Source organism: Gemmatimonas aurantiaca (assembly GCF_037190085.1).
Taxonomy (GTDB): domain Bacteria; phylum Gemmatimonadota; class Gemmatimonadetes; order Gemmatimonadales; family Gemmatimonadaceae; genus Gemmatimonas; species Gemmatimonas aurantiaca_A.
In genome coordinates, this window is sequence record NZ_JBBCJO010000011.1 from 113,609 (window position 1) to 170,078 (window position 56,470).

A 56,470-nucleotide genomic window follows, 5' to 3' on the forward strand; every position below is an offset into this window, starting at 1 on the left:
AAGGCGGAGGCCGGGTTTGGGGGAGCGCGAGGCTGACGAGAGGGGGAGAAAGCAAGGGCGGGGCCAGAGGGCGAGTTTGGGGTTTGCTGTTCACAAGTCGTTCTGGGTGAACGACTTGGGCTCTTGGTCGATTGTGGATTCTGCCTGATGTGTCGCGCGCCGCCCGGCAGGAAATGCCGGGGGCGCAATGCGACCGGGATCACTCAAAAGGGACCCGGCAGGAATTGCTCGGTGGCGCAGGTCGGGCGGCGGGTCTGTTGACAACCGGCGCGCGGTGAAAAGAATAGAAGATGCGCCTGATGCTGCTCGTCATTCTCTGTGGCCTCGGGTTGGGTCCCGATCACCTCGCTGCCCAGGTGGCCTCCGGGAACGTGCAGGTCCGCGTGGTCGACGCGGCGTTGGCGCCGGTGGCGGCGGCCGAGGTGATCTTGCAGGGCGAAAAGCGTCAGGCATTCTCGGCGCGCTCGGACTCGACCGGGCAGGCCCTCATCGGCGGTATCCCACCCGGTCTCTGGGTGATCACGGTGCGACGTGTCGGTCTGAAATCCGTGACCGGCAGCATCCGTGTGGCCGCGGGACAGAATGTCTACTCGGTGCAGATCGACGAGGCCGCGTTGACGCTCGTGGGCATGCGCGTGGTGGGTGACCGGGTGTACTCTGCGCGTCTCGACGATTTCGAACGGCGACGTCAGGCGGGACTGCCCAGTGCCGTGGTCACGCAGGAACAGATCGATCGCCTGGGCCCCGTGCAACTCTCACGCATGCTGCGTGGCATGAGCGGATTGAAGATCGCCGATTCGAGTGGCTCGACGGTGGCGATCTCATCGCGGGGCGCCGTGCCATTCCGGCCACCGGGGAGCGCGACGCCGTTCATCATGGTCCCATGCGTCATGCGCATGGCCGTCGATGGTGTTCTGATGCCCGGCCTCTCCAACATCGATCAGATCGTGCCCAAGGATGTGCACGGGATCGAGGTGTACTACGGTCCCGCGCGCATGCCTCCGGAGCTGGGAGGACTCAGAACGGACAACTGGTGCGGGTTGATCGCGATATGGACACGGGACCGGTAAGTACTGTCCGGAGCCTCACCCGATCATCCGTCTCCACAATCCCGGGCGACGCAGCAGCAGATAGTATCCGGAGCAGGCACTCGCCGCCGCATTGGCCACGACGATGCTCCACCAGGGCACCAGTTCGCGCATCGGCTCCGTGATCCGGCCGACCACCGCGATGGTGACGGCGAATCCCGTGAGAATGAGCCCGGTCATCAACCCGGCACGCCCCGGTGTGCGATAGGTCTGCTCCACCAGACGGAGCACGAAGAGGCCGATACAGAGCGACAGCACCAGATGCACCAGGTTGTACCAGAACACCACCGACATGTCCACCGCGATCGGGAACTGCAGAATCGCCGGATCGTGCACACCCCGGAACAAGCCCTGCCCCAGCAGGTTCACGGTGAACAGCGCTCCCCGACCGGCGAGCAGATCGAACGCCGTGTAAAACACGATCACCGCGGCGTAGGCAATGAGTCCCGCCGTCACACCGTCGCGCACCCACCGGGTTTCCGTCATGTGTTTCCTCTCGTGTCCCAGAGCTTCAGATGTTTCAGAGGGTGCGCAGCAACGCGGCGGTGCGTTGCCAGTCACCGGACATGCGATACGACACACGTCCTTCACGATCGAGCAATACCACGGCCGACGCGTGGACGATCTCGCCTGTCCTGGTGTCGCGTGAATGGGCGACATCCCAGGCGCTCAGCACCTGCAGTACTTCGTCCACCGATCCGCTGAGCACACGATCATTGGCGCCGAGCTGCCACTGGTCGGCGATGCTGGAGAGGCGGGTGGGCACATCGCGCCATGGATCGAGTGTGACAACCACCAGCATGACATCATCGGCGTTGGCGTTGCGCCGGGCCGTCTTGAGATCCTGCACGATGGTGGGGCACACGGTCTCGCAGTGTGCATACGCGAACGTCACCATCGCCGGATGACCGCGCAGTCGTTCGAGCGAAAACGACTGACCGTGCTGATCGACGAGCGCGAGCGGCGGCGGTGTCTCGAGGACGGTGTTCCGCGTTTCCATCATCGATGCCACGAACGGCTGTGGTGTGAACACCGACGCGTCGGCCACACGGCCCGCGCGGCGTGCACTCTGCACACGCCAGAGCGCGGCGCTCATCCCCGATGCCACGAGCAGGAGCATCGCACCGATCAGCATCTGTCCGCCAAATGACGCGCGCAGGCGACGGACGTCTTCGCGAAGCGCATCACCCCACACCGCCATCAGCACACCGATCATGCCGATCGGCTCGCCGATGAGCAGGATCCATCCGCCCGCGGCCGGCAGCCCGTTGGCCATCGTGCCGAAACAGGCGGCGCGCGTGCGCAGGACCCACTCCGGCACACTGGCCGGTACGGGCCACAGCGCGAGGGCCCACCATGCCGCGGTGATGACCAGCAGCATCACCAGCGCCGGGAAGGCGACCCCACGCTGCGCACGCGCCTCCGTCATGAGTGAACCATGAATCAGCCCACCTTCCACAGGAAGGTCAGGAGCTTCCAGTTCGTGAAGTAGTACACCACGAAGGCCAGCAGGAAGATCGCCACGAGCACCATGGTGCCCGGTGTGGGGCCGATGATGCTGCGCGAGCTGGCGTGCAGTGCCTCGTTGATCTCGTCGACGTTGGCCGCGTGCACCGGCGGATTGGTGAGTCCCTGCGGAATGCCGGCAATGGCCTTGCCGGTCTCCACAGTGGTGATGGCTTCGCCGAAGAACACCGACTTCACAGCGATGGCGATGAAGCTGAACGCACCGGTCACGGCCAGAATGCCGCCGATGCCCATCACGGCCAGCGTGATGTCCACCGCCGGATTGAACTGCACATCGAACAGCGCCTGCGAGAACGAGGCATCCCAGTGCCGCCGCGGAACCCCGAAGCTGCCGGCGAACGTCATGCCCATGGACAGCAGCAGCATGCCGATCGCGAACAGGTACGGTTGCGCCTTGGCCAGTCCCCAGAACGCGACCTTTCGCCGGAATACCAGCGGCAGCAGGTAGTATGTCGCGCCCATGAACGCCATGGCCGTGCCGCTCACCACCGTGGCATGGAAGTGTCCCGGGATGCGCATGGTGTTGTGCGCGATGATGTTGATCTGCTCGGTGCCGATGGTCACGCCGGTGATGCCACCCACGAAACCGAACACCACCACGCTGAACACCATCGCGCTGAATCCCGGGTCACCCCATGGGGCGCGTCGCAGCCACCCGAACAAGCCGTCGGTGAACCCGCGCAGGCGCATGCCCAGCTCCATACCGGCCGGCACGGTGAAGCCGTGAATCATGGAGGCCAGCACGGCCATGTACATGAAGTACGACGTGTTCACGATCTTCCAGGCCGGACCGAAGCCCGGATCGACCAGCAGGTGGTGCGCCGACGCCATCGAGATGAACAGGATGTAGAGCACGAACGCCGAGCGGCTCACTTTCTCGTTCAGCACGACACCGCCAACGGTGAGCGCGGCGAGCAGATACCACACCGCCACCATCGCCGCCACGTTGATCTGCTGCGACGAATGGCCGAGCGCCCACCAGAGCATGCGGTAGATCTCGGGATCGACGCTCTTGATGAGCCCCAGACTCCACAGGAACGTGGGGATGTAGATCATCGCGCCATGGAGCAGCGTGATCACGGCGATGATGGCCGCCGTCATCGCGCCGTACACCACCAACGGCATGGATCCTTCGTAGGTCTTCTCCCGCTTGGCGATCACCAGCGTGGCGAAGAACTGTCCGCACACGATGAGCGCGCCCACCGCGAAGAGAATCACGCCGAGATACAGCCCCGGATGCGCCTTGAGTGGCGGATAGGACGTGAACAGCACATCGGCACGGCCCGACCACTGCACCCACTCCACCAGCAGTGTCCCACTCAGCATCAGCCCGAAACTGAACCAGCCGAGTTTCGGAGCGGCCGGGCGACTGTTGAGCAGAATCGTCGCCGCGAACCACAGCACCGCCATCTCGAAGTAGATGATGAAGAAGATCAGCATGTTCATGCCGTGCACGCCGAGGATGCGGTAGTACCATTCGGCGGGGAGCAGATGCACGGCCTGCCAGCGGGTGAGCACCAGCAGCAGGGCGGCCACCGCTCCGATGAGCAGGGAGACCACCGCCACGACGGCGTTCGCCTTGATGAGCGGCTCGGCGGCACTGGCCACCACGCGTCCGGTGACCGGGCAGATCCGATGCGGAAACGCCGGTGCCGAAGCAGAGACAGGAGCGACGGTGCTCATTCGTCCTCCTCATGGCGAAGCGTGGCCTGCGCGTTGTCGGCGACCGGTCGACCCTGTTCGTCCACCACGATGACCCGACCGACCATCGTGTGATGACCGATCCCGCAGAACTCGTTGCAGATGATGCGGAAATCGCCGGTGGCCGTGGGCGTGACCTGCAGCGCGTAGTCGTAGCCCGGCACGACCTGGAAGTTCACGTTCAGCGGATAGAGGCTGAATCCGTGGTTCACATCGAGCGAGGACATGTGCAGGCGGTATGTGGCGCCGGCCTGCAACTGCAGGATGGGATACCACTGATACGTCATGCCGACGAGATAGACCTCCGCGCCGGGGGGCGGCGCGACGATGGGGATGCCACGATCGTCGCCGACTTTGTATTGCGCGGCGAACTCCATCGTGCGCGCGTAGAACTTCGCAGGCTCGACGCGGCGCCGGATGCCCGAAGGATTCTGGCCGCCCTTCCAGTGCCACAGCGGCATCATCGCGAAGAGCACCATGCACCAGGCGAACGAGATCGCCACCCACACCTTCTCGGCTTTGTGCGCCGGCTTCCACCAGACGCCCGGGACCGGGTCGAGTCCGGAATGCACCTTGGTCAGCATGGATTCCTCACGGCAGTGTGCCGGTTGGCATCGTGAGGATCTCCCACATGCCCCAGCCGGTGTAGACCACCATCATCACGACGATCCCCAGCACGAGCAGGAGAAAGACGTTGTCGAACAAGCGCTGCATCAACGGCGGTGCTTCCGGTTCGCCGGTATGGGGTGAGTCGTCCATGACGCTCTCAGGATGTGAAGGTGGGAATGGTGTGGATTCCTGATATCCACATGCGTAAACGTGTCATGCATGACGTGGCACGGATCGCCACGAAAACATGATTGTGTCATACTGGTATTGCACTAGATATCCCGCAGTAGGGATTTCCTTTATGCGTTCACGTACGCGGTCGCTCATGCGCTCTCTGGAACGTCTCGCCGCACGTCTGCTCCGCGCCGCGGATGCCGCCGTCACCCGCCTGTATGGATGGCGGTACAACGTCCTGCATCAGACAGGCACGTTGGTGGTGGCCCTGCTCGTGCTGCTCATCGTCACCGGGTTGTACCTGCTGGTCTTCTATCGGGTGGGCACCCCGTGGCAGTCGGTGGCGCGCCTGCACGACGATGTCGTGCTCGGGCGCTGGATCCGCTCGCTGCATCGCTTCGCGTCGGATGCGATGATCGTCGCGGCGGTCCTGCATGCGTGGCGGCTCTTCGCGCAGGCGCGATCATGGGGACGACGGGCACTGGCCTGGACATCCGGCGTGGTGCTGTTCGTCATGCTGTTCGTGAGTGGATGGACGGGCTATGTGCTGGTGTGGGATACATTCGGCGCGGAACTCGCCGTGGGGGGCGCGCGGCTGTTCGATGCGCTGCCCGTGCTCAGTGAACCGGTGCGAAGGATCTTCGCCGGGGATCAGCCCATTCCCAGCGCATTCTTCTTCATCAATCTCTTCCTGCACATCGCGTTGCCGCTGGGTGTGGGAGCCGGATTGTGGGTCCATCTCTCGCACATCGCGCGCCCCACGTTGTTTCCACCACGTGTGCTGATGTACGGCATGGGTGGAGCGTTGCTGGCGCTGGCTCTGTTCTTCCCCGCGCCGCTCGCCCCCGAGGCGTCGCTGCTGTCGGTGAATCAGCGCGCGCCGGTGGATCTCTTCTTCGCGTTCTGGCTGCCGTGGGCGAACAGTCTGCCACCGTGGGTGGCCTGGGCCGGTGCCATCGGCACGTTCGGTCTCGCGCTGAGTGTGCCGTTGTTCACGCGCCGTCCCCGCACGGATGGATGGACGCCCAGTGTCGTGGACGAGCGTTACTGCACCGGATGCAACCAGTGTCCGCAGGACTGTCCGTGGGAAGCGATCACGATGATTCCGCGCGAGGGGGCGCATGGCGCGCAGTCGGCGCTGGTGGCCCGCGTGGATCCATCACGCTGCGTGTCGTGCGGCATCTGCGCGGGTTCGTGCGCGCCCATGGGCGTCGGCCCGGCGGGGCACACGGGCCGCGATCAGATCATCCAGGTGCGCGCGCTCCACATCGCACCGGAGCCGCGCGAATGGCGGCCCGTGGCCATCTGCTGTGAGCATGCCGCGCCGGAGTATCTGACGCCGCTGCGCGAGCACAACGCCGAGGTGCGCCTCGTTCCCTGCGCGGGCAACCTGCACACGTCGGTGATCGAACTCAGTCTGCGTGCCGGCTCACCGGGTGTCATGGTCTTCACCTGTCCGCCGCGCGATTGCCGCGGACGTGAGGGTCCCAAGTGGCTGCATGAACGGCTGTACAACGACCGTGAAGCCGAACTGCAGGCACGTGTGGACCGGACCCGCGTGGCCACCGCGGTGATGGCCCCCGGAGATCTCGCCGGAACCCTCGCCGCGTGGACGGCATTCACCGCACGACTCGATGCGTACGATCATCGCTCCCCGGATACCCTCGACGATCCACTCGGCGCCATCTGCGAGCCCGTGCCGATGGAGGAGAACTGATGTCGCGCGTCTCGTGGGTGCGTGGTGCCATCGGTGTGGTGGTCGCGGCGTTCGGCCTGCTGGCCCTGCGCGCGTTGTCGCTCACGTCGCTGCCCGTGGCATCGAAGGGACGGTCGGTGCTCCGACTCTCATGGTCGGCGCGCCCCGAGCGTATCGAGCAGTGCCGACGACTCACCGATGCGGAACTCGCGGAACGACCGCAGCACATGCGACTGCGCTGGGAATGCGAGGGCCGTTTCGCGCGGTATCTGCTCACGCTCTCGGTGAACGGGCAGCCCGTGGCATCGGACACCGTACGCGGCAGCGGACTGCGTCATGACCGGCCGATGCATCTGTTCCGCGAATACGGACTCGAACCCGGCGAGCAGCGTCTGGCAGTGACACTGCGGCGGATCGACGCCGAGGTGCGTCCCGACAGCGCCGGTGATCAGACCGCCGAGGGTGTGGGCGCCGCCGACCGGGAAACGCGGGAGGCGCAGGAACGGCGTACCCGACGCGCGGAGGCGTTGCCCGAGGTGGTGTCGCTGGATACGACACTCGCGGTGCATGCGGGCAACGTGGTGTTGATTTCGTATTCGAGCACCGCGAGGGAGCTCGTTCTCAAGGCGAGGCCGTAGGGCGGTTGCTATCGATCTGCTTCCTGATCAGCTCCTTCCTGCTTCCTCTTGATATCCATGACGCGGTGGCGCCGAGTGTGTCCGGATGACGCTCCCGGGGGCGAGGGACGGTGGTGCGTCATCCGGAGAGTGCCAATTCCACGGCGTCAATATTTCAAGAGGGAGCAGGAGGGAGCGGGTCAGGGAGGAGATCAATAGATGCTCCTCTCATTCCTGAAGACCGTTGGTGTTATCTGAAGCTTTGCACCAGACTCGTGATGGTCAGGCTCCAGCCGTCGACCAGGACGAACAGCAACAACTTGAATGGCAGGGAAATCATCGCCGGTGGCAGCATGAACATGCCCATACTCATCAGCACCGACGCAACCACGGCATCGATGATGATGAACGGCAGGTAGATCGCAAACCCGATCTGGAACGCCGTGCGCAGTTCACTGGCCACGAATGCCGACATCAACACATGCAATGGCACATCGTCCACCGTATTCGGGCGGTCCATGCGGCTCAACCTCACGAACGTCTCCACATCCGACGGGCGTGTCTGCTTGAGCATGAAGGTCCTGAATGGTTTCACACCCGTCTTCATCATTTCGACCTGCGTCATCTGTCCATCGAGCCACGGCGTGATCGCGGTGCGATTCACCTCACTCAACGTGGGACCCATGACAAAACCGGTGAGCAGCAACGCCATGCCGGCGAGCAACTGGCCCGGCGGAGCGGTCTGCGTACCCATCGCCTGCTTGAGGAAGTGCAGCACGATGAGGATGCGGGTGAAGCCCGTCATCATCAGCAGCAGCGTGGGGAGCAGCGTGAGCAGCCCCATCATCACCACGATGCCCACGGTGCCGTTCAGGCGCAGACCGCCGTCTTCGCCGCTGCCGCCAAGTTTGACGTCCATCTGCGGCATCATGCGCATGATGGCGTCGTCGGCCGCGATGGGTGCCGGTGTGGCGGCCGAAGCCTGATTGTTCGGCTCCTGCGCTGGCGTGGTCACCATCTGCGACATCGCACGCGGCGCCGATGTGCCACGGTTCGTGGTGGCCGCGCCGTTGCCGGTGCGGGGCTGCGCGGTCGGCGTCGTGGAGAGCTGCGCCTTGGCCGTGGCGTTCGTGATGTCATTGCGCGCACCTGCCGCGGCGCCGCGCGTGCTGCCACCCCGACGGTTGGCCGGCACGAGGGGCGGTGCATCGAGCGTGCGCGGTGCGGCGGGCGATTGCAGCGCGGGCGTCGCGGCCGCCGACGCCGGTCGTGCGGTCTGCGTGCCGGCCCCTGCGGGCGCCACGGGAGCCGCCGGCGGCTGTACGGCCGGCGGTTGCACGGCCGGTTGTACGGCCGGCGGTTGTGTCCCTGTGGCTTGTGCCCCCTGCGCATGCAGGACGGGCGCCGCGAAGGTGATCATCGCCACGGCGAACACCGCCAGGCGCGTGGCTCCACTCAACGACACACCGAGCATCGCGCGAAAATCGCGATCGGCCTGACGCCCCGATTGCGGCGCGTACGTGTTGGGCGTGCCGGCGCTGGTCGTCATCGGTGCCGTGAGGAAACGCGGCACCTCCGCGGTTTCCGTCGGTGCAAAGGCCGCGATCGAAAGCGGTGCCGCTGCAACAGGCGCGGCTGCCGAGGACGCGACCGCAAATGCCGCCGATGCTTCCGCACTCGAGATGTGCGGTTGTGGCACCTTGCTCGTGGCGATCACGCGTTGCCGGTCGGCTTCATCCAGTTCGAACAGTGGATGCACGCCGCCCTCGCCCACGCTGAGCGCCATCACCTTCTCGCCCACCCGCACCACGGCCAACCCGGTCTTGGGGCCGAGCGGCACACGCTGCACCACTTCCACCGGCACCCGCATGCGTACGCCCAGCGCGCCCGTGCCCCAGCGCCTGAGCGCATAGAGACACAGGGCTCCCAGGCCCAGTACAAAAGCAAGCGCGGCGACGACGCCCAGTCCGGCGATCAGCATCGAAGGCGATCAGGTGGTCGGCGGAACGGTATCGGTGAACATCGTATCGGTCATCATCGGATCGTCCTCAGGCCGCGTTGGCGGCGCCGGCCGCGGCCGGGTTGGCCAGCACCCGCGTGATGCGGACGCCGAAGTGTTCGCCGAGGACCACCACTTCGCCTTCCGCGAAGCGCCGATCGCCGACATAGATGTCGATCGGTTCACCGGCGAGCCGGTCGAGCTGGATCACCGAACCGCGGCCCAGGCGCAGGATCTCCTGCACCGTCATGCTCGTACGCCCGAGCTCGATGGACACGGGCAGGGTGAGATCGAGCAGGATGCCGATCGGCACTTCGGTGGTGCCCAGCATCGTCTGCTCGAAATCGGTGAGCTGCGGGGCGCGGGCCTGGGGCGGCGCGGCGACCGTCTCTTCCTTGAGCGACGAGATCGGTTGCCCGGCTGCCTTGGCCGCCTGGGCGCTGGCGACGAGAGCGTCGATTTCGGCGGGATTCATGCGGAGGTCCGGGAGTCGGGGGTCGGAGCAGTGGGGAGCGCATCGACGATGCGTACCGCGAGATTGCCGTTCACGCGGCCGGCGTGGCCGATGAAGCGTTCCTGCGTGCCGGCGCGAATGAGCACGCGCGCGTCCTTCGGGATGGCCGTCGGGATGACACTCCCTTCGGTGACCTGCGCGAGATCGCGCATCGACAGCTGAAAGTCGGGAAGACGGGCGATCAACGGCACCTTCGTGGCGCGCAGGGCGGCTTCGCTGCGCTGCCGGGTGAGATCGCGCTCCTGCTCGTTGGTGCTGAGCAACGCGAGTCGCTGTTGACCGCTCGACGTGAAGAACTTGTCGAGCACGGAGAACGGCAGGCAGAGCAACAACAGGCTGCTCACGCTGCCGGTGTTCACTTCCACATTGGCCACGAGCACCGGATCCTCGCGGTTGACCACCTGCAGGATTTCCGGCGACGATTCGAAGCCCGTGATGTTGAGATCCATCGATACATGATCCTGCCAGATCTCCTGCAGGAGTGCCGTGATCTTGTCGGCGACGTTGCGCACCGCCATGCGTTCGATGGGCGTGAGCGCGCGGGTGAGCGCCGATCCCGTGCCTTCACCGCCGAACAGGCGATCGACGATGTACGTGCTGAATTCGGGTCCCACATCGATCACACCCTTCTGTCCGGTGCCGGCGATGTCGAAGATGTAGGACGAACAGGGCATCGGCAGCGAGAGCGTGAACTCGCCGAAGGAGAACTGCTCCACGCTCTGCAGACGGACTTCGATCTGCCCGCGCACGCGGGAGATGAGCCACGCTTCGAGCCCCTTCACGAGGCGCTCGTACATCGCTTCGAGAGTCCGCAGGCGCTCCTTGGAGACGCGATGCGGACGCCGGAAGTCGTACACCTGTACATCGAGACCGACGGCGGCCGTGGGCAGACCACGCGCGGTGCCGCCAAGCAGGCGATCGATGTCGGTTTGACTGAGCGTTTCCGAAGTCATGAGCGTGAGCGGAGTAGGCGAGCGCGCGGGAAAGCGAACCGGGTTACTGGACGACGAACTGCGGGAAGTAGAGCCGCTTCACCGACTGCTTGCCGAAACGCGCGTCGACGGCGGCCTGCAGTTCACTCTTGAACTGGTCGCGCTGCGTGATGTCGGTGAGCTGATCCACCGTCTTCGTGCCCAGGGCGGTGAGCACGATGTCCCGGAGCTCCGCATCGCGGGCCTTGAACTGCTCGAGCGCGGGCGGCTTGCCCGCTTCGATCGCGACCGTGAGCAGGAGGAAACGACTGCCCCCGCTGCCCGCCGGATTGAGCACGAGATTCTCGAGCAGCAGGACTTCTGCCGCTCCACCGCCTTTGGCGCCCTCCCCGCCATGCCCACCCTCCGCGGGGGCTCCATGTTCTCCGCCGGCCTCGCCTTCAGCGGCACTGTCGGCTGCCACCACCGGCGTGGCTTTGCCCATCTTCTTGGCGGCCATGGGACCGAGCACGGCGGCACCGGTGCCACCACCCACGGCAAGTCCAACGGCCACCATCCCGATCAGGAGCGGGAGCTTGGGCTTGGACGGAGCGGCTTCGGCGGCTTGTGGCTGTTCGCTGGACATAAACAGAGGGCGATAGAGTGGAGACGTCGCCCGCAGGAAAAGCAGTCTGTGTGCCACGGAAATCCGTTGCCGGGATTCCGCATGTAAGTGCAAGTGGTGAAACGACTTGCAGAATTTGTTGTTCGATGAGAACGGGCCGTGGAGGCCGGCGGGGGCCCGGCAAATACCGACAGTGTCCGCAATTTCCGGCAGAAAGTGCCGGGACATTCGATGTGCGCGATGGACGCGCCGTACGTCGCCTGCCGGCCGGAAACACCGCCCCATGCCGGGGCGGCGTCCGGTCAGCCAGTCAGATCATTACCGCTTGATGGTCATCAGTTCCTGCAGCATTTCATCCGAGGTGCTGACCACCTTGCCGTTGGCCTGGAAGCCGCGCTGGGCCACGATCATGTTCGTGAACTCCTGCGCCAGGTCGACGTTGGACATTTCCAGCGCACCCGAGGTGAGCTGCGACTGCGACCCTTCCAGGGCGAAGCCCAGCACGGCGCCGCCGGAGTTGGCCGACTCCTGGTACATGTTGTCGCCGATGCGCAGCAGACCGCTCGGGTTGTTGAAGTCGGCGAGTACGATGCGGGCGAGCGGCGACGTGGTGCCGTTCGTGAAGAACCCCGTGATCAGGCCGAAGCGGTCGATCGAGAAGTTCTGCAGTGTGCCGGCCGTATACCCGTTCTGGTCGCGCAGCACGGCCGTCGAGGCCGTCGAGGCGAACTGCGTCAGGCCGTTCACCCCACCACCCAGCACCAGGTCGATGCGCACCGGATTGGCGCCGGGCACGGCGAAGTTCAGCGTGGCACTGATGTTGGTGTTGAGCAGGCCCGCGTTGTCGAACGTGAACGTGCCGCTGTTCTCGCTCGTGGTGGCCGTGTCGGGGCTCATGAAGTAGCCGATCTTGATCTGCGAATTGATCGGCATATTGGCGGTGAACTGCACCGCCGGCGGCGGACCCGCGGAGAACGAGTAGTCGCCCGGGTTGTTGTATTCCACGCCGGTGGCGCTGTACACGCGGACATTGTCCGGCAGAATCTCGTAGCCCGAGGGCGGGGTGGGCAGCGGAATGTCGCTCGGCGGCGAGTTGCCGTCGGTCTGCACGTCGAACGTCTGCGCCGAGGCGATGGGATCGATGCGCCAGTCCCAGGAATTGGGGCCGGTCTTCCACATCTGGAGCTTCACGTCGTGCTTGGTGCCCTGCGAGTCGTACACACCGATCTGCGTCTCCGTCCATGCCTTCTCGTTGATCGGCAGCGCGCGGTCGAGCGGATCGTTGAAGTCGCCCTGGAACACCGGCGACGACGCATTGAGGTTGCCGGCCAGCTTCATTTCCGTGGTCGGCCGCGCCGAGACCTTCTGTCCGAAGGGAAGACGGACGTCCTGGATCCCGTCCTGCAGCATGCCGTTCTCATACATGCGGCCCTGCACGATGAAACCGTTGGCGGGTGAGACGAGCTGACCCAGCGCATCCACCTGGAAGTTGCCGGCGCGTGTGTAGAAACTCTGATTGCCTTTGCGCACCACGAAGAACGAGTCACCCTGGATCGCGACGTCGGTGTTCAGACCGGTCGTTTCGAGATTGCCCTGGTTGAAGATCTGGTCGATGGAACCGATCTGCATGCCGAGGCCGATCTGGATGGGATTGATACCACCCTGATCGCCGGGCGGACGGCTGGCGCCCTGCAGGAGCTGCGCGAAGCCCTCCTTGAAGGTGACGCGGCCCGCCTTGAAGGCGACGGTGTTGACGTTGGCAATGTTGTTGCCGATGACGTCCATGCGCACCTGGTTGTTGCGCAGGCCGGACACGCCGGCATAGAGAGAGCGAAGCATCTGGTTGGGTCCTCGGAGTCAGGTCGCGATCGGGAAGGAATCAGGCGCGGATCTGGATGAGCTGGGACATCGGGACCTGCAATGCGTCGCCGATGATCATCATGGGGTAGCCATTCTCGTACTTCATGCCGGTGATCCGACCGACCGTGTACGTCTTGGCACTCTGAAACAGGCCGCCATCCTTTGCGACGTCGAACTTGTACGTGTACTGCCCCGGTTCGAGTGGCGGATCCCACTCGTAGTCGCCGACGTTGAACGACGACTGTCCGGCTTTCACATGACCGACCACCGCCTGACCGACGGCCTCACCCTTGCTGTTGATCATGGTGATACGGCCGGTGCCTTCCAGCGATCCGGTATCCACGACGATCTGGCCGGTGCCATCCTTGTCGACGAACGCCGTGTTGCCCGTCGTGACGCCGACCTTGCCGACCGTGGCCATCGCCATCTGCCCTTCGATAAGCTGCGCGAGTTCGTCCGCGCGCTCGTTCTGGGTCGCCTCGAGCGAGACGATCGCGTCCTTCATCTCGCCGGTCGCCGTTTTCTGCGCGTCCAGCGACTCGTTCATCTTCAGGAGCTGTTCGACGGTGGAGAACTGCGCGAGCTGCGCCGCCATGTCCTTGCCGTCCATCGGATTGAGCGGATCCTGATTCTTGAGCTGCGCCACGAGCATCTTGAGGAATTCGTCGCGCCCCATGCCTTTCGGATTGGTGGGCAGGGTGCGTTCCGGCGACGGCTCGGCCGCGCCGACCGGGGGCTCCGGATAGTTGGTGCCGTCGGTGTTCGATGTCGTGTTGAACATCGAGCTGTAGCTGTTGCGTACGTCGGCGATCATCACTCGTTCCCGAGGAAGAAGTTCGGACGGCGCTGCCGTCCCTGCTGCTCTTGCCGGTCGTCGCGGGCTTCCGAAGCCTGCTCCCGACGCGATGAATCCTGCTGCCACTCGCGCTGACGTTCTCCCGTCGCACGATCCCGCTGTCCACCACCCTGTCCGTTCGCCGTGCCCTCGCCCGACGAAGCGGCGGTGGTCAACGTCTTGAGCGGATCCCGATCGAGGCCCGCCACGCGCGACGGATCCGTCGTCTCGGTGCGGGCGCCGCTGATGCGTACGGTGTCGCCGTCGAGCCCATGCCGTCCGAGCGCATCCTGCAACTCCGCCGTGCGCAGCCGCAGCCGATCGGCGGTGGCGGCATCCGTGGAGATGTGCGTGCTCACGGTGTTGCCGCGCAGATCGACCGTGATTTTCTCCTGCGTGCCATTGGCGTTGTCGACGTTGAGCGTCATGCGGGCGAGCGGTCCGGCCGGCGCATCGGCGCGCATCTGCTGGATGTCCGACACACGCTGCGCCTGGTCGCTGCCGGCTGTCGGAGAAACGCTCGATGCACGCTCCGTGCCCGTCGTCGCGCCATTCGTGGGGCCGCTCATCGATGCCGCACCGAACGGCAGCGTCGTGTCGGTGTTGCCGCTGAGCGCCTCGCTGCGCCGGTGCTCGCTGCGTGACGATGTGCTCTGTCGCTCGCTCTGCGCGCCATCCCGGTTGTTCGACATGTTGTGACTGTCGCGTCCGGTCTGTTGCGCGGCGAGCGTCTGGATGTTGCCGACGCCGGTACTGGATGTGCTCTGCGCATCGGCGACTCGCGCAACCGTTGCCACGGAAGCCACGCCGGCAACACGTGCCACGCCGGCAGCTCCTGCCGGGTCGTTTGTGTTCGCGGCGGATTGCGTCGTGGTGCGTGACGAGGCACTGCGCTGCGCGAGCTCGAGGTGTCCCGGATCTTTCATGCCGAGCGTGCGCAATCCCTCCTCACGGGCAATGCGCTGCAGACGGGCGAAGCCGGCGGCGTTCTGATAACTGCCATCGATGATGACATCGACCGCTTCGCCATGCGTGTGTGCGGAGTCGCGCGTCCACGTCACGACCGATCCTTCGCGGGTGCGTCCCTGCTCGTACAGCCAGTCCTGTCGTTCCTGCGAACGGACCGTCTCCACGACGGTCACGTCGTGACCGTATTCGTTCTTCATGCGTTCGACCACACGCTCGACACGTGCGCGCAGATCGGGATCGAGGCCATCCAGGGCTTTCACCGGTGCGGTGACATCCGTGCCCGACGCACCGTTCGTCGCCCGTCCCGCCGGCGCATTGCCAGCCATCGCGAGGAGCGCGGCGAGATCCGGATTGTCCGACGCGCCCGATCGCTGTGCGGCAAGGGTCTCGAGCGCCGACAGATTCGAGGAGGTCTCGTCCACTCCGAGCAGACTGGCATTGGTGCGACTCATGATCGCCCGGGCAGCCAGTCGCGCGCCCGCAGGTGTGCCGGCCTGGGCCAGCAGGGCATCGAGCGCCGCACGGGCATCCGCGCCTTTCGCATCGCCGATGGCCAGCAGTTGCTCGACCGACGCACTCCGGCGGGAAGAGACCCGCGACAGCGCATCGAGCATTCTTGTCCGCTGCACGTCGGCTTCGTCGCCGCGGTTCGTGTCCGTCATGGAACGCGATGTCGTGTCGGCAATGGCGCCGGTCATATCGCTGGACGAGGTGCGTGGCACTTCCACCGTATCATCTCCCTGCGTCGACTGCGCATGCGCAGTCCGTGCATGCGTCGTACGCGCATAGGCGGTGCGTGCGTAGGCGGCAAGATCGATCACGTCCGAAGGCCGGTCATCACCCGCCATCCGCACGAGCGCACCCTGAGACGAGGCCGCGTCCGCCGGCGCCGCATCTCCGGACGTGCCGGATGCAGACCATGCGTCGACAGAGACATCGCTCCCGGCATGCCCTTCGGTTGTAAGAAGGCGATCGACCAGCGATGCGGCGTCTTCCGGCAACTGTTCGATGAGATCCTGGCGCACGAGGGGACCCGCGCCGGCCAGCAATGCCAGCAGGGCGGAGAACTCCGACCGGGAAACCCTGTGTGGCTTCCCGGCCTCCTCGGTGCGGTCACGTTCATCCTCGCGGATACCGTTCCGTTCCGATGGGCGCGCCGTGTCGCGCTCTTTCACACGGGTTGCCGTCCGTTCGGGGGCCGGTCGATTCACGGCCCAGGACACATCCATGGGACTCATGGTGTTGCCGCGGGCTTGGTGCCCGCTCTCGTGATGGCCGCGGCACGGGCCGCCGGCAATGCCGTGAGAATCGCGGCCGCCTGCCGATCATTCATCGACGCCAGGATGCCGCGGATATCCGCATCCGTCATCTGATCGAGCACCTTCGCGGCATCCTTGGCCGACATGGCGCTGAAGATCTTCGCCAATCGCTGTTCGGGCATCGGCGTGTTCAGGGCGGCATCGCGCGCGCTCTTCACGAGGGCCGCCGCGGAGGCCGTACTGGAAGGCACGGTCGACGAAGCCGGTGTGGCCGTGGATGTCGGAGACGCGGCATCATGAGTATCGGCGGGCTTCGCATCGCCCTTGCCGGCCGTCGCGGCTTTCAGTGTTCCCGACGCCGTCGGCGTGGCCGACGGCGCGGTATTGGGGGGCGCACCGTGACCCGTGGTCGCACCCGCCGTCTTGCCGGTCGCAGCTGCTGTCTTGCCAACGGGGCTCGCGATCCCGCGTTCCTTGCGCAACGCCGCGCGCGCCGATTCGAGTGCGCGAATGCTGTCGGCCGGCGTGAGCGTGACATCATCGGCCGTGCTGTCGTGACTGGCGGGTGCTTCAGTCGCCGGTGCGGTGGTCGAATCACCGGTCGCATGTTCGTCATGACCGGCCCCGGCGTGTTCGTTGCCCATCTTCGACGAATCGGCCGGATGATTCTTCAGGCTGTCAGCCAAATGTGCCGAGTCGGCGGCAAACTTCGCCGACGCCCGCATATACGCGTACCCTGAGCCGCCACCCAGGCCGGCCAGCAGTCCAACGACAATGGGAATGAGCAACTGCTTCATCGGGTCGATCCATCACGAGGGGGAGCGCTCTCGGTGGTGTCACCGGAGCACGGAGCCTGCTGATCCTGTTTGCGGGCGAACTGCATCAGTGCCACTTCGTCCATCTGTGCCCGGTCGCGCTGGGCTTCATCCGCGCGCCACGCATCGGCATGTCTGGACTTGAGTCGGTTCAGCACACGGCGGTCGCGTGCCGCTTCTTCAAGCAACTCCTGTGCCTGACGCACGCCGGCGTCGGCCTGCTTCACGGCATCGCCCGCGACAAGCAAGCGCTCGTCGAGCGAAGCGAGCGTGGTGCCGAGCTGCTGCAGGTGTCCGATACGCGCCGTCATGCCGGTCGCGGCGTGGAGCTGGGCCTGTGAATCGGCCTTCAGGTTCTGCAGGGCAAGACGCGCCTCGGTGGCGCGGTCGGCGACGTCCCGGGCGGAGGCCAGTTCACGGGCCTTGGCCTGTTCATGCTGTTCGCGCAATTCGAGCAGCCGCTGCAGACGGAACCGGAACATCAGTTGCGCCTCTTCACCGACGCTTCGATCGCTTCCGCGATGTCGTTGAGCGCCTGATAGGTGTCACCGTAGTGGGAGATCTCGTCCGGACGCTGCTGAAGGAACTCAAGCACCTTGTGCCGATAGACGATGGCCGCGTCCACGTAGGGGTCGCTCCCTTTCTGGTACGCGCCCACCATGATGAGATCTTCCTTCTCGCGATACGCGGCTTCGAGACGAAGCATCGCGCTGCCGCTGCGTCGCTGGACGTCGTTGGTGATGTGGTCTTTCACACGACTCTTCGAGTCGAGCACGTCGATGGCGGGGAAGTGATTCTGCGCGGCCAGTCGCCGGGTCAGTACGATGTGGCCGTCGAGAATCGATCGTGCGGCATCGGCCACCGGTTCGTTGAAATCGTCGCCGTCCACCAGCACCGTGTAGATGCCCGTGATGCCGCCGCGGTCGCCGTTGCCGGCCCGCTCCAGCAGGCGCGGAAGATTGGCGAACACCGATGGCGGGTATCCCTTGGTGGTGGGCGGCTCACCGGTGGCCAGCCCGATCTCGCGCCAGGCCATCGCCACGCGTGTCACCGAATCCACCATGAGCAGCACCTGTTTGCCCTGATCGCGGAAGTACTCGGCGATGGCCGTGGCCACGAGCGCGCCACGCGCACGCACGAGCGCTGCCTGATCGCCCGTCGCCACGATCACGACCGAGCGCGCGAGCCCCTCGGCGCCCAGGGAGTTCTCCAGGAACTCCCGCACTTCACGGCCCCGTTCACCCAGCAGGGCGATCACATTGACATCGGCCTGGGCATGTCGCGCGATCATGCCCAGCATCGTGCTCTTGCCCACGCCGGAACCGGCGAAGATGCCCACACGCTGGCCGCGGCCAATGGTCAGGAGGCCGTCGATGGCACGGACACCCGTTTCCATCGGGCGATCGATCGTTTCGCGCTGCAGCGGATTGGGCGGCTCGGCCGAGAGCGGCACCCGCTCGATCGTATCGAGTTTGCCCTTGCCATCGATGGGATGGCCGAGGCCATTGAGGACACGACCCAGCAGACCGGGCCCCACATCCACACCGAACGTGCGGCCGAGGGGCTGCACGCTGGCCCCGGCATGCAATCCGTCCAGTTCACCGAGTGGCATGAGCAGCACATGCCGTTCATTGAATCCCACGACCTCGGCCAGCACCGAACGGTCGCGCGCGTGGTTGGTGATGCGACACAGTGAACCGAGACCGACATCGATGCCGGTGGCCTCGACCACCAGGCCGACCACGCGGGTGACCCGACCGTACGGTGCAAACCGCTCGGCGCGACCCAGTCGGTCGGTGAGCACGTCGAGCGCCGATTCGGAGTCGGTCAACGCGGTGTTGTAGGTGGGAGTCTTCATCGCCACCGTCACGCCTGGATCCCCGCCAGCATGCGATACGCACGCTCGAGGGACGTATCGACTCGGCCGTCGATGATGCGTTCGCGGCCTTCGGTCAGACAGCCGCCCCGCTGGATGTTGGGATCGGGGAGCCAGCGCAGGGTGCGTACACCGGCCCCCAGGCCGGATCCCGTCACCTGATCGAGTACGGGACGGCAGACGGCCAGATCGTCGGGGTGCATGCGCACGGTGATCTCTTCGTCCACCGGATACTGCGTGAGCGCCTTGATGACGAGATCGCTGACGAACGAGGGGTCGCCGACGATCTCCCGTTGCACCACATGACGGGCCACGAGCACGGCCAGGGCCGCGATGTTCTCCTCGGCGTTGCTCAGCCAGCGGGCTTCGTGCATCTGCACCGAAAGCACCGCTTCGTTCAGCGCGCCCGTGGTGTGCGCGATCGTTTCCTCGAGCGTGGCGCGTGCCGCTCGCTCGCCGTCGGCGCGCCCGCGGGCATACGCGTCGGCTTCGATACGGGCGCGTTCGGCCGCGAGACGCACGGCAAAATCGGCTTCGAGATGTTCCAGCGAGATGCTCGACGCGGCCGGTGACACCGGTTCCGTCGGCGACATCGACACGGCGTCCGCGAAGATGTCGACGACCGGGAATTCGTCGAGTGCCCAGGGTGTGGCGTGCATGGGCGCGCGCTCAGACGATGACATCGTCGGTACCCGCACTCAGCACGATCTCCCCCGTTTCCTCGAGCGCGCGCACCTTCGAGACGATATCCGTCTGCGCCGCTTCGACATCGCGCATCTTGACCGGACCGAGGAACTCCATCTCCTCCTTGAGACCCGCCACGGCGCGCTGCGACATGGTACCCATGATCTTCTGCTTGAGATCGGGGCTCGCCGCCTTGAGGGCCAGCGCCAGCTGCTTGACGTCCACCTCGCGCAGCAGGCGCTGCAGCGACTTGTCGTCGAGCGAAGCCAGATCCTCGAAGACGAACATGAGGTTCTTGATCTGATCGCTGAGATGCGGATCCTTCTCGGCCACGAGATCGAGCACTTCCTTCTCGAGCGAGGAACTGACGAGGTTGAGCACCGCGGCCACGGCCGCCGGACCGCCCACACTCGACATGCCCTGCGAGAACGCGAGATCCGCTTCGTTCCCGATGGCGCGCTCCACGAGGGAGATCATCTCCGGGGAAACCTTCTCCATGCGCGCGATGCGGAACATGACCTCACCGCCCAGCGCCGGATCGAATTCGCGGATGATCGCGGCCACGTGCGCCGGGTCGAGATGCGCCAGAATGAGCGCGATGGTCTGCGGATGTTCGCCGCGCAGTGTATTGCCCAACTGCTGCGGATCGGCGCGACGCAGGCGACCGAAACGATCGCTGTCGGCGAGCTGACCCTGGATGCGCTTGAGGATCTGCTGGGCCTTGGCCGGACCGAATGCCTTTTCGAGAACATCCTTGGCGAACTCCACACCACCCGTGGTGAGGGAGTCCACCCCGAGGGTGATCTCGAGCCACTCCAGAAGCACCGCATCGATCGTGGGCTGCGGAACCCGATCGAGCTGCGCCATCTCGAGCGCGACGATTTCCGCTTCTTCGGGATGCAGGCCGCCGGTGATCTTGGCGGCATGTTCGGCGCCGATGGCCATGCAGAGAATGGCCACCTTCTGTCGACCCGTGAGACGGTCGGGTGCGTACCGATCGGAGCTGCCGGCATTGCGCGACAGGGCGACCGCGGAACCGCCGGCGCTCATTGACGCAACCAGGTGCGGACGACGCGAATCGCGGCGTCGGGACGCTGATCGACCGTCGCGATGGCCTGTTCACGCTCCGGCGTGGTCGGCGGCGGCGGCAGCACGATGTGGCGACGCTGCTCTTCGAGGAGCGCCTGCTGATCGAGATACTCTTCATCCACGTCCTGCATGGCCTGCTGCATCTGCGTGCTGGCGGGCAGCTCCGGCAGTGTGCCCGCGGCGGACAGCGCCGCCGGCACCTCGACGATCTGCTTCTTGGGACGCAGCAGAATCACGGTGACCAGGGCCAGAACGAGCAGCACCACCAACGCCGCGATCGCGACCACGGGCTTGGGGTTGCTCTGGATGCGCCCCAGCAGATCCGTGGGGGCGGGCGTCGAATCCTTCACGGCGACGACCGGCAGCGGCATGTCGAACGGCGCGCTCACCACCGAGATCATGTCGCCGCGGGCGGAATCCACACCGAGGGCATTGCGCACCAGCGATTCGATGCGCGTGAGTTCGTCACTCGTGCGCGGGGTGATGGTAGGTGCGACGGCAGCGGCGGTAGAATCCGCGACCGCGGGCATCGCCGGCGCGACCTGCGTGACACGATCGGCCACCAGGACCGCCACCGTGAGCTTCTTGATGTTGCCGACCGCGCCCGTGAAGTTCTCGACGCTGTGGGTGTTCTCGTACGACGTGGCCGTGGTGCTGTACCCGGCGCCCTGCTGTGGCGTACTCGGCGTCACCTCGGCCTTCTGTTCGGTGGCGATGGCCTGCCGTTCGGGATCGACCGCCTGCACGGTGCGCTCGACCTTGTCGAAGTTCATCGACGCCGACACCTGCACACGTGCATTGCCCGTACCGACGAGACTCGACAGCAGCTTGTCGGCCTTCTGCTCGAGATACTGCTCGGTTTCGCGCTGCACGGCGAGTTGCCGGCTCGTGAGACCGGCCAGCGATCCATCGTCCTGCATGGTGAGCGCCTCGCCGCGCTCGTCCACGATGGTGACGTGATCGGGTTCGAGACCGCCCACACTCGATGCGACGAGATTCGCGATGCCGTGCACGGTTTCGGCGCGCGGGATGCTGCCGTTGTTCATCGACAGCGTCACGGAGGCCTTGGAGGGCCGTTCGTTCTGCTTGAAGAGCTGATCGTCCTCGATGGCGAGGTGCACTTTCACGCTCTTCACGTCCTTCATCTTGCCGATGGTGCGCTCGAGTTCTCCTTCCAGCGCGCGACGGTAGTTCACCTTCTGGGTGAAGTCCGTCATGCCCCAGGTCGGCTTGTCGAACAGTTCGAGACCGGGGCGGCCGGCGTTCGGCACGTCGCCGGCCGCCAGATCCACGCGGGCACGCGCCAGATCGGCGCTCTGCACCATGATGGTGGAGCCGGTGCGATCGAGTTCGTACGGGATGCCCGACTCGGTGAGCTTGTCGGTCATCGCCTTCACCTGCTCCACCGGAACGTCGGCGTAGAGCGGGATCATCGTGGGCTTGGTGGCCCAGCGGGAGACACCGAACACCGCCGCGGTCACGAGGACACCCACGGCGATGATCATCGCCTGACGGGCGCCGCCGAGTCGGCCGGTGAGGGATTCGAGCAGAGAGTTCATGGAGGAGGAGAGCGACGCGAAGGCGACGAGGGAGGCGTCTGCTTACGACTGCATGCTGATGACGCTCCGGTAGGCCTCGATGACCTTGTTCCGGAGTTCGATGAGCATGTCGAGTGCGATACCGGCTTCTTCGGAAGCCGCCATCACCTGATGCAGTTCGACGTTTTCGCCGTTGGCGAAGCGCTGCGTGAGATCGCCGGCGCGATCACGCGCATCGGAGACTTCATTGATCGCACGCGTGAGGGTGTTGCCGAAGGAGTTTTCGCCCGTGCCCACAGGGACCGGCGTCGTCGGACCGCGATCCTGACCGAACTGCGGCAGGTTGCGGGTGATCAGATCGATACGAGTCTGCATGAGCGCGAAGGAAGCGGAGGGGAAGACGGAACGTCGGGGATCGATCAGGCGCGCACGTCGAGACGCACGCCGCGCGCGGCGGGCGGTGCGGGCTGCGTGGCGGCCTTGATGCGGCTGTATGTGAGGGGGCCGAGCGCAGCGGTCTTCGCGAAGAAGTTCCGCTCTTCGCTCGTGAGCACGCTCCAGAGCGTCGGATCGGTGCCGGCCGGTGCTTCGGCAGGCACGCTGCTCTGCGTGGAGGCCGCCTGTCCCGCGATGGGCGTCTGCGGCTTGAGCGTCGCGGCCTGCGCGGCACGAGCCTGCTGACCGGCCTGCTGCGCCGTGCCCGTCTGTCCGTTCTGCTGCGCCCGATTCGACTCGGCGCGGGTGAGCGAACCGAGATTGGCGAGAGGACTGGTGTGGTTGATGCCGTTGACGCTCATGGTGTTGTCAGCGCGTGACGCGTGTGATGCGAGTGAAACGGAGAGTGACGCAGGAAGTGAGGCAGCGGGCCGGGAACCGATGTGCTGTCGGAGAGGAGAAGGAGGAGGAAGAGGATGACCTCACACCGATTCCCGGACCCGCCGCGTCATGCAGGCGATAGATCGAGGTGTTCAGACGTGTTCATGTGTTCAGATGTCGAGCGCGGCGCGAAGCATCGATTTGGCCGTCTGGAAGACGGCGGCGTTGGCTTCGTAGATGCGCTTGGCGTCCATGAGCTTCACGAGCTCCTGCGTGGTGTCGATGTCGGGATAGCGCACGTAGCCGTTGGCGTCGGCATCGGGGTGGCCTGGCTCGTACACGAGACGGCCCTCGCCCTGGTCTTCCGCCACACCGGCCACCCGCACGCCGTATTCACCACCCATCACACCATCCACGCCGCCGGTGACCGGCAGGACGGGCACGGTGAACGTCCGGGCGGTATCGGTGATGGGCACTTCGAAGGCCGGTGCACCCGCGACGTTCTGGTTGCCCATCGTCCGCGCGGTGATGTTGCCGGGATTGAACAGTGCGTTCTGCGCGGTGGCCGATTCGAGGACCACCTCGCGACGCTTGTACGGCGTGCCATCGGTGCCGCGGGTGACGTCGGCGTTGGCGATGTTCTGCGCGATGGTTTCCATGCGCTGCCGCTGTGCGGAGATGCCGCTGGCCGCGATGCCCATGGATTTGAACATGGGGCGTACGGGCGACTGTCCCGGAATGGGGAGCAGCGCGAGCGGACGCGATGGATTCACGGGCATCAGGCGGCGCCTCCACCCTTGATGGCGGTGCGCAGGCTCTGGTAGGTCTTTTCCAGCAGGCGTGAGGTGGCGAGGAAGCGGAGCTGCTCATCCGCCAGGGCCACCATTTCGTCTTCCACATTGACCGCGGCGACGTTGGCCTGTGCGTTCCCGGTCTTCGCTTCCAGGGCGAAGCCATCGCCATTGCCCAGCGTCGCCTTGGAGACGCGGTCGGCGATCCCTCGCGAACGGTCCACGCTCTTGTCCAGCGCCGCCTTGAGTGGCGACGCCGACGTCGTGCGTTCGATGAGTCCGAAGAGTTTCATGGGTACCGGAGAAAGGGGGAACTGTCCGGTGCCAGTAAAAGCAATGGGCGGGCCAGATCATCCGTGAACGGAGACCCGGACCCGCCGAGTGTATGTAAAACATTTATTTGTAAGAGGTTACAAGGAACCAGCGATGCGCCCGCCGCTGGTTATCCTTCCATCCGGATCATTGGAAATTGCGGGAAATCAGGAAAAAGATGCCGGTCACCATGTGACCCAAGTTGCCGTGTGATCGCCGACGCGGAAAAACCGTGGAAAGCGGCAAGAGATGCCGCTGTTGCCTGCGGTGAGCTTCCGGAGAAGCGCCTTCGTCAGTCTTCTCAGTCTTCGTCGCCGTCGCGGCCGGAGTTGCTGCCCGGACCGTTCAGCTTGTTGCGCAGGGTGCGTACGCTGATCCCCAGCAGGTCGGCGGCCTTCGTTCGATTATTATCGGCAGCTGCCAGCGCATGCTGAATGAGGACCCGCTCGGCTTCCGCCACATTGAGCGAGCTGAGCGCGATGGCGCCATTGGCCGGTGTTGGCGTCGCTCCGGAACCCGCGCCGGGTGCGGCGGCCGCTCCGCTCACCGCGAGCACGGGGCTGGCGCCAGGTGTGGCGATGGCGCGCGGCCGCATATTCGGCGCGCCCAGCGAATGGGCCAGGCCGAATCGGGTCCCTTCGAGGCAATGGGGCTGGATGATGGGATCGGGAGTCAGGATGACCGCACGTTCGATCACATGCTGGAGCTCGCGGACATTGCCGGGCCAGGGGTACTGCTGCAACGCTTCGAGGGCGTCCTGCGAAAGTCCTTCGATCTTCTTGCCGATCTCGGCGGCGGTCCGCATGGCAAACCGGAGCGCCAGCACGGGGATGTCCTCGGGGCGGTCGCGCAGCGGCGGAATCAGAACCGGGATGGTGGACAACCTATAGTAGAGGTCCTGCCGGAAGGTCCCGTGATCGGCTTCCATGGCCAGGTCGCGATTGGTGGTCGCGACGATACGGACGTCCACCTTGATGGGGGTAGTTCCACCAACCCGTTCGAATTCCTGTTCCTGCAGGACCCGCAGCAGCTTGGCCTGCAGGTCGAGACGCATCTCCGAGATTTCGTCCAGCAGGAGCGTCCCGCGGTTGGCCCGCTCGAAGGCGCCTTCCACGCGCTTGATCGCCCCGGTGAACGCCCCCTTCTCGTGCCCGAACAGCGCCGATTCCACCAGCCCTTCCGGAAGGGCGGCGCAGTTGAGCTTGATGAACGGCTTGTCGCGCCGCTCGCTCTGATCGTGAATGGCGCGGGCGAAGAGCTCCTTGCCCGTGCCCGATTCGCCCTGCAGCAGCACGGTCGCGCGTGTGGGGGCCGCCATGGAGACGGTCTGCAGAATGCGCCGCACGACTGGCGAGTCGCCGATGATCTGCCGCTCGTTCCGGAACTGCATGACCTCCTTGCGGAGGGCCTCGTTCTCCCGCCGGAGGCGCACGAATTCGAGGGCCTGGTCCACGGCCAGCTCGAGCTGCTGTGGACGCACCGGCTTGGTGATGTAGTCGATCGCGCCGGCCTTGATCGACGCCACCGCGTGTTCGATGCTGGCGTGGCCGGTCAGCATGATGAGGGGGATGTCATACCCCTCGCGGGTCAGGAGCTGGATGAACTCCAGCCCCGTGAGTCCCGGCATGCGGTAGTCGGAAATGATGAGATCGATCCCGCCCCGTTCGAGCACCTGCAGCGCCTCCGGGACGCTCCGGGCGCCGACGGGCGTGTGACCGGCCTGGGAGAGGGTATCCTCCAGAATCAGGCCGACCGCGGCTTCGTCATCGACGTACAGGATCGTGGCCATGCGGCGCAGGCGGGCGGGAAACAGGTTCGCCGGCAGCGTGTGGCTCGTGCCTGCCGGGTGACGCATCGGGCGTCCGTGCGTCTTTCTCGGAGACGCACCCGGCAAAAATAGCCGCATGGATCACAAAACGCGAAAGCCTCTGTGCCCGCGTCGTGATCCGGCGGACGACGGCCGGTCGACAGCCGCTCCCGAGGTCACCCGGGCCGACTCGAGGCCGCTCAAGGCCGACGGATGCGTTCCGATACTCCTTCGTATAGAAGACTCCGCCGGCAGGACGTCCGCTTCCGTGGACGACCGATCCGGCCCGGCCCGGCTCCGATGCGCGTCACCAACTCGATCATCACCACCAACAGCAAGCTCCGTCTGCAGGTCGGTCTGCAGGGGATCGATCGATTGCGCGAGGATATTGCGTCCGGCGTGCGCATCCGGAAGATCTCCGATGATGCGACCAGCGGCGGTGAGCTCGTTCGTATCGGCAGTTCGATGCGCGCGCTCACGCAGTTCAAGCGCAACGCCGATTCGGGCGTCGCCCGGGCCGAAGCGGAAGAAGGTGCGCTCAATCAGCTCACGAATGCGCTCACACGCGCGTCGGAGCTCGCGCTCGGTCAGATCGGCGGCACCGCGACCGCGCAGACGCGCACCATCACCAAATCCGAGATCGATCAGCTGCTCAATCTCGCCGCGTCGCTGGGCAACACACGGTTCGGCGACGAGTATCTCTTCGGCGGCAATCGCGCCAACGAAGCGCCCTTCTTCGATCCGACGCCGGCCACCGGCAGCTTCTCCCGACTCGAACTGAATGGCAATCCGGTGAATCCCACCGGCAACATGACGCTCGAGATCGGCGACAACAAGTTCATCACGCCGAATCACAATGCGACGCAGGTGTTCATCGACACCGACGCCCTTGATGCGCTGCGCGATCTGTCCAAGGCCCTCGCCGACGACGATACCGCCGCCATCCAGGCCTCGGCCACGCGGCTGAACGACGCGAACAGCAAAGTGCAGACGCTCATCGGCACGCAGGGCGCGCGGGTCAACGAGATGGAAGACGCCAAGCTCAATCTCGAGACGATGGCGCTGAATCTGAAAGCCTTCCGCTCCGATCTGCGCGACACCGAAGTCGACAAGGCCCTGGTCGATCTGGTGGGCAAGCAGACGCTGTATCAGGCCGCCATGAGCGCGACGTCGCGTGTTCTCGGATTGAGCCTCGCCAACTATCTGTAAATCACATCACATGGGACTGGCTGTCATGAACGAGTCGCGCGGGATGGTGTCGATCACGCATCACTTCGGAACCATCGAGGTTGCCGAGGACGCGATGATGACGTTCCCCACGGGTGGACTCTTCGGATTCGAGAAGATCACGCGGTATGCCCTGCTTCCCGCCGCGCGTCAGGGACTCTGGTGGCTCATCGCGCCGAATGCCGATGCCACGACGTTCGTGCTGGCCGATCCGTTCATGCTCGATCCCGACTACGCGATCGATCTGGGCGAACGTGAGAAGAACGAGCTGCAACTGGCGACGCCCTCGGATGCGCTGGCCCTCGTGATGCTGACACTGCCCGACATTCCGGGCGTCGCGCCCACCGCCAACATGCGCGCGCCGATCGTCTTCAACATCACGCGTCGACTCGCCGCCCAGGTGGTGAGCCGCGATGAATCGCACGAGCTGCAGAAACTCGCGGACCTGGGACGCTATCCGCTGCAGGAGGGCGGTGTCTCGTTGGGGTGAGCAGAATCCGGAGAGTGCCACCGGCGCTTCCTATCGATCTCCTCCCTGACCAGCTCCCTCCTGCTTCCTCTTGAAATATTGACGCCGTGGAGTCGGTGCTCTCCGGATGACGCACACCCGTCATTCGGACAGTCTCGACGCCACGGCGTCATGGGTATCAAGAGGAAGCAGGAGGGAGCTGGTCAGGAAGGAGATCAATAGTGGTCCCCTTTGCGCCGCCGTTTTCTGTCTACGCTGCGGGGCGCTCTAACCCGGCGCTCACGGGCTTCGGAAATCCGAACCCTTCCTCCGCCAGATCGTCGAACAGGCTCTGCAACGCCACGCCGTATTCGCGTGAGGCGAGGAATGGCGCCTGGGGCAGCGCATCGCGGATCTTCGCGCAGACACTGGTGTGATACGCGGCATCGGTGGCCAGTCGGACCGTGAGATCCACATATGCATCGGCATCGGCGGCGACCAGTTCATCGAGACCGATCGATTGCACGATGCTCGCGTCGCCTGTGCCACGCAGCCAGGGAGACCGTCGGGTCACGGCGGGAACACCGGCCTGCATCGCCAGCGCCACCGAGGTGGAGCTGCCATGCGGGAAGGTCCCCAGGTACACCGTCGCCATCTCGTAGAGCTGATGTGTATCGCGCGGCGAGAGTTCGCGCAACACGACGACACGACGCGGATCGACCCGATGCGCCCGACACATCGATTCGATGAGCCCCGCGAGATTGATGGCGCCCTTCACGCCGGACCATCCCGGATTGAATGGGGCCAGCACCAGATAACCTCCCGGAATCCTGGCCAGCGCGCGGATCCAGGCATCGAGCTGCACCGGCACGATCTTGTCCACGGCGCCCCCGTTGTACAGCACCGTCGCATTGGCCGGAATGCGCAACGCCGCCCGGTCGATCCGGCGAATGGGCGGTTGCGGCACGAACGGCAGGTAGCTGAGCAGCACCCGCGGGATTTCCGCCAGACGCTCCCGGCACTCACTCAGCAGCGAGGCACGCGCGTCCGGGTGCGGCGTCACCGTGGCGACATGCGTGAAGCTGGAGAATCCGGTGGACATCGGCACGTAGCTGTTCATCAGGACCTGCACCCGGGCGAGACGCGAATGCACCAGGAGATCCGTGGGTGATGCACCGATGGTGGCGGCATACGAATAGACGAACACATCGAGATCGTCGGCGTGAATCCGGTCGATCATCTCGCGTACATTGAGACCATTCAGCGTGCGCACGGCACTCACGAAACGGAACAGGCGCTGATACAACGTGATGTCGTGCTCACACTGCCGGTCCACGAGATCCTGTGAATAGACGATGATCTCGTAGCGGTCCTGGTCGAAGTGTTCGAACTGTGAACAGAACGCCACCGGATCCGGGTGCCTGAGGATGGTGCGCAGCAGCACACCCAGACGGATGCGCCGGCCGGCCGGCCGTACCGCCGCCGGACCGCTCCCACTGCCACGCAGGGTCTCGATTTCCGTGGTCATCGCCTCGATGAGCCGGGCGCGCGCATCGAGGACCGCACGGACGGACACATCGGAGTAGATGACCATGCCGATGTCGAGATGTCGGATGACTACGTTCACGATGGTGGCGAGACGCGAACGGAGCGCACGGTTGCGCACCTGATCCCGCAACCAGTCCAGCATCTGCGTCAGCCATTCCACGTAGCGGGCATCGTCGCCCATCGCCCGGTACACCGGCCGCACGAACAACCAGGCGAAATACCGCTCCATGACATGTTCGGGACAGCCGTGCAGATCCCGCATGATGGGCATTTCCCACGGCTGGGTGTCGAGCACGGCGATCACGAAGGCGTGCATGGCCATGGGATGAGTCCATCCCGTGGCCATGATCTCCCGCGCCGAGGCGATGCGCTTCTCCGCGGCGGCGGTCCGATCGAACACCAGTCCCGTTTGTGAGGGGGCGTCAGGGCGATGGAAGAGCCCCGCACGCAGAACGGTCTCCACGTCGTCTCTCGTGCACTGGCCGAGTGCGGCACACAGTTGCTCGCGTGCGCTGCGCAACAGCGTCAGCCAGTCCGCACGTGGCGCCGGCGCCACCAGGGGCCAGTCCTGTCCATTGCGGAACCAGCTCGCGATATCGGCGATCCCGTCAGCGGTCGTGGCGCACTTCGAAGCGGCTTCGTGTGACATGCGGAGAATTGAGGACGATGCCGTCAGGCCGCGCGTTCCGCGGTCGGCAACACATCGGGGTGTGGAAACGGACGACCGAGACGATGAGCGTCGACGACGGCACCGAGGTGTCGCACGAGGGTGTCCAGATCGAAGCGTTCGCGGGCACGCAGCAGGCCCTGCGTGGCGCGCTCCTGCATGGCCGGCGTGCGTGCGTGACGCAGCGTGTCGGCCACAACATCCGCGATGGTGTCGGGCTGGCCGTTCCAGCACACGAAGCGTTCACGGCCCACGTGTGCGTCGATGAAACCGTTGCTGTCGGAGATGACGCCGGCGCCTGCATGGAGGCCCAGCAGGAACCGGTCATGCACCGAATCGGTGGTGCCGGGTTGCACGTTGAGCACGAACGCCGACGCCGCCATGCGGCGACGCACATCCGGCAACTGCATGCCCGGAAGGAACGTGGCGCCACCCGATGGCGCTTCGAGATGGTGCCATTCGCCGCCGACAAAGGTCACCGGCAGCGGCAACAGGGCCTGCGCCACGGCCGTGGCATGACGGATGCGCGCGAGATGATCGGCGTGTGCGACCAGTGCATGCCAGCGTGCATCGAACACCGCATCCGGTGCGAGCGCGGTGGCTACATCCCACACGCGCGATGGCCCGCTTGTGCTCTGCAGGGCATCGGCCAGCGAGAAGATGAACCGGAGACCTTTCGCGTCGACCGTACCGCGCAGCATCGATGCGTACCGCTCAGGATCACCGCCCTTGCTGGCAAATAGCACCGTCTGCTCACGACGTGCGAGCGGCAGCACTTCATCGGTCCAGGATGCCACGGCCAGACGGAACAACCCACGATGACTCCCGGCGGGAGAAATGGCCATCGAGACATCATGATGGCCATCGTCGCCGTGCAGGAAGATCGTCTGCGCCGAGCGTGTTTCGTGGCGCGACGGGTAGTAACACGGACTGTCCAGCATGAGCCCGACGTACGGCACGCCGAGAGCGTCGTACGCCAGCTGTCCGTTCGCGCCCACGATGTTGGAGCCGTACCCGGAGTACCCACAGAAGAACGCCGTGCGATCTTCCATGACGACGCGCCGCAGTTCGGTCGGTGTTGCCAGACGCGACAGATCCAGTACCTCGGCGGTCCATCCGGCCCGCGCAAAAGCGCGCGCCAGATCCGTGGACAGATACGACAGCACGTTGTAACTGCTGACGCCCGTGCACAGCACGACGTGGCGACGCGTGGGCATGGGCGATGGACGTCCGGGACTCACTGGTTCAGCGACCGAAGAAACGGCGCACGGTGTCCGCGACACGGCCCACCTGGGCTTCGGTCAACGTGGGGAACATGGGCAGACTGAGCAGCGAAGACGCCACACGTTCCGTCACCGGCAGCGATCCTTCGGCATAGCCGAGCGACGCGTACGCTTCCTGGCGATGCAGCGGAATGGGATAGTGCAGGCCGCAGCCGATGCGCGCCGAGGTCAGTGCTTGACGCAGCGCCTCCCGTGCCGGTGTGCGCACGACATACAGATGCCACACATGCTCGGCCCATGGCGCCGTCTGCGGCAGGTCGAGATCGGCGAGATCGCCAAGCGCCTCCTGATACCAGCGCGCAACACGCTGCCGTCCGGCCGTAGCCGCATCGAGGTCCTGCAGCTTGATGCGCAACACCGCGGCCTGGATGGCATGCAGGCGTCCATTGTATCCCTCGCTCACGTGCACGTACTTCTCGCGCTGGCCGTGTTCGCGCAGCCGGCGCACGCCTTCGACGATGCGCGGATCATTGGTGGTCACCGCACCACCTTCGCCCACCGAACCCAGGTTCTTGCCAGGATAGAAGGAGAAGGAACCAGCCACGCCCATCGTGCCGGCCGAACGACCGCGATACCGCGCCCCATGGGCCTGGGCGGCGTCTTCCACGACCCACAATCCATGCTGCGCCGCGAGGGCGAGCAGCGGATCCATGTCGGCCGGCTGCCCATAGAGATGCACCGGAACGATGCCCACCGTGCGGGGGCCGATGGCCGCGGCAACGGCCGCGGGATCGAGTGTCATCGTGACCGGATCGATATCCACGAACACCGGCTTTCCACCGGCCTGCGTGATCGCTTCCGATGTGGCGATGAACGTATGCGAAGCGGTGATGACTTCATCACCGGGCTCGAGACCCAGCGACAGAAAGATGAAGCGCAGCGAGTCGGTGCCATTGGCCACACCGATGGCATGCTGCGTGCCGACATAGACGGCGAACTCGCGTTCGAATCCTTCCACTTCCGGGCCACCCACGAATGCCGCCGAACGCAGCGCACGGCGGAACGCGGCCACGAACTCCTCTTCCCGTTCGCGATGCGGTTCGACGAGATCGAGAAACGGGATGGGCGTCGTGTCGGTGAGGGTGTCCGCGGATGTTGGCGCGGCATTCGGCATCAGGATGGCGGACATCAGGCGGCCCCTCGCATGGTCACTGCACCGGTGAGCGGGAATTCATTCTGGAGTTCACGGACGCGGGAGAGCTGACGTTGCGCCTCCTCGAGAATGCGCACGACACGAAGGCCGGCCCGTCCATCGCTGCGCGGCGTGCCACCGTTGTGGATGCAGTCCACGAGATGTTCCACTTCCACGGCCAGTGCTTCACGGCCGCTGAGCTGCGGGACGAGCATGTCGCCCTGTCGATAGCTCACGAACTGCTGGTACACCTCACCCGGTGTCAGCTCGGCCTTGATGGAGACCCCGCGGTCGTAGATGCGCACCTTCTCCGACGGTTCCACGTCGTCGTACACGATCATGCGTTGCGACCCCCCGACGATGGTGCGTCGCACCTTGGCCGGGGCCAGCCAGTTCACGTGCACATGCGCCAGCACGTTGCCCGGATAGGTCACGGTGAGATACGCAATGTTCTCCTGCGAGCCGCCGGCGTGCGTGGCACCCAGGCAGTGCACCGACACGGGATCCTGTCCATCGAGCAGATAGTCGATGATGCTGAGATCGTGTGGCGCGAGATCCCAGAGCACGTTCACGTCGCTCTGGAAGAGGCCGAGGTTGATGCGCACGCTGTCGATGTAGAAGAGTTCCCCCATCGATCCATCGTGCAGGGTGTCGTACATCTTCTGCACGGCGCCCGTGTACACGAACGTGTGGTCCACGGCGCACACGAGCCCCTGGCGGTCGGCCAGGGCGATGAGTTCCTCGGCGTGCTCGGCGCTCGTGGTGAACGGCTTCATCACCAGCACATGTTTGCCGGCGAGCAGGGCGCGCTTGGCCAGCTGATAGTGGGCCGCGGCCGGCGTGGCGATCACCACCAGCCGCACCCGCGGATCGTCGATCACCGATGCCGGATCGTCGTTGGCAGCGGGGACATGAAATTCACGCGCGACGGCTTCCGCCCGCTCGCGGCGCATATCCGCCACGCGCTCGACACGACAGCGCGGATGGCGGTTGAAGTTGCGAATCAGATTGGGACCCCAGTATCCGCAGCCGATGATACCGACGCCGATGTCTGCCTGGTGAGTGCTGGTCATGGGGGATGGGGGAAAACCGAATGGTGGTACCACAAAGGGCGGGTCGCCCGGATATCGCCATTCGATTAAGCAAGAAGTGAGCCATTTGTAAGTCATTGTAAAACAATCACTTGTGCGTTGTTTAGCGAGCGGGTTTCGAGCAACCGGCATCAATTGCCGGTGTCACATTGCCGGTCGGGTATCGGGGGCTGGCCTCCCGAGACCCGACTACCAACCCTGAGCGGTGATGCTGACGCGTCGGGTGAACTGCTGGAGCAGATCGTAGCCATCCCAGACGTGGTGGAACGCCAGCGCCTGGCCCACGGGCACGATGCGATCGATGCCGCGACCATTGAAGGCCCGCGCGGCGGCCACCAGCGTCTCGCGGGACAGACCGAAGGCGGTGAGCGTCTGATCTCGTCGCACGAGCCAGGGCGCCAGCGCGTCCAGCGAGGGCAGGGCGACTTCATGAAACAGACCACCGCCCGGTGCAACGCGACGCAGCGATTCGAGCGTGGCCAGTCGCACCACCGTGACTTCCGGCGAGACGCGCGAGACCTGTGTGGCGCCTTCATCGATGGCGGCACGCGCGGCCTCGGTGAGTTTGGCGAGCACGGTCCCGGCTTCACTGTGCACACCACGTCGCGCCGCGGCGGCTGCCACGCGTGCCCAGAAGTCGGGCGCGATGTCATCGACATCTTCCGGCGAACCGATCCACGCCACGAGACGTGGTGAGGCGCAGGCATTCTGGTCGAACCAGAACGCATCGTTGGCAAATCGGTCAGCCAGCGCGTCGCGCTCGCTGTTGTCGAGTGCCGCCACGGCCTGTGCCACCAGCACACACCCGCTGTAACGATCGGGGAATACCAGCTCGATGGCATGGGGCGGCAACGGAATGGCCCGCAGCGACGACACCGCCGCATCCCCTCCCCACAACACACGCACATCACACTGCGTCGACAGTGCCGCGGTCTGCGCGTCGTCGTGGCCGTAGCGCACGAATCGTGAGACGGCGCCCACGTCGGCGTGTTCCGGCTGCTGCAGCACGTTTTCCACCACCGCGGCCACACGCGCACCCACACCGCTCAATCGCTGCGAAAGACGCACCACGTTGTTGTTGCCCGCCAGCAGCGAAAGAATCCACGAATACACGAACAGCGTGTCCACATTGGACGGCGGCACATGAAACACCGTGCCGCGCGGAACGAGAACGGACTCGTCGCCTTCGAGCGAACGGAAGTGCGCTTCGAGTTTTCGCGTTTCGACCGGACGCAGCCAGAATGCGAGAGCCTGCACCGCACCTTCGCGCCGGAGTGCCGGATCCGACGACAGCGCGCGCGACAGGGCATGCGTGAAGGCCAGGGTGCGCGCATCGAACGGAACGAGCGCGCTCATGCGCCAACCGTTGTGGCGATCACATCACTGCAGCCGCGCAATTCGGCACGGGGGACACGACCCAACACCCTGAAACCCTTGCCGCGTCGAGAAGCTTCCGGCGCGTCCTCCTGTACGATCATTCCGCGATCCTCCGTGAGAATGGAGTGACCGGGATAACTGCGCGGCAGGAGGCTCACCACCTGGATCACGCCTTCGGTGCCATGGGGAACCACCTCGAGCGTGCGCGGATCGCGAATGAGCACATCGGCAAAATCCGGCGGATAGAGCAGCCCATCGTCGCCTTCCAGAAAGACGCCGCCGATCTGCTCCACCATGCCGTAGAAGTTGTGCACGCGTGTGAGTCCGGTGTGTTCACGCAGACGGTTCTTGAAGACTGCGTCTGACACCGATCGTTCGATCAGCTTCTTCCAGCCGCCCGAGTGCACGAGGATGCCTTGGGAAAGATCCACGCTGCCCGGTGGCAATTGCTCCACGAGCGCCTGCCAGGCGACGAACGTGAAGCCGAACATCAGGAAGGGCGCGTGGCCGAACCGCTCGAGAAAACGCGCGATGATCTCGTGTTGCGGCACCAGCGCATCGTCGAGCGCGAAGGCATGCGCCGCGCCGAAGGTCATCATGCCGAGCACGCCGGCGCCGCGGGCACTCAGCGCACCTTTTCCGCGGATGATGGACGGCGTGTCGAGGACGAGCATGGGCAGACGCTTCGGCCCCAGCAGTGTGCTCATGATGCTGGCCAATGCCGTGCGCTGCAGGGCCGCGGCATCCCGGTCGAGCACGATGCGACTGGGGCTCTGACCCGTGGTGCCGCTCGACACCAGCACCGTGGCGATGTCGCTGTCGGGGATGCTCTGCAGTTGATGACTCTTGAACAGCCCCACCGGCACCCAGGGGACATCGGCGATGGTGTCGATGCGATGCCGCGCCGCGGGAAAGAGCGCATCCACCAGTCGCGCATACGGCGCCGAGGCCGCGCAGTGATGTGCCGTCAACGCAGCAAGACCGTCCCGAAGCCGTTCGATTTTTTCGTGGCGGTCACGCGTGTACTGCGGAACAGCCAGCAAGGGTGCGATGGAATCGGAAAGGGAATCGGGGGGCGTGCTGATCGCCATGACGATGCGGTTCGCCGATCTCAGAGCGCGCGACGGAGCGCGGGATAGTCCACCTTGCCCGACGCCGTCCGCGGCAGGGCATCGATCGGCTTCACGACGATAGTCCGCTGCTGCACACGCAACTGGGTGGCCAGACGTTGTACGAGGGTTTCGATGGACGAAGCATCCGATGCCGCCATCGTCGTGAACACGACGAGCTGATTGTCACCTTCGAGGACCGCTGTCGGTACCTCGGCGGACAGTTGCCGCTCGATGGCATCGAGATCCACGCGTACGCCGAACAGTTTGCCGATACGCTTGAGCCGGCCGGTGATCGTGAGACAACCCTCGGCGTCCAGCCGTCCGATGTCCCCCGTGTGCAGCAGACCGCCCAGTTCATCGCCGCGCGTGAGGTCGTCGCGCGTGGTGGCATATCCCAGCATCACATTGGGACCGCGATAACACACTTCTCCGGCTTCACCAGTGGCCAGGACACGCGTCGTATGGCCGTCGCTGTCACTGCCGGTTTGGCTCTCGAGATCGTGAATCTCGATCGTGCCGCCGGGGATGGCGCGTCCCGCGCTGCCCAGCCGGGCCGGCAACCATTCGTGCGGCATCACCGCAATACGCGCCGTCGCTTCCGTCTGTCCATACATCACATGGAACCGGCCGCCACGCGACGCCATGAATGTGTGCAATCGGGCCACCGCTTCATCGCCGAGACGACCGCCGGCCTGCGTCATCACCCGCACGCTGGCCGGCACCGCCCGCGCGGCGCCGAGTCGCTCGAGCATTTCGTACATGTAGGGCACGCCGGCGAGTGACGTGACGCCATGGGTCTTCACCGTGGTCCAGAACGGTCCGTCCATGAATCCACGATCGGTCACCACCAGCGAGGCACCGACCGCGAGATGGCTGGTGAGCAGGGAAAGACCGTAGGCGTAGTGCAGCGGCAGACAGGTGATGGCCCGGTCGTCGGCCGAGATGTCGAGCGCGGCAGCGATGCTGCGGGCATTGGCGACGATCGCCTGTTCGGTGAGCCGCACCAGCTTGGGGCTGCCCGTCGATCCCGACGTGGTCAATCCATACGCCATGTCCTCGTGCACGTCGGGCAGCGTGCGCTGATCGGTCAGTGCCGACAGATGCAGCGTGATCTTGCGTTGCTCCGTCGAGACCGTGAGGGAGATGGCGCAGTTCGGCAGCGCAGGCAGCGATTCGTCGGACGCCACGAAAAACGCCGGCCGGTAGGCGGCCTGCAGGGCCCGGGAGAGCGTGGCATCGAGAGCGGCGTCCACCAGAATCACGGTATGACCGGCGGCCCGCAGGGCAAACAGGGCCACGATCGACGTGATGTCGTTGCGTACGAGCAGGAACACCGGATCGTTCGCGCGCACATGACCACCGGCGCGGGCGCCTTCCTGCACGGCCTGCAGGGCGTCGGTGGTATCACCCACGAGCCCGTGCAGTTCATGATAGGTCAGTGTATCGCCGGTGTCCCCGTCGATGAGCGCCACCGCGTCGGACGGCGGTGCAAAATGCGATATGAAAGGCGCCATGGTGTGCGACATCACGGAACATACCCTCCATCCACGGGAAGAATCGCTCCCGTGACATAGGAGGCCGCGTCGCTGGCGAGAAACGCGATCACCTGCGCGACTTCGTCAGGGCGTCCCACACGACCGATCGGCACACGCGCGCGGATGACGTCCTGTTCGGCGGCGGAGTAGTCGGCCACCAGATCGGTGTCGATCCAGCCCGGGGCGACGGCATTGATGCGGATGCCCCACGGCGCGCATTCCACCGCGGCGGCGCGGGTCGCGGCTTCCAGCGCCGCCTTGGACGCCGCATAGGCCGTGCGGCCCGCGACGCCATGCGTGGCCAGCACCGACGAGACATTGATGATGGCGCCATGCTTCGTGCGCTGCATGAGTCGCATGGCGCTCTGCAGACACAGAATCGCGCCGCTCGCATTCACCGCCAGTGCGGCATCGAGCGTGGCCCGGTCGATGGTACCCAGCATGCCACCGGGCATGATGCCGGCATTGTTCACCAGCACATCGAGTCGCCTGGTGGTCGCGAAGATCGTACGGAAGGCGTCGGTGATCGACGCTGGATCGCTCACATCGAGGGTGAGGGGGATGGCGGTTCCGGGGCCGATGCCGCCGAGCCGCGCGGCGGTATCCGAACAGGCATCGGCATGACGACCGGCCACGAATACGGTGGCGCCGTCACGGACGAATCGCTCCGCCGTGGCGGCGCCGATCCCGCGCGTCGCACCCGTCACGCACACCACCATCGTCATGATCAGAACGCGACGCCGTGCTTGCGCAGGATGTTGCGGGCCTCGGGGAAGCTGCTGAGCGCCAGCACTTCCTCCGTTTCGAGCATCACGTCGAATGCGCCCTCGATGGCCACCACGAGCTGCATGTGCGCCACCGAATCCCATGTGGGGGTTTCCCGGTAGGCCAGCGTTTCATGATCGACGCCGGGCGCGAGCTCGAGTGCCGTCGTGAAGGCTTCGCGCAGGCGCGCGAGTGTTTCGGTCGGATCGGCGGAGGTCAGGGAGGTCATGGACGGAAACAGAAAAGGACGAAAGGAAACGAAACGCGAGCGGACGTGATGCCGGGGGACTCAGCGCACGATTGCCAGGCGCTCGCTGGCTCGAACCTCGCGGCGGGCCCACGCGTCGACCGTCGCACGCAACGCCGCGGGCCGATAGCGGTCCCGGGTGAGGGCGTAGTCGAAATACTCCACGCCACGGATGTCGTGTTCACCCGTGCGTTCGAAACCGAGACGGGCATTGATGCTCTGCATCACGCCGTTGTCATGACGCACACAGGTGTCCACACGCGTGATCCCGAACGTATCGAAGGCGATGTCGAGCAGCAGCAACTCGGCTTCCAGTGTGTACGGCGCTTCGCGGGCCCGGGCATCGTCCACCACCAGTCGCCCCTTTTCGGCGTGCGAGCGGTCGGCCGCGATGCCATACAACGCCGTCGCGCCCACGATGACGCCGTCCTTGCGGGCAATGGCCCACTGCACGTCGTCACGGCGATCCTGATAGCCGGCAAACCACGTCGTCTGCTTGTCCAGCGTGAGGGGCTCGGGCTGATGCAGGAAGTAGGTGGCGCGTTCGGTGTTGCGAAATCCGATGACGGCTTCGTGGTGGGCCGGTGCGTAGGGGACCAGGTCGATGATCGCCCCCACCACCGGCGCGGCGCGCAGGGCGAGGACCTGAGTGGCGACATCTGCGATGGGCATCTCAGGCCCCGCCCAGACTGTCGATGAACGACTCGGTGAGCGCGAACGCCGTGGTGGCGCCACAGCCTTCCCGGAACGGACTGAGTGTGAGTCCCTCCTCATCTTCCGCCATCACGAACGAGGATGCGCCGAACTGTTCGAGCTCCTGCTGCGCATACTGGGCCACCGACGCATCGCTGGCATCCCAGGCGAATGCGATCGGATACGCGTGCCAGGCCGCGGCATACATGGCGATGGTGGAGACCGGGAGATCGCCCAGGTGAATGACGGTGCGTTCGGCCGTCACGGTCGCGCAGGCTTCGGCGATATCGGCGGCGAACTGCACTGGAGAACCCGAGCGCCGTTCGGCACCGGCCACCTGAGGGGCGTTACGGGCGAGCAGCGCACGCAGGGTGTCGTCGCCCGGGACGGCCACGACGGGCCCCGACGCCAACGACAGTGCGGACAACACGCCCGCGCCAACGCCCGGGTCGAGATCGATGTAACGGTCGGCATCGAGCAGCGCCTGCTCGAGGAAGTTGCGGAGTTCGGCCTGGGCGCCGGTCTCCTGCTCGGCCTGCAGGAAGGCCACCACGGCGGGGTGTGCCAGTTCGGTTTCGGTCACGCCGACATGGAAGCGGGGAATGCCCGGAGCGGATTCCGTCAGGCTGGGGATGATGACCATCTCCCCGGCGATCTGCCGCTGCTGGAGGGCGGCATCGGTGGCGGCGCAGTGGTCGAGCAACTGGCGAGCCGTCTGCATGGCCGGATGGTCGAACGGCAGCAGCGAGGCCGCCTGTTCGAAGGTCATGGCAGCGCTTCGCACATGTCCGCGCAACAGCGCATCGGCCACCAGTTGCGGCAGCAGGTTCGCCAGCACGTCGGCGGGAAGTCCGGCGGACGGTGGGGGAGACCAGGATCCGATCGCCGTTTCCATCAGCGAAGAATCTGTTGCGAACAGTGACATGGGCGCGGAAGAAAGAAGTCGGGGACCGGCTGCCGGACGTCCTTCGCAAAGCATGAACTATGCCATGTCCAAGTCATTGTAAGTAAATGAGTTGTGTGACTGTGTCCGATGCCCGTTCTCACCGGGCGCGGCAAGAGTCGCACGGGAGAGGCAACAATTGCCGGCCGTGTGACGATCCCCGTGGTTCTAGCGCCTTTCCCGGCCCGGCTGGTCCAGCAGGTGGCTCAACCGGGCAATGGCCTCACCCCAATCACGTGGCGCCGGTTGGCGGACCAGCGTGGCGCTGGGATACCACGGCGTCGACTCCCCCTGCAATCCCCACCGCCAGTCCGGAGAGAATGGGAGCAGAACCCACACGGGCAATCCCATCGCCCCGGCCAGATGCGCGAGTCCGGTATCCACGCTGACGATCCCGTCGATCGACTGCAGTAACAAAGCAGTTTCGAGCCAGATTTCGCTCAGTTTTGGCTTTTCGCAGTGGAATTTTTCAGGAGGCGCTTCGCCGAGTTGGAGCCAGACCCAGTCCACGTTCGGGATGGACTGGAGCGTTCCGAGCCATTCGTTGCCGATGTCCCGGAGGTTGGTGGCCAGGAAATTCGGGTTACCGCGCAGCACGAGACCCAGGCGTCGGCGGAGAGGCGTCGGCCCTTCGCGTGTGGCGGGAGCGGAGGAAACCGGCGTCGGAACAGCCGTGGGTGCCGGTACGTCCACCGCGGCACCGGTTCGCAGATAGGGTACCAGATCGCCGTAAGTCGCCTTGTCGGTCCCGAGATGCAGCGGCAGCGAGAGCACGGGCACCGCAAAATCGGTGGACGGGGCTTCTCCCACCGGAACCGCGTCGAAGCCGGAAGCCTGCAACAGCGAAACCGCCGACCGGGGCGCCTCCACGACGATCCTTCCGGCGCCGTGTCCGGTCAGCAGCGGCACGAAACGCAGAAAATGAAAGAGGTCGCCGATGCCCTGTTCGAACACCACCAGGATCGACCGTCCGTCCAGGGGTTCGCCGCGCCATGGTGTGCGGCCGGTGGGGAGCGACGGCAGCCCCCGGTGTTCGAAGTCTCCCCATCCATATGTAGAGGCGCCGGCAAGCAGCCGGGTGAGCGCACGCTGCAGTCGCGTGGGCGGATGGCTCGGGCGCAACGACTCGGCTTTTTTCAGCAGCTTGAGCGCTTCGTCGAGCTGACCCTGTCCATGGCGCACCTGCGCCGCGGTGAGCCAGAGCACCGGATTCTGCCGGTCGGCCGTCGTGGCGCGTTGAACGAGCCGCCAGGCGTCGTCCAGTTCCCCCTGCGCACGTCGGGCGCCGGCCAGGGCGCCCAGCACTGCCGGATGATTGGGAAGCGACCGGGCCACCTGGGTGAAGCAATACAATCCCCGATCGGGCGCTCCCACGTCGAGCAGTTGCGCTCCGAGTGCATGCGCGTCGTTGGCAGAGAGCACGTCGATGGCCCGATCCGTCACGCGGGTGAGCACGGCGCGGGCACGGCTGCGCTGGCCGGCCAGTTGCCAGGCGGTGGCTGCCATGCGCACCAGCGGCACATGGTCCGGCATCGCGTCGGCCACCGGTTCGAGGCATTCGGCGGCCTCGCGATAGCGGCCCGCCGCCAGCGCCGCTTCACCGGCCGCGAGCAGCTCCGGAATCGAACGCGCGCCAGCCCCTCCATCGTGCCCCACGGAGCGCGCCGCCGGGTCAGTCATGAACGCGGCCATGAAAGACCCCACGAATGACGGTCAGGAATGACGGCTAGGAATGACGTGGACGAAGTGACCATTGCCGTGATGACGACGGCCTCCCGTGAAACGGCACAGAAAAAACCGTGTCCGTGGTGTGACGATCCGGGCCGGATCGGCCGACGAGTTGGCGCGGCGCCTCAAGTTCCCAACGGTCCGGACGACACTGTGAACTGACCGCGATTCGAGAGTCGGATCCGGACGAGGCACGGATGCCTCAGCGACAATATCACGGAGGATAAGTCACATGCGTATCAACACCAACGTCGGCGCCCTTACCGCTTCGCGCAACGCGTTCGTGAACAACATGGCCACCGAGAGCAGCATGCGTAAGCTGAGCTCGGGTCTGCGTATCAGCCGTGCGGCTGACGACGCGGCGGGTCTTGCCATCGCGAACAAGCTGCGCGCGCAGCACCGCGGCCTGCAGGCTGCGTCGAACAACGCCGAGCAGGGCAATGCGCTCCTGCAGATCGCCGAAGGTGCCGCGTCGACGATCGAGCGCATCATCGAACGTCAGAAGGAACTGCTGGTGCAGGCGGCCTCGGGCCAGAACTCGACGGTGTCGGCGACGCTGACCACCGAAGTCGGCACGCTGAACACCGAAATCAGCCGTATCGTCAGCGCGGCGAAGTTCCAGGGCACGGCCGTCTTCGCGTCGCACAGCTTCGCGGTCGACGAAGATGGTGCCACGTTCTCGGTGAACGCAGCCTACACGGCGCCGGGCTCGGCCCCGACCTCGTCGACGGGTGCGGACAGCAACCTGCAGTCGATCAACGACGTGCTGGCCAACATCGGTGCCGGTCAGAACCGTCTCGACTACACGGTGCAGAACCTCAAGTCGGCCATCGTGAACGTCAAGGCCGCCGAATCCACCATTCGCGACGTCGACATGGCGGAAGAAATGGCCAACTTCACGAAGAACAACATCCTCACGCAGGCTGCGCAGGCGATGCTGTCGCAGGCGAACCAGGGCTCCCAGAGCATCCTGAACATCCTCCGCTAAACCTGACGTTCCCACAGCGTGATGTGACCCCGGGGTCGGCGTAACAGCCGGCCCCGGGGTATGGCCTTAGCAGGTAGAGGCAACCATGGCGACATCGATCAACAACTTCAGCGGACTGAGCAGCGGCGTTCAGTGGAATGATCTCGTCGACGCGACGATTTCGGCCATGGAGGCTCGAAACGTCACGCCCATCACCGAGCGGATTTCGCTGCAGACCAAGCAGCAGGATGCCTGGAAGAAGCTGCAAACGCTTGTCCAGGATCTGAATTCGGCGGCACTGGCCGTACGCAAAGCGGGCTTCGGTGGATACACGGCGACCGTCCCCACCAGTGCCTCGAGCGGACGCAGTCTGCTCACGGCCACGGCGTCGAATACGGCGACCAGTGGCCGGTATCGCGTCGAGGTCCAGCAGGTCGCCGACACGGCGAAGCTGGGTGGCGGGTCGGTGGCCGACACCAGCGCGGCCCGTGGTCTCGACGGGACCTTTTCCATCAACGGCGCCACGATCACCGTGGATGCCGCGGATTCCCTGTCGGGCATTCGCGACAAGATCAATGCTGCCAACGTGGGCGTGACCGCTTCCATCATCTCGGAAGGGGGCACGGCCGGACGTCTGGTCATCACGGCCAAGTCGTCGGGAGCCAGTGGTCTCGATCTCGCCGATGGTACCAATGGCATCGCGCGCGAACTCGGGTTCGTCGATTCGCGTTCCAGGCCGATCTCCTCGTCCACCGCGGCGGCGGCCGTCGCGCTCGGGATGTCGGTGTATCCACAACCCGCGTCGATTCGCGTGGGTGACAAGATCATCGTCGCCGACCTGGCCAACCAATCCATCGCGCAGATCGCGGCCAAGATCAATGCGGCCGGTGGATCGGCGAGCGTGGAAGCCGAAACCTATGGCGACGAGACGCGCTACCGACTCGTGACCGATGGCAATGTCACCGCTGTGGGTGGGGATCCCGATTCCCAGGCGGTGATCGATGCCCTCGGTTTCGCAGCCGGCAAGGCCGGCACCGTGGCGCAGACCGTGCAGACCGCCGCCTTCACCAGCAGCAGCGATGGCGTCGCGACGGCCGGGACGTCGCTGGCGGGGCTCAAGGTCGATGGCACGTCGGCCAACCTGAACGTGGGCGACGCGATCAACATCCGCGGCACACGCGCCGATGGCACGGTCGTCACCTATGGACTGGTCGTGCAGGCCGGCGACACCATGCAGACGCTGCTCGATCGTATCAACGACACGAGCTCGGGCTTCGGTTCGGGGACACGTACGGCCACCGCGCAGCTGGGTGACGATGGACGCATCCGTCTCACCGACGACACCGGTGGGGCATCGCGCCTGTCGCTGTCACTCACCGTGACCCACGCCGATGGCAGTACGGGGTCGCTCGGCGCCACCAGCACCACGGTGAGCGGGCGCAGTCGCCAGTTGCAGGAAGGGCGCGATGCCATCTTCCTCGTCGACGGCCAGCAGTTCACACGCTCCAGCAACACCATCGCCGATGCCGTGCCCGGGCTGACGCTCAATCTGCTGACCGCCGAACCGGGAACGACGGTGGATGTCGCCGTCGATCGCGACGTGCAGTCGTCGGTGGATGCCACGAAGAAGCTGGTGGATGCGTACAACGCGATCCGCACCTTCTACGATGAGCAGCGGGCCGTGGATGCGCCGCTCTACGCCGACAGTTCGCTGCGTCGTGTGGTGAACACCATGACCGAAGCGTTGCGCACCGACGTTTCGGACAATTCGACGTACAGCCGCGGGGTGCATGTCGGGCTGGTCCTCGACCGCAACGGCATGCTCACCTTCAATCAGGACGCGTTCAAGAAGGCGCTCGCCGACAAACCCGACGAGGTGGAAACGCTGTTCGGATTCTCGGGACTTGGCGCGGCCTTCGTCTCGGCCACCGATTCCGTCACGCAGTTCGGGACGGGGGCGATCAGCACCCAGCTCAACAGCCTGGCCGAGAGCAAGGACCGGTTGCGCAACCGCGAGACCGAGGAGAAGGCCCGCCTCGAATTGCGGCGTGAACAGCTCATTCTCCGCTACACCCAGATGGAAGAGGCGATGACCCGGCTCACGTCACAGAGCAACTCGCTGCTTTCCAGCATTCAGGGACTTCAGGGGAACACGCGCTAGCCGATACTCCAGAGCGGGTGACCGAACGATCACCCGCTCCGATCCACGTCTTTCCCCATCAGATCGCATGTCTTACGCGTCGCAGATGGCGAGCTACCGCGAAATGGAAATCCATGCCGCGTCCCCCGAAAAGCTCGTCTGCATCGTCTTCGAGCAGTTGGTCATCAATCTCGAACGGGCCCGTATCGCGATGGAGCGGAAGGATATCGAGTTGCGGGTGGTGTCGCTGAACCGTTCCCGTGGCATCGTCACGGAGCTGCTGACCACTCTCGATCTCGAGAAGGGCGGTCCGGTCGCCGATCAGTTGGCGGCCCTGTACGAATTCATGCTGTACGAGCTTGTCGACATCGGCCGACGGGGTGATACGGTCACGATGAAGAAGCTCGTGAACATCGCGACGCTGCTGCGCGATGGCTTCCTTGGCGCGGCGCAGCAGCTTGCCGCTCAGCGACTGAAGACGGCGTGACCTTCTCCGCATTTGCCGGAACGCTCGACGCCCGGCGTCGGCGCTCCGATTCGATCTCCGAACCGCGCCGTCGGGCGGCCGCGCAGCAGGCATTGTCGCTGTGTGCCAGCGCCGACGCACTGGCGCGCGAAGCCGACCGGGCGATGGAGGCGGATGCCCATCGTCTGATGGCTCTGCTCGAGCAGCGCGACGAACTGCTGCAGGATCTCGCGGAACAACTCGCGATCCTGCGTCACGAGCGCCCCACGGCGGACAGTGCGCTGTTTGCCGCCACGGAGCGGATCGTCGACGAAGCCGACGCCCTCGTGGCCGAGGTGTGCTCGGCGCTCACGACCTCACACCGGATCACGGTGGACCTGGCGGCCCGCGTGGCGCGCCGTGCGGAGGAAATCCGCGCTGAACTGGATGCCGTGCAGCGTGCGGCCCATGCGACCCAGGGATATGCGACGAGCGGATACGTCTCGACGTCGCAGCCGCGGCTCGTGGATCGGGTGCGGTAGGCGCGAGGAATAGATCATGCCTTCCAACATCCTTTCCGAGTCCGGTCCGGAACGGTTCGGCCAGCTGTTGCAGGAGAAGCTGGACGAACTGGACGCGGCGGCCGAGCAGGAAATGCTGTTGGCGTTCGATGAAGTGGAGCAGCTCCGTCTGCGGGCCGCCGTGCTGGCGACACGCGGGGAGTCCCGCCCATGGGCTGCCGGTGCGGCAGCCCAGTATCAGCAGGACCAGGTGGCGCCAGAACCGGCGCCCCCGACGCTGGACATCCGGTTTCCCGCCCGTCCGCCCGAGCGGCGGGAGGAGAAAGCGGTCGGCAGCGCCTCTTCCAGGCGACAGGGACGTCGCGTTCCGTAACCGGGAATACCTACCCCGGTAAAGTTACCGGGTCGGGATGCCGATAGTCCTCAAGTGAGGAGGAGGACCCTTATGAAGATCAACAGTTACATCGACTCCCTGCGGACGCCGCCGGCCAATCAGACGGCCACGCCGCGTCCGGCCCAGGAAGTCGCGCAGGCCCCGGCCACGCGGCCGGTCAAGTCCGATTCGGTGCAGATCTCGGATGCCGGACGGCGGATGAACGCGGAGCAGCGCGACGCCCTCGATCCGGACCGTGTGGCCGAATTGCGGCAGAAAGTCTTGTCCGGTGCCTACAACACCCTCGATGTGGTGGACCAGGTGGCCCGACGCATTCTCACACGCGGCGACCTGTAGTCGTCACGTCTCTCATTCCGGCCTGCTCAGGAGATTGGCGGCATGAAGTTCCTTGTGGTGGACGACTCGGCGACCATGCGTCGCATCGTCATCAACTCGCTGCAGCGTATCGGGTTCAACGATACGGTGGAAGCGGGCGACGGGCAGGAAGCGCTGGCCAAGTTCGACAGCTCCATCAAGTTCATCATCACCGACTGGAACATGCCGAACATGACCGGCACCGAGTTCACGAAGGTGCTGCGTTCGCGTGATGATGGCCGTCACGTCCCTGTGCTCATGGTGACCGCCCGTTCCGTGAAGGAAGACATCCTCACGGCGATGGAAGCAGGCGTCAACAACTACATCGTCAAGCCGTTCACCCCGCAGGTGCTGAAGGAAAAGATCGACGCCCTTCTGCCCGCAGCGGCGGCCTGAGGACCGAACAATGACCAGTGCGCGTGCGCATGAAGTGTTGTACGAATCCGAGGCCGCGCTCCGCCTCGTCGATCAGGAGCTGACAGGCCTGCACGACGCGCGTGACGTGAGCCCTGTGCCACCCACCATTTCCCTCGCCGACTTGCCGAACATTCTCGAGCAGGCGAACGCGCAGATTCTCAATGTCCTTGCCCGTCTCCGGGAGAGTCGCGCCGCCCTGCAGACGACCGCGCTGGAGCGCCTCCAGACGACGCACGAAAAGATCCGTGAAGTGACCACCGCCACCGAAGATGCGGCGATCAACATCATGGATGCCTGTGATCGGGCCACGCAGATGGTGGACGAGCTCGACACGATCGATTCGGAAGACGCGCCGGACCGGGAGAAGGCCGCGGGTATCCGGGCGACCCTGCGCGACGAACTGTTCCTGATGATGGGTGCCCTGCAGTTCCAGGACATCACGTCTCAGCAGCTGGCGCATGCCTCGTCGGTGCTGGTGGATATGGAGGAGCGTCTGCTGGAAGTGGCGCGTCTCTTCGATCACAACGTCGATACGTCGCATTCCCTGCGGTCTGGCAGCGCGCCCGACGAGAAGACGTACGATCCGAACGCGACGACGAAAAACGCCGAGGGCCGTCAGGCGCTCGCCGACGAGTTGTTCACGAGCATCAAGGCGCCGGCCGCGTAATCCCCCCGGTTATGCGTTGGCCCCGCGCGGCCCGTTCCCAGAAGGAGCGGGCCGTGCGTGCGTCTGGGGCTGGCCTCTGGGATCTGGCCTCTGGCCTCAGATCTTCAGACGGGGTCAGAGGTCAGAAATCAGTAGGCCAGAACTGAGATGGATATAGAGGAATGAGAAATCAGATGACCTACGAGATGAGAGGTCGGAGCACTTCGTCCGCAGGTGGGGTGCTGACGCGATGCCGCGGCGTTTTGCGGGGCGCCCGGGCCGCAGGCCCGGCCAGCGAGGCCGGTGGTGCACACGGCCCTTTCGACCGTCAGTGCTCAGACTTCTGACCTCGTGGTTGTCTGATCTCTCATCATTCGATCGCCGTCCGAGTTCTGACTTGCTGATCTCTGATTTCTGACTCTGTCTGAGAATCTGCCCTCTGATCTCTGGCGATGTGTAAACCCCGGCCGCGTTCCGGCCGATACTCGAATGAGTCGCGAGTGCCATGAGCGGTATTCGCAAACCAATGTGTCCTTCGACGATCCACCCGTGTCTCCACTGAATCTCGATGACGCCGCCACGCTGCTGATGCAGCTCGAGGCGACCGACCTTGCCGATCTGACCGTGCTGCGCGACGCGCTCACCGATCTCGCGTTCGAGAATCGGGTGCCGTTGCGCGCGCAGCCATTCGTCGCGCGCGCCGCGCGTGTTCTTGGCACCATCGTGAATGGCACCGCCGCCGACGCGCAGGCTGCGTTCGCCGATGTGAGTCAGGCGATCGAAGAGGCCATGAAGGTGGTGGAAAAAGAAGGTGTGTCACCGGCCCCGGTGGCGCAGGCCATGGCGTCCACCGTCGGGGGCGCAGCGGCAATCGCGATCGCCTCCGGCGCCACGGCTGTCGTCGATGCCGAGCCGGCCGTATCCGCTAGGACACCGGCGACGCCGGTTCCGGCGGCGGTTTCCGTCGCCGCGCCCGCGTCTGTTCCTCTGCATGCACCCGCGCGGCAGCGCACCATCGCCGTGGAACAGCTGCCCGACGACGTGGATCGTGATCTGCTCTCCGATTTCATCACGGAGAGCGGGGAATGTGTCACGAACTCGGAGGCCGCTCTCCTGCAGCTCGAGGAGAACCCGGCCGACGAGGAGGCGGTCAACACGGTATTCCGCGCCTTCCATACGGTGAAGGGTACGTCGGCATTCCTCGGACTCACGCGCATCGCCGAATTCGCTCACGAGGCGGAATCGCTGCTGAGTCGTGTACGCGATCGTGAGATCGCCTACACGCAGGGCTGCGCCGATCTGTCGCTGCGGTCGGTGGACATGCTCAAGGATCTCCTGGCGGCGGTGGAGAAGGCGCTGGCCACCGATGGTCGCATCATGCTGCCGGCAGGGTACGATGAATTGAAGGACGCGGTGGCCGGCTACGACCCCGCGCGTGATGGCAACGGCGTGGCGCTGTCCCTCTCCGGGGGCGACGACATCTTCCCGCTGGACCGTGCCATCGGCGACAGCGAGCACGAGGTGGCGGGCGCCACCGGTCAGACCGCCGGCGCCGGCAACACGAAGGCCCGTACCGAATCGCGCAATGAGTCGAGTGGAGACGCCACCATCCGCGTGCGCACCGATCGCCTCGATCGCCTCATCGACATGGTGGGCGAACTCGTGATCGCGCAGTCGATGATCGCCGGTGACGACAGCATCGACACCAGCACGCAGCACGAACTGCAGCGCAAGGTGACGCACGCCGGCAAGATCGTGCGCGAACTGCAGGATCTTTCGATGTCGATGCGCATGGTGCCGCTGCGTCCGACCTTCCAGAAGCTGGCGCGCGTGGTGCGCGACACGGCCTCGAAGGCCGGCAAGACCGTGCAGTTCATCACCGAAGGCGACGATGTCGAAATCGATCGCAACATGGTGGACCGCCTCAGCGATCCGCTCGTGCACATGGTCCGCAATGCCGTCGATCACGGCGTGGAGCCGCCGCAGGAGCGTCGCACGAACGGCAAGGCGCCCCTGGGCGTGGTGCGTCTGCGCGCCTATCACGCGTCGGGCAACGTCGTCGTCGAACTGATCGACGACGGGCGCGGCCTGCATCGCGAGAAGATCGTGAAGAAGGCCATCGAGAAGGGGCTCATCGAGACCGAAAAGGGTATGAGCGACAGCGATGTCTTCAACCTCATCTTCGCGCCGGGTTTCTCGACCGCGGAGAAGGTCACCGACATCTCCGGTCGGGGAGTCGGCATGGACGTCGTGCGTCGCAATCTCGAAGCCATCCGCGGTCGCATCGACATCATGTCGGCGCCGGGACAGGGCACGACGTTTTCCATCCGTCTCCCGCTCACGCTCGCCGTCACCGATGGCATGCTGGTGCGTGTGGGCGAGGAACGCTTCATCATCCCGCTCACACACATCCACATGAGCTTCCGCCCGGAACCGTCGATGATGTCGACGGTGGTGGGCAAGGGCGAGATGGTCCTGTTGCGTGGCGAGCTGATGCCGGTCGTGCGTCTGCATCGCCTGTTCGATGTGGCGAACGCGGTGCAGTCGCCGCTCGAAGGATTGCTCATGATCGTGGGCGACGGAAACCGTCGCACCGCGCTGCTCGTGGACGATCTGCTCGGGCAGCAGCAGGTCGTGGCCAAGGCGCTCGGCGACGGGCTCGGCAAGGTGCCGGGTGTCAGCGGCGGCGCGATTCTCGGCGACGGCCGCGTGGGGCTCATCCTCGACGTCAACGAAACGCTGTCGCTGGTGCAGACCGACGAGCAACCCGCCCGTCGCGTGGCGGCATAGAGCAGCATAGACCGGCCACATCGTATTGAAGCTCCGCCGCCGGGGCGTCGATACTCCAGGGATCGGGCGATGCGCGCCCGCATCTTCAATCTCAATCGAGTTCGCCATGAGCACGCCGCTCTCGCAGTCCGACAATGCCACCGCCACCCTGTCGCGCGCCGGCAAGTACCTGACGTTCTTTCTCGCGGACGAGGAATACGGCCTCGAGATCCTCAAGGTGAGTGAAATCATCGGCATGCAGCCGATCACGCGCGTGCCCCGCATGCCGGAGTTCGTGCGCGGGGTGATCAATCTCCGGGGCAAGGTCATCCCCATCACCGATCTGCGCAGCAAGTTCGGCATGGATGTGGAGAATGCCGGCGAGAGCTGCATCATCGTCGTGCAGATGAAGGGCGTCCAGACCGGTATCGTCGTCGATCGCGTGAGCGAAGTGGTGGCGATCGTCGAGGGGGACATCGAGGATGCGCCGGCGTTCGGGGCCGGCATCCACACCGAGTTCCTGCTCGGCATCGGCAAAGCCGGTGGCCGCGTGAAGCTGCTGCTCGACATCGACAAGGTGCTCGCCACCTCCGAACTCGCCGCGCTCGAAGCGGCCCAGGCGCACGCCGACTGAGTGCGCGGTTTCCACGCCGTTCGCCGGACTTCACCATGGCCGTGACCGTGTCATCGACCGGTTTTCTCTCGGAGTGTGAACTCACTGCCGAGCAGTTTGCCCGGATCACGCGTCTGCTCCATGAGCATGCCGGGATCCGGATGCGGGAAGGGAAGGAAGGGCTGGTCCGTGCGCGCCTGACGAAGCGGCTGCGCAAGCTCGGTCTGCCCGATTTCGATGCGTATCTGTCGTACGTCGAGCGGGATGCGACGCGCCGCGAGTTCGCCGAGATGATCGACGTGCTCACGACGAACAAAACGAGCTTCCTCCGCGAAGCCTCGCATTTCGACTTCCTGCGCGACGAGGTGTTTCCGCACCTCACCGGCGCGGTGCGGATCTGGAGTGCGGGCTGTTCGACGGGTGAGGAGCCGTACACGCTGGCGATGTTGTGCAACGAAGGCTTCCGGGACATCGCGTCGCGGGACGTGCGCATTCTCGCCACCGACATCAGCCATCGTGTGCTGGCGCAGGCCAAGGCGGGTGTCTATCCGGCCGAACAGATGGGCGATGTGCCGCCGGCCTGGTTGCAGAAGTACTGGGTGCAGAAGCAGGACACGGCGGGTCGCCCCGTCCGTGAAGCGGATCGTTCACTTCGCCGACTGGTGCAGTTCGCGAAGCTGAATCTGATGGAACGGTGGCCGATGCAGGGACCGTTCGATGCCATACTCTGCCGCAATGTGATGATCTACTTCGACAAGGCCACGCAGCAACAGCTCGTGGAGCGCTACTGGGCGCTGTTGCGTCCCGGCGGCCATCTCTTTGTCGGGCATTCGGAGAGTCTCACCGGCCTCACGCACCGGTTCCGGTACGTGCAGCCCGCGGTCTATGTCAAGTAAACATGGGAATCATCGCGCCGGCGCGAGCCATGGAGCGCGTGGTCGGTGTCGCCGACCTCAAGGTCTCGGGTACCGCGGGTGAACGTCTCATCACGTATGCCCTGGGCAGTTGTCTCGGGATCGTCGTGCACGATCCGGTGGCCGGGGTGGCCGGGATGTTGCATGTGATGCTGCCCACGGGCACCATCGATCCGGTGAAGATGCAGGACAAGCCGGCGATGTTCGTGGACAGTGGCGTGCCGCTGCTGTTCAAGGAGTGCTACAAACTGGGTGCGCGGAAGGAGCGCATGCAGGTGAAAGTCGCGGGTGGAGCGCATGCCGGGGCGAGCGAGGAGGACGATCGCTTCCAGATCGGCAAGCGCAACATGATCGCGCTTCGCAAGCTCCTGTGGAAGAACGGCGTGATGGTGCACGCGAACGACACCGGTGGCATTCAGACATCGCGCACCATGTGGGTGGATGTGGCTTCGGGTGAAGTCACCCTCAAAATCAACGGAACAGAAAGCAAGCTCTGACGGACGGACTGCATGGCCTTCAACGTTCTTGTAGTGGACGACAGCGCCGTCATGCGCCAGATGGTCGTCCGGACACTGCGGATGAGTGGTCTTCCCCTGGGCACGGTGCTCGAAGCCGGCAATGGAGAGGAAGGTCTGTTCACGCTGCAGGAGCAGTGGGTGGATCTGCTGCTGCTGGATATCAACATGCCCGTCATGAATGGCGAGGAGATGCTGCGGCGTCTGCGCGCCGATCCGGAGACGGAGCAACTGCCGGTGATCGTGGTTTCCACCGAAGGCAGTGAAACGCGATTGCAGGCGCTGCAGGATCTTGGCGCCGCGATCGTCCGCAAGCCCTTCGCGCCCGAAACGCTGCGCGACACCATTCTGCGAATCACTGGAGTCACCGATGTCGAATACTACGGTCCAGTCCCTGTCGCGAGCGACGACGGCGACTTTTGAGGAGCTCGCGCTCCTCTTTCCCGAAATGGAGCTGTCGCCCGAACAGGCGGCGGCTCCGCTCGACGTGGCGGTGTCCGTGGACTTCCGGGGGCCACTGATGGGTCGGCTCGTCGTGCGGGCGTCGGCGAATGTGCTGCCGGCGATCGCCGCCAACATGCTGGGCGCGGATCAGTCCCGTCATCAACTGCTGCAGCGTGATGCACTGGGCGAGATCGCCAATGTGATCTGCGGACATGTACTGCCGCTGATCGCGGGCGCCGATGTGATCTTCAATCTCGCGGCACCGGTCGTGCACGAGAACGGCACATTACCCTCCCGTGACATCGACGAACCGGTGGCCCGGATCCAGGTCGGGGTCGAGGACGGGCGCGCGGAAGCGCGGCTCTATCTCTTCGGCAACGGCCGCGAGGATGCGCGGTCGGATACCCGTTCGGCGCAGGCGGTCGTCGCGGCGTGAGTACGCTCGTGAGTACGCTGTCGACGCCGACGTCTTCGGACCATGGCGGCAGCGCGCCGGCGCGTGCGGGAGAGCGCTTGCCGTCCCTGCGCAGGCCCGGGGTGATCCGGGTGTTGGTCGTCGACGATTCGGCGCTCGTCCGCCGTATCCTGAGCGAGGCGCTGTCGAAACAGGACGACATCGAGGTCGTGGGCACCGCCACCGATCCGTATGTCGCACGGGAGCGCATCGCGCAGCTCAAGCCCGATGTCATCACGCTGGACATCGAAATGCCGCGCATGGACGGGCTGTCGTTTCTGTCCAAACTGATGCGCCACTTCCCGCTGCCGGTGGTCGTGTGCAGCTCGCTCACGCCGCAGAACAGCGAGACGGCACTGCGCGCGCTCTCACTGGGTGCGGTGGAGGTCATCGCCAAACCCGGCTCGTCGCTGGCGGCCGGGGACGTGGCCGAAGAGCTGGTGCGCGCCGTACGCGCCGCATCCCATGCCCGGGTGACCCGGCGGATGGAGCCCATCGATCCGCCGTCGATGCAACGACCGGCCATCGCGACGTTCGACGCCACCAACAAGATCATCGCGCTCGGGGCATCCACCGGTGGCACGCAGGCGCTCGAACAGGTGCTGCGCCGGTTTCCGGTGGATGCACCGGGCACCGTCATCGTGCAGCACATGCCCGAGCACTTCACGGCATCGTTTGCGAAGCGGCTGGACTCGGTGTGTGCGATGCGCGTGCAGGAGGCGAAGGACGGCGACCATGTGGTCTCCGGTCTCGCGCTCGTGGCACCGGGTGGCAAACATCTCGTGCTGCAAGCCAGTGGTGCCCGCTGGGTGGCGCGCGTGAAGGATGGCCCGAAGGTGCATCATCAGCGGCCTGCCGTGGACGTGTTGTTCCAGAGCGTGGCGCGCAGTGCCGGTCGCAATGCCGTGGGCGCCGTGCTCACCGGCATGGGTGCGGATGGCGCGAAGGGCCTTCTGGCGATGCGCGAAGCCGGGGCCTACACCGTTGCACAGAATGAGGACACCTGCGTGGTGTATGGCATGCCGAGGGAGGCGGTCAAACTCGACGCGGCCATGGACGTGCTGCCACTCGGGGAGATTGCGGAGGCGTTGCTGGGTGCGGCGAGTGGAAAAAAGGCGACAGGCTGAAGCGAAGGGTTTGTACGGTTTGGGGTTTACGGTTTGGGGGTGAACCACCGGGTGGTGGGACACGCGTCCCGGGTCACCGGACCTGTCACCCGGCTGTTCACCCCCAACTCCAAACCCACGACCCAGAACCCCTGTTCGCTACGCCACAGGCATCTCCACCCGCGTCACCGTCGTCCCGTTCTCGCGTTCGAAGCCGATCGAACCGTTGATCGCCTCGAGAAACGCCGCCACGAGCGCCAGTCCGATACCGGCACCACGCACCCCCTGCTTGCCGGACACGAACGGCTCCATCACCTGATCGCCAAGCGACACCGGAACCCCATTGCCGGTGTCGGTGATGGACACGTCGACCCGTTCGCCGGTCGCGCTGACGGCCACCATGAGAGGCGTGCCCGCCGGCGCCGCCTCGTGGGCATTGAGCAGCAGCTCGCCCATCACATCACGCCACCACAACGCGTCGGCCATGATGGTCGCACCCGGCGCCAGCGACATCGACACCGGACGACCGGGATGTTCGCGGCCGAATTGCTCCACCGCTTCGGCGATCCCGCTGCTCACATCGACCGGGACCCGTCGCATCGCACCGGCACGGGCAAACCGGGTCACCCGCGCCAGGTACTGCACCATGCTCTCCGCCGCACGCTGGATCTCGGCCACGTCGGCGTACGTGGGCGAGTCGGGCGGAAGTTCGGAGAGGAGCAGTTCACTGTAGGTGCGTACGACCGTGGAGAAGTTGTTCAGGTCGTGCGATACCCGTCTCGCGAAGCGCACCAGCGTTTCGTTCGACGCGGCATTTGTGGGAGACGGCATAAGTCCCGTAGAATATGGCATCTGGCAGCCCAACCAACGGCGTCGTCGGTCGGCCTCTTTCTCTGGAGTTTGACGTGTCCTGTCCTGCTGTACGTTCCACCCTGCGCAGTCTCGGTCTGGCCTTCGGTTCCCTCGTTCTGCCCCTTGCGGCCGCAACGGCTCAGAAAGTGCCGCCGGCCGCCGAACAGATCGCGGCGGCTGTCCTCGCGCTCCCGACCGAGATGCGGGATGGTGCAGGAGTTCTTGGATATAAGACGGTCGGCAAACTCGAAGTTCTCAGGCCATCAAAAAACGGCATGCTCTGTCTCGCCGATGATCCCGCCGAGGAACAGTTCCACGTGTCCTGTTATGCGGACTCCATCGATCCGTTCATGGCCCGGGGGCGCACCCTCCGTCTCCAGGGAACCACCGGAGCCCAGGTCGACACGGTGCGGTTTGCCGAGGTGAAGGCCGGGAAGCTCAAGATGCCGACGCAGCCCGCGGCGCTCTATCAGATCTTCGGGCCCCCAGACGCATACGATGCGGCGACCAACACCGTGAAAAACGGACGGTCCCTGTTCGTGGTCTACATCCCCTTCGCCACACCCCAAAGCACGGGGCTCTCCACCACGCCCTCGGACAGCAAGCCCTGGCTGATGCTGCCCGGCACACCGAAGGCGCACATCATGTTCACGTCGAAGATGTAATGTCACCTCCGGCGAAGCGGCGGGCGAGTGTTTCAGCGCGGGCCCCCAAACGGGTAGCCGGAGGTGTCGCTGTCCCGAACGCCATGGCAGAAGATGTACCACCAGCCGGCTCCGTACCCAGGGCGCTGACGCGTGCGCGCCTGGCGCGTGCCATTGCCGAACTGTCCGAGCGTGATGCGCGGCTGGCGGAAGCCATTGCCGCGGTGGGGCCCTGCACGATGCTGCCGCGTCGTGAGGGAACCCACTTTGCGCATCTCGCGCGCAACATCGTCTATCAGCAGCTCTCCGGGTCGGCGGCGGCTACCATTCACGGGCGTTTTCTGAAACATGTGGCGACCCATGTCGG

General features: G+C 65.2%; 59 protein-coding genes (2 of these 59 cut by a window edge). 22 read left to right on the forward strand and 37 right to left on the reverse strand.

Annotated elements, in window-relative coordinates:
• Positions 1-2 carry a 2-nt sliver of a flagellar biosynthetic protein FliQ gene (locus WG208_RS13955; RefSeq protein ID WP_337171987.1) on the reverse strand. 268 nt of this gene lie to the left of the window's left edge, so just 2 of its 270 coding nucleotides fall inside the window; only part of the start codon is in view: it crosses the left edge, with 2 bases visible at positions 1-2; its stop codon lies off the left edge, out of view.
• A 288-nt stretch (positions 3-290) separates the two neighbouring features.
• On the opposite strand from WG208_RS13955, the gene WG208_RS13960 reads away from it, so the two are divergent.
• On the forward strand, positions 291-1,070 hold the full coding sequence (locus tag WG208_RS13960; protein ID WP_337171988.1) for a carboxypeptidase regulatory-like domain-containing protein: 780 nt from the start codon (positions 291-293) through the stop codon (positions 1,068-1,070).
• Between the two features lie 15 nt (positions 1,071-1,085).
• On the opposite strand, the gene WG208_RS13965 is transcribed toward WG208_RS13960, so the two are convergent.
• From WG208_RS13965 to WG208_RS13985, 5 genes are read right to left on the reverse strand one after another with little or no spacing between them, the layout of a single operon-like run.
• Positions 1,086-1,574, reverse strand: coding sequence for a hypothetical protein (locus WG208_RS13965; RefSeq protein WP_337171989.1), 489 nt, complete (start codon positions 1,572-1,574; stop codon positions 1,086-1,088).
• A gap of 34 nt (positions 1,575-1,608) precedes the next feature.
• Positions 1,609-2,517 carry an SCO family protein gene (locus tag WG208_RS13970; protein WP_337171990.1) on the reverse strand — a complete coding sequence of 303 codons (909 nt, stop codon included), beginning with the start codon at positions 2,515-2,517 and terminating at the stop codon, positions 1,609-1,611.
• Between the two features lie 14 nt (positions 2,518-2,531).
• Complete coding sequence (locus WG208_RS13975; protein ID WP_337171991.1) at positions 2,532-4,298, reverse strand: cbb3-type cytochrome c oxidase subunit I; 1,767 nt, start codon at positions 4,296-4,298, stop codon at positions 2,532-2,534.
• The gene (locus WG208_RS13980; RefSeq protein ID WP_337171992.1) at positions 4,295-4,900 is read right to left on the reverse strand and encodes a hypothetical protein; all 606 of its coding nucleotides are present in this window, start codon (positions 4,898-4,900) and stop codon (positions 4,295-4,297) included. The genes WG208_RS13975 and WG208_RS13980 overlap by 4 nt, the downstream gene beginning before the upstream one ends.
• Before the next feature lie 7 nt (positions 4,901-4,907).
• Positions 4,908-5,075 carry a hypothetical protein gene (locus WG208_RS13985; protein ID WP_337171993.1) on the reverse strand — a complete coding sequence of 56 codons (168 nt, stop codon included), beginning with the start codon at positions 5,073-5,075 and terminating at the stop codon, positions 4,908-4,910.
• A 175-nt stretch (positions 5,076-5,250) separates the two neighbouring features.
• Between WG208_RS13985 and WG208_RS13990 the strand changes: the two genes are divergently transcribed.
• Together WG208_RS13990 and WG208_RS13995 are read left to right on the forward strand one after the other, a co-directional pair.
• On the forward strand, positions 5,251-6,816 hold the full coding sequence (locus WG208_RS13990) for a cytochrome b N-terminal domain-containing protein (protein WP_337171994.1): 1,566 nt from the start codon (positions 5,251-5,253) through the stop codon (positions 6,814-6,816).
• Complete coding sequence (locus tag WG208_RS13995; protein ID WP_337171995.1) at positions 6,816-7,433, forward strand: hypothetical protein; 618 nt, start codon at positions 6,816-6,818, stop codon at positions 7,431-7,433. The genes WG208_RS13990 and WG208_RS13995 overlap by 1 nt, the downstream gene beginning before the upstream one ends.
• Positions 7,434-7,662: 229 nt before the next feature.
• Here WG208_RS13995 and fliP read toward each other — a convergent pair whose 3' ends face one another.
• The 18 genes from fliP to WG208_RS14085 form a co-directional block, all read right to left on the reverse strand.
• Complete coding sequence (gene fliP / locus WG208_RS14000) at positions 7,663-9,393, reverse strand: flagellar type III secretion system pore protein FliP (protein WP_337171996.1); 1,731 nt, start codon at positions 9,391-9,393, stop codon at positions 7,663-7,665.
• A gap of 67 nt (positions 9,394-9,460) precedes the next feature.
• Complete coding sequence (gene fliN, locus WG208_RS14005; RefSeq protein WP_337171997.1) at positions 9,461-9,886, reverse strand: flagellar motor switch protein FliN; 426 nt, start codon at positions 9,884-9,886, stop codon at positions 9,461-9,463.
• Positions 9,883-10,878, reverse strand: coding sequence for a FliM/FliN family flagellar motor switch protein (locus WG208_RS14010; RefSeq protein ID WP_337171998.1), 996 nt, complete (start codon positions 10,876-10,878; stop codon positions 9,883-9,885). Before WG208_RS14010 ends, fliN begins: the two co-directional genes overlap by 4 nt.
• A gap of 43 nt (positions 10,879-10,921) precedes the next feature.
• On the reverse strand, positions 10,922-11,482 hold the full coding sequence (locus tag WG208_RS14015; RefSeq protein WP_337171999.1) for a flagellar basal body-associated FliL family protein: 561 nt from the start codon (positions 11,480-11,482) through the stop codon (positions 10,922-10,924).
• A gap of 297 nt (positions 11,483-11,779) precedes the next feature.
• Positions 11,780-13,300, reverse strand: coding sequence for a flagellar hook protein FlgE (locus tag WG208_RS14020; RefSeq protein WP_337172000.1), 1,521 nt, complete (start codon positions 13,298-13,300; stop codon positions 11,780-11,782).
• 40 nt (positions 13,301-13,340) lie between these two features.
• Positions 13,341-14,135, reverse strand: a complete 795-nt coding sequence (locus tag WG208_RS14025) for a flagellar hook capping FlgD N-terminal domain-containing protein (protein WP_337172001.1) — start codon at positions 14,133-14,135, stop codon at positions 13,341-13,343.
• Positions 14,135-16,363, reverse strand: a complete 2,229-nt coding sequence (locus WG208_RS14030; RefSeq protein WP_337172002.1) for a M15 family metallopeptidase — start codon at positions 16,361-16,363, stop codon at positions 14,135-14,137. Before WG208_RS14030 ends, WG208_RS14025 begins: the two co-directional genes overlap by 1 nt.
• On the reverse strand, positions 16,360-17,181 hold the full coding sequence (locus tag WG208_RS14035; protein WP_337172003.1) for a hypothetical protein: 822 nt from the start codon (positions 17,179-17,181) through the stop codon (positions 16,360-16,362). Before WG208_RS14035 ends, WG208_RS14030 begins: the two co-directional genes overlap by 4 nt.
• Positions 17,178-17,681, reverse strand: coding sequence for a flagellar export protein FliJ (fliJ, locus tag WG208_RS14040; RefSeq protein WP_337172004.1), 504 nt, complete (start codon positions 17,679-17,681; stop codon positions 17,178-17,180). Before fliJ ends, WG208_RS14035 begins: the two co-directional genes overlap by 4 nt.
• Positions 17,681-19,057: a FliI/YscN family ATPase gene (locus WG208_RS14045; RefSeq protein WP_337172005.1), complete on the reverse strand. Its 1,377-nt coding sequence runs from the start codon at positions 19,055-19,057 to the stop codon at positions 17,681-17,683. Before WG208_RS14045 ends, fliJ begins: the two co-directional genes overlap by 1 nt.
• 8 nt (positions 19,058-19,065) lie before the next feature.
• Positions 19,066-19,734, reverse strand: coding sequence for a FliH/SctL family protein (locus WG208_RS14050; RefSeq protein ID WP_337172006.1), 669 nt, complete (start codon positions 19,732-19,734; stop codon positions 19,066-19,068).
• A gap of 10 nt (positions 19,735-19,744) precedes the next feature.
• A complete protein-coding gene (gene fliG, locus WG208_RS14055; protein WP_337172007.1) occupies positions 19,745-20,809 on the reverse strand; it encodes a flagellar motor switch protein FliG in 1,065 nt (354 codons plus the stop codon).
• Positions 20,806-22,407: a flagellar basal-body MS-ring/collar protein FliF gene (fliF, locus tag WG208_RS14060; protein WP_337172008.1), complete on the reverse strand. Its 1,602-nt coding sequence runs from the start codon at positions 22,405-22,407 to the stop codon at positions 20,806-20,808. Before fliF ends, fliG begins: the two co-directional genes overlap by 4 nt.
• 42 nt (positions 22,408-22,449) lie before the next feature.
• Positions 22,450-22,761, reverse strand: a complete 312-nt coding sequence (gene fliE, locus WG208_RS14065; RefSeq protein WP_337172009.1) for a flagellar hook-basal body complex protein FliE — start codon at positions 22,759-22,761, stop codon at positions 22,450-22,452.
• 44 nt (positions 22,762-22,805) lie between these two features.
• Complete coding sequence (locus WG208_RS14070) at positions 22,806-23,183, reverse strand: hypothetical protein (RefSeq protein ID WP_337172010.1); 378 nt, start codon at positions 23,181-23,183, stop codon at positions 22,806-22,808.
• A gap of 189 nt (positions 23,184-23,372) precedes the next feature.
• Positions 23,373-23,981 (reverse strand): flagellar basal body rod protein FlgC, encoded by a 609-nt coding sequence (gene flgC, locus WG208_RS14075; protein WP_337172011.1) that lies wholly within the window; start codon positions 23,979-23,981, stop codon positions 23,373-23,375.
• On the reverse strand, positions 23,981-24,286 hold the full coding sequence (locus WG208_RS14080) for a hypothetical protein (RefSeq protein WP_337172012.1): 306 nt from the start codon (positions 24,284-24,286) through the stop codon (positions 23,981-23,983). The genes flgC and WG208_RS14080 overlap by 1 nt, the downstream gene beginning before the upstream one ends.
• Positions 24,287-24,606: 320 nt before the next feature.
• On the reverse strand, positions 24,607-26,160 hold the full coding sequence (locus WG208_RS14085; protein ID WP_337172013.1) for a sigma-54 dependent transcriptional regulator: 1,554 nt from the start codon (positions 26,158-26,160) through the stop codon (positions 24,607-24,609).
• A gap of 252 nt (positions 26,161-26,412) precedes the next feature.
• Between WG208_RS14085 and WG208_RS14090 the strand changes: the two genes are divergently transcribed.
• Both WG208_RS14090 and fliW read left to right on the forward strand, forming a co-directional pair.
• A complete protein-coding gene (locus WG208_RS14090; protein WP_337172014.1) occupies positions 26,413-27,321 on the forward strand; it encodes a flagellin in 909 nt (302 codons plus the stop codon).
• 25 nt (positions 27,322-27,346) lie between these two features.
• Positions 27,347-27,829 (forward strand): flagellar assembly protein FliW, encoded by a 483-nt coding sequence (gene fliW / locus WG208_RS14095; RefSeq protein WP_337172015.1) that lies wholly within the window; start codon positions 27,347-27,349, stop codon positions 27,827-27,829.
• 229 nt (positions 27,830-28,058) lie between these two features.
• Here fliW and WG208_RS14100 read toward each other — a convergent pair whose 3' ends face one another.
• The 12 genes from WG208_RS14100 to WG208_RS14155 form a co-directional block, all read right to left on the reverse strand.
• Positions 28,059-29,984, reverse strand: coding sequence for a hypothetical protein (locus WG208_RS14100; RefSeq protein WP_337172016.1), 1,926 nt, complete (start codon positions 29,982-29,984; stop codon positions 28,059-28,061).
• Positions 29,985-30,007: 23 nt separating this feature from the next.
• On the reverse strand, positions 30,008-31,219 hold the full coding sequence (locus WG208_RS14105; protein WP_337172017.1) for a hypothetical protein: 1,212 nt from the start codon (positions 31,217-31,219) through the stop codon (positions 30,008-30,010).
• Positions 31,220-31,247: 28 nt separating this feature from the next.
• Positions 31,248-32,414 carry a DegT/DnrJ/EryC1/StrS family aminotransferase gene (locus WG208_RS14110; RefSeq protein WP_337172018.1) on the reverse strand — a complete coding sequence of 389 codons (1,167 nt, stop codon included), beginning with the start codon at positions 32,412-32,414 and terminating at the stop codon, positions 31,248-31,250.
• The gene (locus WG208_RS14115; RefSeq protein WP_337172019.1) at positions 32,414-33,490 is read right to left on the reverse strand and encodes a Gfo/Idh/MocA family oxidoreductase; all 1,077 of its coding nucleotides are present in this window, start codon (positions 33,488-33,490) and stop codon (positions 32,414-32,416) included. The genes WG208_RS14110 and WG208_RS14115 overlap by 1 nt, the downstream gene beginning before the upstream one ends.
• 207 nt (positions 33,491-33,697) lie before the next feature.
• The gene (locus WG208_RS14120) at positions 33,698-34,864 is read right to left on the reverse strand and encodes an acyl-CoA reductase (protein WP_337172020.1); all 1,167 of its coding nucleotides are present in this window, start codon (positions 34,862-34,864) and stop codon (positions 33,698-33,700) included.
• On the reverse strand, positions 34,861-35,976 hold the full coding sequence (locus tag WG208_RS14125; protein ID WP_337172021.1) for an acyl-protein synthetase: 1,116 nt from the start codon (positions 35,974-35,976) through the stop codon (positions 34,861-34,863). Before WG208_RS14125 ends, WG208_RS14120 begins: the two co-directional genes overlap by 4 nt.
• 20 nt (positions 35,977-35,996) lie before the next feature.
• Positions 35,997-37,511 carry an AMP-binding protein gene (locus WG208_RS14130; protein WP_337172022.1) on the reverse strand — a complete coding sequence of 505 codons (1,515 nt, stop codon included), beginning with the start codon at positions 37,509-37,511 and terminating at the stop codon, positions 35,997-35,999.
• Positions 37,512-37,522: 11 nt separating this feature from the next.
• Entirely contained in the window at positions 37,523-38,257 is a 735-nt protein-coding gene (locus tag WG208_RS14135) for an SDR family oxidoreductase (protein WP_337172023.1), read from the reverse strand.
• 2 nt (positions 38,258-38,259) lie between these two features.
• Positions 38,260-38,526: an acyl carrier protein gene (locus tag WG208_RS14140; RefSeq protein WP_337172024.1), complete on the reverse strand. Its 267-nt coding sequence runs from the start codon at positions 38,524-38,526 to the stop codon at positions 38,260-38,262.
• Positions 38,527-38,586: 60 nt separating this feature from the next.
• Positions 38,587-39,216: a GNAT family N-acetyltransferase gene (locus tag WG208_RS14145; RefSeq protein WP_337172025.1), complete on the reverse strand. Its 630-nt coding sequence runs from the start codon at positions 39,214-39,216 to the stop codon at positions 38,587-38,589.
• Between the two features lies 1 nt (position 39,217).
• Positions 39,218-40,162, reverse strand: a complete 945-nt coding sequence (locus WG208_RS14150) for a hypothetical protein (RefSeq protein WP_337172026.1) — start codon at positions 40,160-40,162, stop codon at positions 39,218-39,220.
• Positions 40,163-40,348: 186 nt separating this feature from the next.
• A complete protein-coding gene (locus WG208_RS14155) occupies positions 40,349-41,860 on the reverse strand; it encodes a tetratricopeptide repeat protein (RefSeq protein ID WP_337172027.1) in 1,512 nt (503 codons plus the stop codon).
• 280 nt (positions 41,861-42,140) lie between these two features.
• Here WG208_RS14155 and WG208_RS14160 point away from each other — a divergent pair, with 280 nt between their 5' ends.
• The 15 genes from WG208_RS14160 to WG208_RS14230 all read left to right on the forward strand — a co-directional run bounded on the left by WG208_RS14160 (position 42,141) and on the right by WG208_RS14230 (position 54,628).
• A complete protein-coding gene (locus WG208_RS14160; protein ID WP_337172028.1) occupies positions 42,141-42,896 on the forward strand; it encodes a flagellin in 756 nt (251 codons plus the stop codon).
• 85 nt (positions 42,897-42,981) lie between these two features.
• Positions 42,982-45,036 (forward strand): flagellar filament capping protein FliD, encoded by a 2,055-nt coding sequence (gene fliD / locus WG208_RS14165; RefSeq protein WP_337172029.1) that lies wholly within the window; start codon positions 42,982-42,984, stop codon positions 45,034-45,036.
• A gap of 67 nt (positions 45,037-45,103) precedes the next feature.
• Positions 45,104-45,502 (forward strand): flagellar export chaperone FliS, encoded by a 399-nt coding sequence (gene fliS, locus WG208_RS14170; protein WP_337172030.1) that lies wholly within the window; start codon positions 45,104-45,106, stop codon positions 45,500-45,502.
• Positions 45,499-46,002, forward strand: a complete 504-nt coding sequence (locus WG208_RS14175; protein ID WP_337172031.1) for a hypothetical protein — start codon at positions 45,499-45,501, stop codon at positions 46,000-46,002. The genes fliS and WG208_RS14175 overlap by 4 nt, the downstream gene beginning before the upstream one ends.
• Before the next feature lie 16 nt (positions 46,003-46,018).
• Positions 46,019-46,354, forward strand: a complete 336-nt coding sequence (locus WG208_RS14180; protein WP_337172032.1) for a hypothetical protein — start codon at positions 46,019-46,021, stop codon at positions 46,352-46,354.
• A gap of 72 nt (positions 46,355-46,426) precedes the next feature.
• On the forward strand, positions 46,427-46,711 hold the full coding sequence (locus WG208_RS14185; protein WP_337172033.1) for a flagellar biosynthesis anti-sigma factor FlgM: 285 nt from the start codon (positions 46,427-46,429) through the stop codon (positions 46,709-46,711).
• A gap of 42 nt (positions 46,712-46,753) precedes the next feature.
• A complete protein-coding gene (locus WG208_RS14190) occupies positions 46,754-47,125 on the forward strand; it encodes a response regulator (protein WP_012681848.1) in 372 nt (123 codons plus the stop codon).
• A gap of 10 nt (positions 47,126-47,135) precedes the next feature.
• The gene (locus tag WG208_RS14195; RefSeq protein WP_337172034.1) at positions 47,136-47,813 is read left to right on the forward strand and encodes a hypothetical protein; all 678 of its coding nucleotides are present in this window, start codon (positions 47,136-47,138) and stop codon (positions 47,811-47,813) included.
• 528 nt (positions 47,814-48,341) lie between these two features.
• Positions 48,342-50,582 (forward strand): chemotaxis protein CheA, encoded by a 2,241-nt coding sequence (locus tag WG208_RS14200; protein WP_337172035.1) that lies wholly within the window; start codon positions 48,342-48,344, stop codon positions 50,580-50,582.
• A 106-nt stretch (positions 50,583-50,688) separates the two neighbouring features.
• A complete protein-coding gene (locus WG208_RS14205) occupies positions 50,689-51,195 on the forward strand; it encodes a chemotaxis protein CheW (protein WP_337172036.1) in 507 nt (168 codons plus the stop codon).
• A 35-nt stretch (positions 51,196-51,230) separates the two neighbouring features.
• Positions 51,231-52,070: a protein-glutamate O-methyltransferase CheR gene (locus WG208_RS14210; protein WP_337172037.1), complete on the forward strand. Its 840-nt coding sequence runs from the start codon at positions 51,231-51,233 to the stop codon at positions 52,068-52,070.
• Between the two features lie 2 nt (positions 52,071-52,072).
• Entirely contained in the window at positions 52,073-52,585 is a 513-nt protein-coding gene (locus WG208_RS14215; RefSeq protein WP_337172038.1) for a chemotaxis protein CheD, read from the forward strand.
• Positions 52,586-52,597: 12 nt separating this feature from the next.
• Entirely contained in the window at positions 52,598-53,026 is a 429-nt protein-coding gene (locus WG208_RS14220) for a response regulator (protein WP_337172039.1), read from the forward strand.
• Positions 52,974-53,483, forward strand: coding sequence for a chemotaxis protein CheX (locus WG208_RS14225; RefSeq protein ID WP_337172040.1), 510 nt, complete (start codon positions 52,974-52,976; stop codon positions 53,481-53,483). Before WG208_RS14220 ends, WG208_RS14225 begins: the two co-directional genes overlap by 53 nt.
• A complete protein-coding gene (locus tag WG208_RS14230) occupies positions 53,480-54,628 on the forward strand; it encodes a chemotaxis response regulator protein-glutamate methylesterase (RefSeq protein WP_337172041.1) in 1,149 nt (382 codons plus the stop codon). Before WG208_RS14225 ends, WG208_RS14230 begins: the two co-directional genes overlap by 4 nt.
• 138 nt (positions 54,629-54,766) lie before the next feature.
• Here the strand turns inward: WG208_RS14230 and WG208_RS14235 are convergent, their stop codons facing one another.
• The gene (locus WG208_RS14235) at positions 54,767-55,438 is read right to left on the reverse strand and encodes a HAMP domain-containing sensor histidine kinase (protein ID WP_337172042.1); all 672 of its coding nucleotides are present in this window, start codon (positions 55,436-55,438) and stop codon (positions 54,767-54,769) included.
• A 74-nt stretch (positions 55,439-55,512) separates the two neighbouring features.
• Between WG208_RS14235 and WG208_RS14240 the strand changes: the two genes are divergently transcribed.
• Both WG208_RS14240 and WG208_RS14245 read left to right on the forward strand, forming a co-directional pair.
• On the forward strand, positions 55,513-56,124 hold the full coding sequence (locus WG208_RS14240; protein ID WP_337172043.1) for a hypothetical protein: 612 nt from the start codon (positions 55,513-55,515) through the stop codon (positions 56,122-56,124).
• An 83-nt stretch (positions 56,125-56,207) separates the two neighbouring features.
• Positions 56,208-56,470 carry the beginning of a DNA-3-methyladenine glycosylase gene (locus WG208_RS14245; protein WP_337172044.1) on the forward strand. The gene runs 430 nt beyond the window's last position, so only the first 263 of its 693 coding nucleotides appear in the window; the start codon lies at positions 56,208-56,210; its stop codon lies off the right edge, out of view.

Coding starts and splice junctions, on each gene's coding strand:
- WG208_RS14115 (WP_337172019.1), bottom strand. CDS start 33,490: ATGACCAGCACTCACCAGGCAGACATCGGCGTCGGTATCATCGGCTGC.
- WG208_RS14140 (WP_337172024.1), bottom strand. CDS start 38,526: ATGACCTCCCTGACCTCCGCCGATCCGACCGAAACACTCGCGCGCCTG.
- WG208_RS14015 (WP_337171999.1), bottom strand. CDS start 11,482: ATGTCCAGCGAACAGCCACAAGCCGCCGAAGCCGCTCCGTCCAAGCCC.
- WG208_RS14035 (WP_337172003.1), bottom strand. CDS start 17,181: ATGAAGCAGTTGCTCATTCCCATTGTCGTTGGACTGCTGGCCGGCCTG.
- fliD (WP_337172029.1), top strand. CDS start 42,982: ATGGCGACATCGATCAACAACTTCAGCGGACTGAGCAGCGGCGTTCAG.
- flgC (WP_337172011.1), bottom strand. CDS start 23,981: ATGCCCGTGAATCCATCGCGTCCGCTCGCGCTGCTCCCCATTCCGGGA.
- WG208_RS14225 (WP_337172040.1), top strand. CDS start 52,974: ATGTCGAATACTACGGTCCAGTCCCTGTCGCGAGCGACGACGGCGACT.
- WG208_RS13995 (WP_337171995.1), top strand. CDS start 6,816: ATGTCGCGCGTCTCGTGGGTGCGTGGTGCCATCGGTGTGGTGGTCGCG.
- WG208_RS14080 (WP_337172012.1), bottom strand. CDS start 24,286: ATGAAACTCTTCGGACTCATCGAACGCACGACGTCGGCGTCGCCACTC.
- WG208_RS13965 (WP_337171989.1), bottom strand. CDS start 1,574: ATGACGGAAACCCGGTGGGTGCGCGACGGTGTGACGGCGGGACTCATT.
- WG208_RS14120 (WP_337172020.1), bottom strand. CDS start 34,864: ATGAGCGCGCTCGTTCCGTTCGATGCGCGCACCCTGGCCTTCACGCAT.
- WG208_RS13960 (WP_337171988.1), top strand. CDS start 291: ATGCGCCTGATGCTGCTCGTCATTCTCTGTGGCCTCGGGTTGGGTCCC.
- WG208_RS13980 (WP_337171992.1), bottom strand. CDS start 4,900: ATGCTGACCAAGGTGCATTCCGGACTCGACCCGGTCCCGGGCGTCTGG.
- WG208_RS14180 (WP_337172032.1), top strand. CDS start 46,019: ATGCCTTCCAACATCCTTTCCGAGTCCGGTCCGGAACGGTTCGGCCAG.
- WG208_RS14010 (WP_337171998.1), bottom strand. CDS start 10,878: ATGACTTCGGAAACGCTCAGTCAAACCGACATCGATCGCCTGCTTGGC.
- WG208_RS14020 (WP_337172000.1), bottom strand. CDS start 13,300: ATGCTTCGCTCTCTCTATGCCGGCGTGTCCGGCCTGCGCAACAACCAG.
- WG208_RS14155 (WP_337172027.1), bottom strand. CDS start 41,860: ATGACTGACCCGGCGGCGCGCTCCGTGGGGCACGATGGAGGGGCTGGC.
- fliE (WP_337172009.1), bottom strand. CDS start 22,761: ATGCAGACTCGTATCGATCTGATCACCCGCAACCTGCCGCAGTTCGGT.
- WG208_RS14145 (WP_337172025.1), bottom strand. CDS start 39,216: ATGCCCATCGCAGATGTCGCCACTCAGGTCCTCGCCCTGCGCGCCGCG.
- WG208_RS14025 (WP_337172001.1), bottom strand. CDS start 14,135: ATGATCGCCGACGTACGCAACAGCTACAGCTCGATGTTCAACACGACA.
- fliF (WP_337172008.1), bottom strand. CDS start 22,407: ATGAACTCTCTGCTCGAATCCCTCACCGGCCGACTCGGCGGCGCCCGT.
- WG208_RS14210 (WP_337172037.1), top strand. CDS start 51,231: ATGGCCGTGACCGTGTCATCGACCGGTTTTCTCTCGGAGTGTGAACTC.
- WG208_RS14160 (WP_337172028.1), top strand. CDS start 42,141: ATGCGTATCAACACCAACGTCGGCGCCCTTACCGCTTCGCGCAACGCG.
- WG208_RS14070 (WP_337172010.1), bottom strand. CDS start 23,183: ATGAGCGTCAACGGCATCAACCACACCAGTCCTCTCGCCAATCTCGGT.
- WG208_RS14235 (WP_337172042.1), bottom strand. CDS start 55,438: ATGCCGTCTCCCACAAATGCCGCGTCGAACGAAACGCTGGTGCGCTTC.
- WG208_RS14090 (WP_337172014.1), top strand. CDS start 26,413: ATGCGCGTCACCAACTCGATCATCACCACCAACAGCAAGCTCCGTCTG.
- fliP (WP_337171996.1), bottom strand. CDS start 9,393: ATGCTGATCGCCGGACTGGGCGTCGTCGCCGCGCTTGCTTTTGTACTG.
- WG208_RS14190 (WP_012681848.1), top strand. CDS start 46,754: ATGAAGTTCCTTGTGGTGGACGACTCGGCGACCATGCGTCGCATCGTC.
- WG208_RS13975 (WP_337171991.1), bottom strand. CDS start 4,298: ATGAGCACCGTCGCTCCTGTCTCTGCTTCGGCACCGGCGTTTCCGCAT.
- WG208_RS14130 (WP_337172022.1), bottom strand. CDS start 37,511: ATGGCGCCTTTCATATCGCATTTTGCACCGCCGTCCGACGCGGTGGCG.
- WG208_RS14125 (WP_337172021.1), bottom strand. CDS start 35,976: ATGGCGATCAGCACGCCCCCCGATTCCCTTTCCGATTCCATCGCACCC.
- WG208_RS14150 (WP_337172026.1), bottom strand. CDS start 40,162: ATGTCACTGTTCGCAACAGATTCTTCGCTGATGGAAACGGCGATCGGA.
- WG208_RS14135 (WP_337172023.1), bottom strand. CDS start 38,257: ATGACGATGGTGGTGTGCGTGACGGGTGCGACGCGCGGGATCGGCGCC.
- WG208_RS14185 (WP_337172033.1), top strand. CDS start 46,427: ATGAAGATCAACAGTTACATCGACTCCCTGCGGACGCCGCCGGCCAAT.
- WG208_RS14110 (WP_337172018.1), bottom strand. CDS start 32,414: ATGTCCGCCATCCTGATGCCGAATGCCGCGCCAACATCCGCGGACACC.
- WG208_RS14105 (WP_337172017.1), bottom strand. CDS start 31,219: ATGCCCACGCGTCGCCACGTCGTGCTGTGCACGGGCGTCAGCAGTTAC.
- fliW (WP_337172015.1), top strand. CDS start 27,347: ATGAACGAGTCGCGCGGGATGGTGTCGATCACGCATCACTTCGGAACC.
- WG208_RS14085 (WP_337172013.1), bottom strand. CDS start 26,160: ATGCGTCACCCGGCAGGCACGAGCCACACGCTGCCGGCGAACCTGTTT.
- WG208_RS14195 (WP_337172034.1), top strand. CDS start 47,136: ATGACCAGTGCGCGTGCGCATGAAGTGTTGTACGAATCCGAGGCCGCG.
- fliS (WP_337172030.1), top strand. CDS start 45,104: ATGTCTTACGCGTCGCAGATGGCGAGCTACCGCGAAATGGAAATCCAT.
- WG208_RS13990 (WP_337171994.1), top strand. CDS start 5,251: ATGCGCTCTCTGGAACGTCTCGCCGCACGTCTGCTCCGCGCCGCGGAT.
- WG208_RS14220 (WP_337172039.1), top strand. CDS start 52,598: ATGGCCTTCAACGTTCTTGTAGTGGACGACAGCGCCGTCATGCGCCAG.
- fliN (WP_337171997.1), bottom strand. CDS start 9,886: ATGAATCCCGCCGAAATCGACGCTCTCGTCGCCAGCGCCCAGGCGGCC.
- WG208_RS14045 (WP_337172005.1), bottom strand. CDS start 19,057: ATGAAGACTCCCACCTACAACACCGCGTTGACCGACTCCGAATCGGCG.
- WG208_RS13985 (WP_337171993.1), bottom strand. CDS start 5,075: ATGGACGACTCACCCCATACCGGCGAACCGGAAGCACCGCCGTTGATG.
- WG208_RS14050 (WP_337172006.1), bottom strand. CDS start 19,734: ATGCACGCCACACCCTGGGCACTCGACGAATTCCCGGTCGTCGACATC.
- WG208_RS14030 (WP_337172002.1), bottom strand. CDS start 16,363: ATGAGTCCCATGGATGTGTCCTGGGCCGTGAATCGACCGGCCCCCGAA.
- fliG (WP_337172007.1), bottom strand. CDS start 20,809: ATGAGCGCCGGCGGTTCCGCGGTCGCCCTGTCGCGCAATGCCGGCAGC.
- WG208_RS14100 (WP_337172016.1), bottom strand. CDS start 29,984: ATGTCACACGAAGCCGCTTCGAAGTGCGCCACGACCGCTGACGGGATC.
- WG208_RS14215 (WP_337172038.1), top strand. CDS start 52,073: ATGGGAATCATCGCGCCGGCGCGAGCCATGGAGCGCGTGGTCGGTGTC.
- WG208_RS14205 (WP_337172036.1), top strand. CDS start 50,689: ATGAGCACGCCGCTCTCGCAGTCCGACAATGCCACCGCCACCCTGTCG.
- WG208_RS13970 (WP_337171990.1), bottom strand. CDS start 2,517: ATGACGGAGGCGCGTGCGCAGCGTGGGGTCGCCTTCCCGGCGCTGGTG.
- fliJ (WP_337172004.1), bottom strand. CDS start 17,681: ATGTTCCGGTTCCGTCTGCAGCGGCTGCTCGAATTGCGCGAACAGCAT.